This window comes from Streptomyces sp. NPDC089799 (assembly GCF_040684755.1).
GTDB lineage: Bacteria > Actinomycetota > Actinomycetes > Streptomycetales > Streptomycetaceae > Streptomyces.
In genome coordinates, this window is record NZ_JBFBGR010000001.1 from 57,672 (window position 1) to 115,342 (window position 57,671).

Consider the following 57,671-nt stretch of genomic DNA (forward strand, 5'->3'; position numbering starts at 1 on the left):
GGGACCCCCTTACCCTTGTGGCATGAGCAGCGTGGAGCCGGGTGGAGCAGTGGACGTCAAGGGAACATACGAGGTGCGCACCTACGGGTGCCAGATGAACGTGCACGACTCCGAGCGGCTCTCCGGTCTGCTGGAGAACGCCGGCTACGTCCGCGCGCCCGAGGGCTCCGACGGCGACGCCGACGTCGTGGTGTTCAACACCTGCGCGGTCCGCGAGAACGCCGACAACAAGCTCTACGGCAACCTCGGACGCCTCGCCCCGATGAAGACCAAGCGCCCCGGCATGCAGATCGCCGTCGGCGGCTGCCTGGCCCAGAAGGACCGGGACACCATCGTCAGGAAGGCCCCCTGGGTCGACGTGGTCTTCGGCACCCACAACATCGGCAAGCTGCCGGTGCTGCTGGAGCGCGCCCGGGTCCAGGAAGAGGCCCAGATCGAGATCGCCGAGTCGCTGGAGGCGTTCCCGTCCACGCTGCCGACCCGCCGCGAGTCCGCGTACGCCGCGTGGGTCTCCATCTCCGTCGGCTGCAACAACACCTGCACCTTCTGCATCGTCCCGGCGCTGCGCGGCAAGGAGGAGGACCGCCGTCCCGGCGACATCCTCGCCGAGGTCGAGGCGCTGGTCGCCGAGGGCGTCTCCGAGATCACCCTGCTCGGCCAGAACGTCAACGCCTACGGTTCCGACCTGGGCGACCGCGAGGCCTTCAGCAAGCTGCTGCGCGCCTGCGGGCAGATCGAGGGGCTGGAGCGGGTCCGCTTCACCTCCCCGCACCCGCGCGACTTCACCGACGACGTGATCGCGGCGATGGCCGAGACCCCGAACGTGATGCCCCAGCTGCACATGCCGCTGCAGTCCGGCTCCGACCCGATCCTCAAGGCGATGCGCCGCTCGTACCGGCAGGAGCGCTTCCTCGGCATCATCGAGAAGGTGCGCGCCGCGATCCCGCACGCCGCGATCTCCACCGACATCATCGTGGGCTTCCCCGGCGAGACCGAGGAGGACTTCGAGCAGACCATGCACGCGGTGCGCGAGGCCCGGTTCGCCAACGCGTTCACCTTCCAGTACTCCAAGCGCCCCGGCACCCCCGCGGCCGAGATGGAGGGGCAGATCCCCAAGGAGGTCGTCCAGGACCGCTACATGCGCCTGGTCGCCCTGCAGGAGGAGATCTCCTGGGAGGAGAACAAGAAGCAGGTCGGCCGCACGCTGGAGGTCATGGTCGCGGAGGGCGAGGGCCGCAAGGACGGCAGCACCCACCGGCTCTCCGGGCGCGCCCCCGACAACCGCCTCGTGCACTTCACCAAGCCGGACGTGGAGGTCCGCCCGGGTGACGTGGTGACCGTGGAGATCACCTACGCGGCCCCGCACCACCTGCTCGCCGAGGGCGCCGTTCCGGCCGGGGCGGTCCGCCGCACCCGCGCGGGCGACGCCTGGGAGAAGCGCAACGCCGCTCCGGCACAGCCGCAGGGCGTCATGCTCGGCATCCCCACCCTGGGCGTCCCGGCACCCCTCCCGGCCGCCACGGGCGGCTGCGCCGCCGTCTGACCCCCGCCGGGCGTGGCCCTCGCCCCGGTGTGGGCAGACGTCCCTCGGGGCTACGGGAAACCCCTGTTCGAGCGGAGCCGAGAACTCGGGGCCGGACACCGCCGCCGCGCGGCGCCGGATCCCCGCCCGGCCCGGAGCCGCAGCGGCCCCGGCCCCGCCCCGAGCCGCGCTCCCGAGCCGCGCTCCGGGCTTGTCCTCAGCCCGGCCCCGGCCCGGGCCCCCGGCGTGCGGTTGCTCCCGGCCCGGCCCGAACCGCGCTTCGGGCTCGGTCTGAGCCGCTCCGGCCGCAGCAAAGCCGTGCTCACGGCCTGGGCCGCGCTTCGGGCCCGGCCTGAGCCTTGCTCCCGGCCCGAGCCGTGCTCCGGGCTCGGCCTGAGCCGGGCCCCCGCCCCGGCGTGGGCTTGCTCCCGGCCTGAGCCGTGCTCCGCGCCCGGCCCGAGCCTCGCTCCGGGCCCGGCCTGAGCCGGGCTCGGGCCCCGGCCCCTGCCCCGGAGTGAGCCCGAGCACGCGTCAGGTCCCCACCCGGAGCGGCCCCGGGCCGGCCCGAGCCGGGAGCGCGGCTCGGGGCGAGCCCGAAGCCCGTCGCAGACCGACCCCGAAGCCCCCGGGAGGGGCCGTGGCGGCCCGCGGGCGCTACGCTGCGGATCATGCTCGTAGCCGCCGCCGTCTGCCCCAGCCCGCCGCTCCTCGTGCCGCAGCTCGCCGCCGGGGCCGCCGAAGAGCTGGCGGACGCCCGTACCGCGTGTTCCGACGCGCTCGCCGTGCTCGCCGCCTCCCGGCCCGACCTGCTGGTCGTGGTGGGGTCCGTGGCACAGGGACAGGGCGGCGGATACGACGAGGGGACCCGCGGCTCCTTCGCCCCCTTCGGGGTCGACCTGACCGTCACCCTCGGCAGCGCCGCCGCCCGCCCCACCGGCGAGGGCGCCCCCGGCCCCCTGCCGGCCTCCCTCGCCGTCGGCGCCTGGCTGCTGGAGCGGGCGCGCTGGTCCGCCGCACCGGTGGCCGGCGTCGCCGTGACCGAGCGGCTCGAACCCGATGCCTGCGCCGTCCTGGGCGCCGACCTCGGCGGTTCCGCCGACCGGGTGGCGATGCTGGTCCTCGGCGACGGAAGCGCCTGCCGCACCCTCAAGGCCCCCGGCTACCTCGACGAGCGCGCCGAGCCCTTCGACGCGGCCGCCGCCCGTGCGCTCGGCGCGGCGGACACGGCCTCGCTCGCCGCGATCGACCCCGGCCTGGCGCGCGAACTCAAGGCCGCCGGGCGCGCCCCCTGGCAGGTGCTCGCGGGCGCCGCACGGGGCGCGGACCTGGACGGCCGGCTGCTGTACGAGGACGCCCCCTACGGCGTCGGCTATTTCGTCGCCGCCTGGGCCTGAGCGGGCCTGAGAGCCGCCGGCGCCGCGAGCGAACGGAAAGGGGGCGCGGGCCCGTGCCCGCGCCCCCTTTCCGGTGGTCGCGTCCCGTCAGGCAGCCGGCGGTGGCGGGGTCGGTCCGCCGCCATGGGTGTCGTGGTGCGCGATCTTGCCGATGGCACCCTTCGCCTTGTCCGTGCCGCTCGTGATGTGGCCGCTGTACTTGCCCTTGGTCTTCGAGTCCACGGCCTTGGCGACCTTGTCCAGCCCTTCGCCGATCCGGCCCTCGTGCTGCTGCGCGAGGCTGCCGACCTTGTCACCGACCTTGTCCTTGGCCGGCCCGAGCTTGGCCCTGAGATTGTCCAGCAGGCCCATGGGTCACCTTCCCGTGGCGGTGGCTACGTACGGGCGCCCTCACCGGTTCCGCTGTCCGCGGCCTCCGCCGCCGACTGCTGCTTCGGGATCTCCACTCCCTCCGCGGCGGCCGCCTCACCGGCGGGCTCCGCCGCGGCGGACTCGGCCGCCCCGTCCGTCTCCGCGGCCGGCGCCGCTTCTCCGGCCGGAACCCCGTCCTCACCCTTGCGGCGACGGAACCGACTGAAAACGCCCATGTCTACTCCTCCAACGGTACTCGTGCGAGTGAAGTTCCGCCGTGGTCACGGCGCGTCGCCGGCCCTCGGCCCACCTGGCGCCGCCCGCCGCACCGGCCGGAACCCCGCCAGGGCAACGACCCCGTACCCGGTCCGTCACCTCACTCGTTCGGGCAGCCGTCGCCGGGTTTGCGAGACTGGTGCGGTGAGTAGTGCAGCCCCCACCCCGCGCGTCATCGCCGTCGTCGGTCCCACCGCGGCCGGAAAGTCCGATCTGGGCGTCGCCCTCGCCCGCCATCTCGGCGGCGAGGTCGTCAACGCCGACTCCATGCAGCTGTACCGGGGGATGGACATCGGCACCGCCAAACTGACGATGGAGGAGCGCGGCGGCATCCCGCACCGCCTCCTCGACATCTGGGACGTCACCGAGACCGCCAGCGTCGCCGAGTACCAGCGGCTCGCCCGCGCCGAGATCGACCGGCTGCTGGCCGAGGGCCGCACCCCGGTCCTGGTCGGCGGCTCCGGCCTCTACGTCCGCGGGGCCCTGGACGTCATGGAGTTCCCCGGCACCGATCCGGAGGTCCGGGCCCGGCTGGAGGAGGAGGCCGCCCTGCGCGGCCCCGGCGCCCTGCACGCCCGGCTCGCCGCCCTCGACCCGGGCGCCGCCGCCGCGATCCTCCCGAGCAACGGCCGCCGGATCGTCCGCGCGCTGGAGGTCATCGAGATCACCGGCAAGCCGTTCACGGCCAACCTGCCCGGTCACGAATCGGTCTACGACTGCGTGCAGATCGGCGTGGACGTGGCCCGGCCGGAACTCGACGAGCGGATCACCGTGCGCGTGGACCGGATGTGGGAGGCGGGTCTGGTCGACGAGGTCCGCACCCTGGAGGCGGCCGGACTGCGGGAGGGCGTCACCGCCTCCCGCGCCCTGGGCTACCAGCAGGTGCTGGCCGCGCTGGCGGGGGAGTGCACCGAGGAGGAGGCGCGCGCGGAGACCGTACGCGCCACCAAGCGCTTCGCGCGCCGTCAGGACTCGTGGTTCCGCCGCGACCCGCGGGTGCACTGGCTGAGCGGCGCCGCCGCCGACCGGCCGGAACTCTTCGGACTCGCGCAGTCGTTGGTCGAACGAGCGGTTACAGCCTGATCACGTGATGGCATCGGGACGCCCCGCACGCCCGTCGCGGGGTCCGTGGCGTGCCATCATCAAATTCCGACGGTGCGGTCACCGGCGGTGAACGACGGCGAACGAAGTCCGAGTGGGGAGGGCACGTGGCGATGGAGGCCGGCCCTCGCGACACCGGGCGGGACGATGCCGGGCAGGAAGCGGACCCCATGGTTCCCGACGGCCTGGGACTCCCCGCGGACCCCGCGCGCCTGACCTCGGACGGCCCCGACGGACCCGACGGGCCCGACCCGGACGCAGAGACCGGCGGTCCCGCGGTCGAGGTCGAGCTGCGCCCGCAGCGGCGCCTGCGGATCTGGCAGCTCGCCCCCATCGTGATGCTCGGCGCGGCCGGCTCGCTGATGTTCGCCTTCCCGCTCGCCTTCGAGTTCGGCGACGGCGGCGCACTGGTCGCCATGCTCGGCCTGCTGATCAGCTCCTGCGCCGGCGGCTGGGGCATGATGGCCGCCCGCCGCGTCGGCTACACCTGGCCGGGCCTGCCCGCCCGCGGCTCCGGCATCCGCTCCGACTGGCGGATGATCGCCCTCTACACGCTGATCGCCCTGACGGTCGTGGCCCTCGCCGTCTGGCGCGTCGCCCGCCTCAGGTGACGTCCCGGCGCCCGGTGCCGTGTTCCGGGTGCCGGCTGCCCTGAGGGCCGGTGTCCGAGGGGCGGGCCCCGCACGAGGCCGGAAGGGCGCCCCGATTATCATGGGCCCGTGACCAGCCAGCGCAGCCTCGCCTACCTCAAGGGCCACGGGACCGAGAACGACTTCGTGATCATTCCCGACCCGGACAACGCGATCGACCTGCCCGCCCCCGCGGTGGCCAGGCTCTGCGACCGCCGGGCCGGCCTCGGCGGCGACGGCGTACTGCACGTCGTACGGTCCGCCGCCCACCCCGAGGCCCGGCACATGGCCGACGAGGCCGAGTGGTTCATGGACTACCGCAACAGCGACGGGTCCATCGCCGAGATGTGCGGCAACGGCGTCCGCGTCTTCGCCCGCTACCTCCACCACGCCGGTCACGTCGAGCCCGGCGACCTGGCCGTCGCCACCCGGGGCGGCATCAAGAAGGTCCACCTCCACAAGGAGGAGTTCGTCAGCGTGACCATGGGCCGCGCCGTCCTCCCCGAGGACGCGGTCACGGTCTCCGTCGGCGACCACAGCTGGCCGGCCACCAACGTCAACATGGGCAACCCGCACGCCGTCGCCTTCGTCGAAAGCCTCGACGATGCCGGCGACCTGCTCAGCCCGCCCCCGTTCAGCCCCGCCGCCGTCTACCCCGACGGGGTCAACGTCGAGTTCGTCGTCGACCGCGGCCCCCGCCACGTGGCCATGCGCGTCCACGAGCGGGGCTCCGGCGAGACCCGGTCCTGCGGCACCGGCGCCTGCGCGGTCGCCGTCGCCACCGCCCGGCGCGACGGCGCCGACCCCGCCGTCACCGGCGAATCCGTCACCTACACGGTGGACGTCCTGGGCGGTACTCTGATGATCACCGAGGACCCGGACGGGACGATCCACAAGACCGGACCCGCCGTCATCGTCGCCGCCGGGGAGTTCGATCCCGACTGGCTCACCGAAACGGCCTTCGCCTGAAGATTCCCTCACATGGGTGATCCGTTTCACGCTCAGCGAGAGCCGGACTCCGCCACGTGGTGGGGTCGGTAACATCAGACACCGGCCCTGAGGGCTCACCCCATGCCCACCGTCGCCGGTCGAAGCCGCCGGAGGTGCCCATGAGTGCAGAGGCCACGAACCCCGACGCCCGTCCCGAGCTCCGCAGACGCGGCCGCGCCAGGCTCGATCTGCGCAGGCTGGGGCGTGCCGCACTGCTCGGTCCCGCGCCCCGGGACCGCCTCCCGGACGCCATCAGCCACGTCGCCGAGGCGCACCGGGCCCACTATCCCGACGCCGACCTCGGCGTGCTCCGCCGCGCCTACGTGCTCGCCGAGTCCTCCCATCGCGGCCAGATGCGCAAGAGCGGCGAACCGTACATCACGCATCCGCTCGCCGTCACCCTGATCCTGGCCGAACTCGGCGCCGAGACCACCACCTTGACGGCCTCCCTGCTGCACGACACCGTCGAGGACACCGATGTGACCCTCGATCAGGTCCGGGCCGAGTTCGGCGACGAGGTGTGCTTCATCGTCGACGGCGTCACCAAGGTGGAGAAGATCGACTACGGCGCCGCCGCCGAACCCGAGACCTTCCGCAAGATGCTCGTCGCCACCGGCAACGACGTCCGCGTGATGTCCATCAAGCTCGCCGACCGCCTGCACAACATGCGCACCCTCGGCGTGATGCGCCCCGAGAAACAGGCCCGCATCGCCAAGGTCACCCGCGACGTCCTGATCCCGCTCGCCGAACGGCTCGGCGTCCAGGCCCTCAAGACCGAACTCGAAGACCTCGTCTTCGCGATCCTCCACCCGGAGGAGTACGAGCACACCCGCGCCCTGATCGCCGCCCACGCCGGCGACGCCGACCCGCTGCCGGCCATCGCCGAATCCTTCCGCGTCGTACTCCGCGAAGCGGGCATCCAGGCCGAAGTCCTCATCCGGCCCCGCCACTTCGTCTCCGTCCACCGCGTCTCCCGAAAACGCGGGGAACTGCGCGGCTCCGACTTCGGCCGACTGCTCGTCCTGGTCGGCGAGAACGCCGACTGCTACGGCACGCTCGGCGAACTGCACACCTGTTTCACCCCGGTGGTCTCGGAGTTCAAGGACTTCATCGCCGTTCCCAAGTTCAACCTGTACCAGTCCCTGCACACCGCCATCGCCACCCCCGACGGCGAGGTCGCCGAGGTCATCGTCCGCACCCGGCAGATGCACCGGGTCGCCGAAGCGGGCGTGGTCGCCCTGGGCAACCCCTACGCCCTGGCCGAATCGGGCGCCGCGGGGGAGTCCGACGAGGAGCGCACCGACCCCACCCGGCCCGGCTGGCTCTCCAGGCTCCTGGACTGGCAGCAGTCCGCGCCCGACGCCGACACCTTCTGGAGCTCCCTGCGCGCCGAACTCGCACAGGACCGCGAGATCACCGTCTTCCGCGCCGACGGCGGCGGCCGCCTCGGCCTGCCGGCCGGCGCCACCTGTATCGACGCGGCCTACGCCCAGCACGGCGAGGCCGCGCACGGCTGTATCGGCGCCCGGGTCAACGGGCGCCTCACCTCCCTGGTCAGTCCGCTGGCCGACGGGGACACCGTGCAACTGCTGCTGGCCCAGGACGCCTCGTCCGGGCCGGCCGCCAACTGGCTCGACCACGCGCACACCCCGGCCGCCCGCATCGCCATCAGCAGCTGGCTGCAGTCCCATCCGGACGGGGCGCGGACCGACCAGGCGGCCCCGCGGGCGCCGCTGTCCGTGGTCGGGGCCCGCGGCAAGGGCGGCAACGCCGTCGCCGACCTGCCCGACGCGCCGGTCCGGCTGGCCGGCTGCTGCACGCCCGTACCGCCGGACGACGTCGCCGGGTTCGTCGTACGCGGCGGAGCCGTCACCGTCCACCGCGTGGAATGCCCCGCGGTCGCCCAGATGCGGTCCCTGGGCCGCACCTCCGTCGCGGTCCACTGGAAGGCCACCGCGGACTGCCGGGTCACGCTGGTCGCCGAATCGTTCGGGCGGCCGCACCTGCTGGCGGACCTCACCGAAGCGATCTCCCGGGAGGGGGCCGACATCGTCTCGGCCACCGTGGAACCCCCGAACGAACAGCGCGTCCGCCACCGCTACACCCTCCAGCTGCCCGACGCGACCGTCCTCCCCGCGCTGATGCGCGCCATGCGCGACGTGCCGGGCGTCTACGACGTGGGCCGCGCGTAGCCCTCCGGGGGCTCCCTCAGCCATACGACGCGCCGCGCGGGCGCCGGCCGTTGCCCGGCCGGGCCGTGGCCTGGCGGCCGGATGCCGACGCCGTTCACGCGGCCGTGTGGGCAGCCGTGCCGCAGGGCGATGGGGGTCCCCCCTGTTCGAGCGGAACGCCTGCCCACACCTCGGCGGAGGTGGCGCCCACACCTTGGCGGAGCCGCGCCCCCCACCCCGGGCAGGGTGGGCGAAGCCCCTGCTGCGTCCAGAGCTCGGCGGAGCCGTGAGCGCCGCTCGGGAAAGGCCGCGCAGACCCGTTCGGGTGGTCGGCGGGCGGGGCCGACGCGCCGCGGGGTCGGACGGCGCAGCCCCTGGTATCGCCTAGGGGATGCGCCTCACCGCCCCCCGCCTGCGAGCAGCGCTGCTCGCCGCCGCCTCGCTCACCCTCGTCGCCGCCGTCCTCCCCGCCCCCGAACCGCTCGGCATCGGCGACCCCCTCTTCCCCGAGCTGGGCAACCCCGGGTACGACGTCCTCGCCTACGACCTGTCCCTCACCTACAAGGACAACCGCTCCGCCCTCGACGCGGTCACCGTCATCGACGCCCGCACCAGCCGGCGGCTCGACCGCATCAACCTCGACTTCACCCACGGCAAGGTCGCCTCCGCCGCCGTCAACGGCCTCCCCGCCCGGTTCGAGAGCGCCGGCGAGGACCTGGTGCTCACCCCGGACCGCCCGGTCCCCGCGGGCGTCCCCGTACGGATCACCGTCCGGCACACCAGCGACCCGCGCGGCCGCGGCGACGGGGGCTGGGTGCCCACCCAGGACGGGCTGGCCATGGCCAACCAGGCCGACGCCGCCCACCGGGTCTTCCCCTGCAACGACCACCCCGCGGACAAGGCGTACTTCACCTTCCGGATCACCGCCCCGGCCGACAAGACCGCCGTCGCCAACGGCCTCACCGCCGCCGCCCCCCGCACCGTGGGCACCGGCCGCGCGGCCACCACCACCTGGACGTACCGGACCCTCCACCCGATGGCCACCGAGCTCGCCCAGGTCTCCGTCGGCGACTCCGCGGTGGTCCACCGCACCGGCCCGCACGGCCTGCCGCTGCGCGACGTGGTCCCCGCCGCGGACCGGGAGCGGCTGGATCCCTGGCTGGCGAAGACCCCCGGTCACCTGGCCTGGCTGGAGGAGCGGCTCGGCCACTACCCCTTCGAGACGTACGGCGTCCTGATCGCCCACGCCTCCACCGGCTTCGAGCTGGAGACCCAGACCCTCTCCCTCTTCGAACGGGGACTGTTCACCGCCGCCGGCTACCCGGAGTGGTACGTCGAGGCCGTCATGGTCCACGAGCTCGCCCACCAGTGGTTCGGCGACAGCGTCACCCCGCGCACCTGGTCCGACCTGTGGCTCAACGAGGGACACGCCACCTGGTACGAGGCCCTGTACGCCGACCACCTGGGGAAGTACCCCCTGGAGCGCCGGATGCGCGAGGCCTACCAGCGCTCCGACCAGTGGCGCGCGGCCGGCGGCCCCCCGGCCGCACCCAGGCTCCCCGAGCCCGGCCGCAAGATCAGCCTGTTCCGGCCGGTGGTCTACGACGGCTCCGCGCTCGTGCTCTACGCCCTGCGGCAGGAGGTCGGCAGCGCCGTCTTCGACCGGATCCAGCGCCGCTGGGTCTCCCGCCATGCGGACGGCGTGGCGGGCACCGACGACTTCGTCCGCCTGGCCTCGGCGGAGGCCGGACGGGACCTGACCGCCTTCCTGCACCCCTGGCTGTACGGGAAGACCACCCCGCCGATGCCCGGCCACCCCGAGTGGAGCGGCTCCGCCGCCCGGGACGGCGGAGCGGCCGCGGACACCGCCGGCCGGGGAAAGACCGCGCCGAAAAGGGTGTGACTCGTGTGGAACGGGCATGTCACCATCGACAGGGCGGTGCGGCCGCCCGGTGGCGGGAATCACCCGCCGGTGTGACACGTTGTACCCGTACAGTCCGTACCCGCGCAGCGCGGCACCTCACCACGACGACGTAAGGATCCAATGACCTCCTCCTCTTCTTCCCCTTCACAGGACGCACAGAGCTTTACCGGGAGCCTTCGGGCCGATGCCCTGATGGAAGAGGACGTCGCCTGGAGCCACGAGATCGACGGAGAGCGGGACGGCGAGCAGTTCGACCGCTCCGAGCGCGCGGCCCTGCGCCGCGTCGCGGGCCTCTCCACCGAGCTCGAGGACGTCACCGAGGTCGAGTACCGCCAGCTGCGACTGGAACGCGTGGTGCTCGTCGGCGTCTGGACCTCGGGAACGGTCCAGGACGCGGACAACTCCCTGGCCGAGCTCGCGGCCCTCGCCGAGACGGCGGGCGCCCTGGTGCTCGACGGCGTGATCCAGCGCCGCGACAAGCCCGACCCGGCCACCTTCATCGGCTCCGGCAAGGCCCGTGAGCTGCGTGACATCGTCCTCGAAACCGGTGCCGACACCGTCGTCTGCGACGGCGAGCTCAGCCCCGGCCAGCTGATCGCCCTCGAAGACGTCGTCAAGGTCAAGGTGATCGACCGGACCGCCCTGATCCTGGACATCTTCGCCCAGCACGCCAAGTCCCGTGAGGGCAAGGCGCAGGTCGCGCTGGCACAGATGCAGTACATGCTGCCGCGCCTGCGCGGCTGGGGTCAGTCGCTGTCCCGGCAGATGGGCGGCGGCAAGGGCGGCGGCCTCGCCACCCGTGGCCCCGGTGAGACCAAGATCGAGACGGACCGGCGCCGCATTCGCGAGAAGATGGCGAAGATGCGCCGGGAGATCGCGGAGATGAAGACCGGCCGCGACCTCAAGCGGCAGGAGCGCAAGCGGAACAAGGTTCCGTCGGTCGCGATCGCCGGATACACCAACGCGGGCAAGTCCTCCCTGCTCAACCGGCTCACCGGAGCCGGCGTGCTGGTGGAGAACGCCCTGTTCGCCACCCTCGACCCGACCGTGCGCCGGGCCGAGACGCCGAGCGGCCGGGTCTACACCCTGGCCGACACCGTCGGCTTCGTCCGGCACCTGCCCCACCACCTCGTCGAGGCGTTCCGCTCCACCATGGAGGAGGTCGGCGACTCCGACCTCATCCTGCACATCGTGGACGGCTCGCATCCGGCGCCGGAGGAGCAGCTGGCGGCCGTGCGGGAGGTGATCCGCGAGGTCGGCGCGGTCGACGTGCCCGAGATCGTGGTGATCAACAAGGCGGACGCGGCGGACCCGCTGGTCCTGCAGCGGCTGCTGCGCATCGAGAAGCACTCCATGGCGGTCTCGGCCCGTACCGGGCAGGGCATCGCCGAGCTCCTGGAGCTGATCGACACCGAGCTGCCCCGGCCCGCGGTCGAGGTGGAGGCGCTCGTTCCGTACACCCGGGGCGGCCTGGTCGCCCGGACGCACGCCGAGGGCGAGGTGATCTCCGAGGAGCACACCGCGGAGGGCACCCTGCTCAAGGCCCGCGTCCACCGGGAACTCGCCGCGGACCTCGCTCCGTACGCACTGGTCACGCGCTGACCCACCGGTCGGCCGGGCCGGCTCACCGGCCGGTCATCGCCGGCCGGCGCCGGACAGCATTGCGCCCCCGGGCCTCGGCCCGGGGGCGCAATGCTGTCCGGTGTTACCGCCCGCCGCCTACTGCTTGGCGAACTTCTTGCTCACCGCGTCGAAGATCCCCTTGGCCTCCGGGCCGAGCCGCGGGCCCGCCAGCCAGGACGCCTTGGCCGGGCCGATCGACGTGTTCGACACCAGCGCGGGCTTGCCGTCCGCGCCCGCGGCGACCCAGCCGCCGCCCGAGGAGCCACCCGTCATGGTGCACCCGATGCGGTACATCACCGGGTCGTTCTGGTTCAGCGACAGCCGGCCCGGCTTGTCGTTGCACTGGAAGGCGCGCTGCCCGTCGAACGGCGCCGCGGCCGGGTAGCCCGTCGCCGTCATCTTGGTGATCTTCGGGACGGCCTGGGCGTTGAACTCCACCGGCAGTGCCGAACCGACCGTCTCCTCCAGCGACTTCGCCGTCGTGCCCTTCTCCGGGGTCACGTGCAGCACCGCGAAGTCGTACGGCGCGCCCGCGCCGCCGACCGGTCCGCCGGTGGCGATCCACTGGTTCGAGGTCTGCGCCCAGTCGCTCCACCACACGCCGTACGGGGCCACCTGCTCGCGGGAGGCGCCCTTGATCTGCGCCGCCGACTTGCCCGCGTTGTTGTAGGAGGGGACGAAGGCGATGTTGCGGTACCAGCCGCCCTTGGCGCCCGCGTGCACGCAGTGGCCGGCCGTCCACACCATGTTCGACTTGCCCGGGTGCGCCGGGTCCTTCACCACGGTCGCCGAACAGACCATGGAGCCCTCGGGGCCGTCGAAGAAGACCTTGCCGGACTCCGGAACGCTCTTGTGGTACGGCGCGGCGGCGGCCTTCGCGGTGACCGGGGCCGGGGTCGGGTCCGTCACGCCGTGGTCCTTGCCCAGGTCCGGGTCCGCGCCGGGCCGTTCGGGCTTCTGCGCGTCACGCATCCGGTCCGGGTCCCACAGGTCCTCGATGATCGGGTTGACGTAGTCCTCGGCCTCCCGCAGCCAGTCCTCCTTCTTCCAGTTCTTCCACTCACCCCCCTTCCACTTGTCCAGGTCGAAACCGCGTTCCTTGAGCTTCTCCTTGAGCCGGTCCGGGATCTGGATCCCGTCCGTGCCGCCGGGGCTGCCGGCCGACACCGTCGGCTTGGCGTCGCCGCCGGCCTCGTCGTCACCGGGCCCGCAGGCCGAGGCGGTCAGCGCGAGAGCGGCCGCGCAGAGTACGGCGGTGACCGGTCGCATCGGTCGCATGTCGTTGATTCCCCCGTGTGGATGGATCGGGTGTCGGACGTGGAGTGCAACCCCCCACTATGCCGATGACGTTGGGGACGGCGCAGAGCGGGTCCGCGGTTCCGGCAAGGATCTTGACGCTACCCGTGATCTGCCGCGCACACGGTCGTTGGTACGTACGGGGGAAGCGCGACAGCGCTCCCGTTCGACCATCCATCCTTCGACGGACCGTGTACGCGGGAGGTGCGACAGACGTGGCCGCCTTGACCGATCGGACTGCCGGGCGGCCGGACGCGGACGGAGGAACCTCCGTGCCGCGGGCGGGGAATGACGGTGCGGCCGACCTCGCCCCCGAGGGCATCCTGCGCCGGCAGTCCCTGCGCGAGTCGGCGGCCCGTACGTACGCCCGGGCCCTGCCGATCGTCCCGGTGCGGGCCCGTGGCCTCACCATCGAAGGTGCCGACGGACGCCGCTACCTGGACTGCCTCTCCGGCGCCGGCACCCTCGCCCTCGGCCACAACCACCCGGTGGTGCTGGAGGCCGTACGCGCGGTCCTCGACTCCGGCGCCCCGCTGCACGTCCTGGACCTGGCGACCCCCGTCAAGGACGCCTTCACCACCGAACTGTTCGCCGCCCTGCCGCCCGCCCTGGCCGCGAACGCCCGGATCCAGTTCTGCGGCCCGGCCGGCACCGACGCAGTCGAGGCGGCCCTCTCGCTGGTCCGCACCGCGACCGGACGCTCCGGGCTGCTGGCCTTCACCGGCGCCTACCACGGGATGACCGCCGGGGCCCTGGCCGCCTCCGGAGGAGCGCGCGACGGCCGGGTGACCCGGCTGCCCTTCCCGCAGGACCGTCACTGCCCGTTCGGCGTGGGCGGCCCCGAGGGCGCCGCGCTGGCCGCCCACTGGACGGAGAGCCTGCTCGACGACCCCAGGAACGGGATCCCCCGGCCGGCCGGGATGATCCTCGAACCGGTGCAGGGCGAGGGCGGGGTGCTGCCCGCCCCCGACGACTGGCTGCGCAGGATGCGCGCGATCACCGCGGCGCGCGGCATCCCGCTGATCGCCGACGAGGTGCAGACCGGGGTCGGCCGGACCGGCGCCTTCTGGGGCGTCGACCACGCCGGCGTGGTCCCGGACGTGATGGTGCTCTCCAAGGCCATCGGCGGCAGCCTGCCGCTGGCCGTCATCGTGTACCACTCCGACCTGGACCTCTGGGAGCCCGGCGCCCACGCCGGAACGTTCCGCGGCAACCAGCTCGCCATGGCGGCGGGCACCGCCACCCTCGCCTACGTCCGGCAGAACCGTCTCGCCGAGCGTGCCGCCGTGCTGGGCGACCGGATGCTCGCCGCCCTGCAGGGCCTCGCCGCGGACCATCCCTGCATCGCCGAGGTGCGCGGCCGCGGCCTGATGATCGGCATCGAGTTCACCGACCCGGACACCCCGGGGGACGGGGCCGCCCCGGCGCTCGCTGCCGCCGTCCGCGAGGAGTGCCTGGCCCGGGGGCTGATCGTCGAGCTGGGCGGCCGCCACAGTGCCGTCGTACGGCTGCTGCCCCCGCTCACCCTCACCGACGAGCAGGCCACGGCGGTGCTGGACCGGCTCGCCGACGCCGTGGCCGCCGCCGGACGGGCCCGGCACCGCCGACTCACCCCAAGGAACCCGCAGTGACCTCCACACCCGATCCGTTCCGTTCCACCGGCACCCCGCAGGCAGGTCTTCCGCGGCAGAACTACGGCTCCCTCCCCCCGCGCACCCCCGCGCCCGCCGCGGTGCCCGTCCCCGCCTGGCCGGCCGATCCGCTGGACCACCCGGATCCGGCCGCCGCCGCCGACGCCGCCGCGGTGGAGAACCTGCTCCGCTGCTGGGTGCGCGAGCGGGCCCTGGCCCGGCCCGCCGGGGACGGCCCGCTGCGGATCCCGCTGCCCGCCTCGGGAACGGCCCTGGTCGTGCCCGTACGGCACTGGTCCGCAGCCGGCCTGCACCGCTTCGGCCCGGCGCGGATCGACGGCGTCCCGGCGGGGGCCCCGGTCCTCGACGCGGTCACCGCCGCGGCACTCCTGGTCCGCGAGGCCGGGCGCACCGCCCCGGCCGCTCCCGGCGCGCCGACCGCTCCCGGGACCCCGCCCGGTCCCGCCGGCCGGGCCCCGGCCGGACCCGCCGCTCCCGCTGCCGCCCCGCCCGGCGCGGACCTGGTCGGCCGGGTCGCCGACTCCGTACGCCGTACGGCCGCCTTCCTCGCCGAGCGGCGGGCCCGGCCGGAGCCACCCGCGCCCGTGGGCCGGGACCCCTTCCTCCACGCCGAACAGTCCCTGGTCCTCGGCCACCCCCTCCACCCCGCCCCCAAGAGCCGGGAGGGGCTCACCGAGAGCGAGGCCCGCCGCTACTCGCCGGAGCTCCACGGTTCCTTCCCGCTGCACTGGGTGGCCGTCGCCCCCTCCGTGGTCGCCACCGACTCCGCGTGGACCGAAGGCGGACGCGCCCTCCCCGCCGGACACCTGCTGGCCCGGCTCGCCCCCGGACTCCCGCTGCCCCTGGGCACCACCCCGCTCCCGCTGCACCCCTGGCAGGCCCGCGAGGTGCTCCGCCGGCCGGCCGCGGCCGCCCTCCTGGACGCCGGACTGCTCCACGACCTCGGACCCTTCGGCGCCCCCTGGTACCCCACCTCCTCCGTGCGCACCGTCCACCGGCCGGCCGGCCCCGCGATGCTCAAGCTCTCCCTGGGCCTGCCGATCACCAACTCCCGCCGGGAGAACCTCCGCAAGGAACTGCACCGCGGGGTGGAGGTGCACCGCCTGCTCCGGACCGGGCTGGCCGACCGGTGGCAGGCCGCCCACCCCGGCTTCGACATCGTCCGCGACCCCGCCTGGGTCGCCGTGGACGACCCGGCCGGCACCCCGGTCCCCGGGCTCGACGCCGTCCTCCGCCACAACCCGTTCCGTTCCGGCGAGCGGGCCCTGTGCGTGGCCGGGTTCACCGCCCCGCGGCCCTGGCCCGGACGGACCACCCTGCGTTCCGCGCTGGCCGAGACGGTCTGCCGGCTCGCCGCCCGCACCGGCCGCCCGACCCCGGCCGTAGCCGCCGAGTGGTTCCTGCGCTACCTCGACCACGTGGTGCTGCCCGTGCTCGGCCTCGACGCGATCGCCGGCATCGCCCTGGAGGCGCACCAGCAGAACACCCTGGTCCTCCTCGACGCCGAGGGCTGGCCCGTCGGCGGCCGCTACCGCGACAACCAGGGCTACTACTTCCGCGAGTCCCACCGCGCGGCCCTCGACGCCCGGCTCCCCGGCATCGGCACCACCAGCGACACCTTCGTCTCCGACGCCGTCACCGACGAACGCTTCGCCTACTACCTGGGCATCAACAACGTGCTCGGCCTGATCGGCGCCTTCGGGTCGCAGGGCCTGGCCGACGAGCGCGTCCTGCTCGCCGCGTTCCGGGGCTTCCTCGGCAAGGCGGCCGGCCTCGGCCCGCTCCCCGCCCTGCTGCTGGACTCCCCGGCCCTGCGCTGCAAGGCCAACCTGCTCACCCGGGTGGGCGGCCTCGACGAGCTCGTCGGGCCGGTCGACACCCAGTCCGTCTACGTCACGATCCCCAATCCCCTCCACGGGTGACCACCATGACCTCGATCAACACCGCCCCCGCCCCCGCTGCCGCGTCGGCCACGGCCACCACACCGGGCACATTCACCACACCGGGCACATTCACCACACCCGGCACGTTCGCCACACCCGGCACGTGCGCGACACCGGGCACGGCTGCCGCACCGGAGACCGCACTCCCACCGGGTGCCCTCCCCGCCCAGGGCCGGCCGCTCCCCGCCGAGCTGCTGCCCCGGCTCGCGGAGGCGGACCTCCTGGACAGTCCCGCCGACTGGCGCCCGGCCGCCACCCGGGCCGGCCTGTTCCGGCTGGAACCCGTACGCCCTGCCCGGGACCGGAAGCTCATCGCCCGCTGGATGAACGACCCCGAGGTGGCCGCCTTCTGGGGGCTGGCCGGCCCCAGCCTGGTGACCGCCGCCCACCTGAGCGCCCAGCTGGCCGGGGACGGCCGCAGCATCCCCTGCCTGGGCCTGCTCGACGGCACCCCGATGAGCTACTGGGAGATCTACCGGGCCGATCTCGACCCGCTCGCCGCCCACTACCCGGCCCGCCCCGAGGACACCGGGATCCACGTGCTGATCGGCGAGGCCGCCGACCGCGGCCGCGGGCTGGGCACCGTACTGCTGCGGACGGTCGCCGACATGATCCTCGACAACCGTCCCCGCTGCACCCGGGTCGTCGCCGAACCCGACCTCCGCAACACCCCCTCCGTGGCCGCCTTCCTCAACGCCGGGTTCCGGCTGGCCGCGGAGATCGACCTGCCGGACAAGCGCGCCGCCCTGATGCTCCGTGACCGTGCCCTCCGGACCCTGCTCTGACCACCGGTGTCGGTGGAGCCGCGTAGGGTTGTCAGTGCTATGACGAAGCCCTCCCTCCCCGACCTGCTGCACGCCGCCGTCACCGCCGTCGGCGGCACGGAGCGCCCCGGCCAGGTGGCCATGGCCGAAGCCGTCGCCGAAGCGATCGACGAGAACGCGCACCGGCTGATCCAGGCAGGCACCGGCACCGGAAAGTCCCTCGGCTACCTGGTGCCGGCCCTCGCGCACGGCGAGCGCGTGGTGGTGGCCACGGCCACCCTGGCCCTCCAGCGCCAGCTGGTCGAACGGGACCTCCCGCGCACCGTCGAGGCGCTGCACCCGCAGCTGCGCCGGCGGCCGCAGTTCGCCATGCTCAAGGGCCGCTCCAACTACCTGTGCCTGCACCGGCTGCACGAGGGCGCGCCGCAGGACGAGGAGGAGGGCCTCTTCGACCAGTTCGAGGCGGCCGCCCCCAGCAGCAAGCTCGGCCAGGACCTGCTGAGGCTGCGCGACTGGGCGGACGAGACGGAGACCGGCGACCGCGACGACCTGACCCCGGGCGTCTCCGACCGGGCCTGGTCCCAGGTCTCGGTCTCCTCCCGGGAGTGCCTGGGCGCGACCAAGTGCGCGTACGGCGCCGAGTGCTTCGCCGAGGCCGCCCGGGAGCGGGCCAAGCTGGCGGACGTCGTCGTCACCAACCACGCGCTGCTCGCCATCGACGCCATCGAGGGGGCGCCGGTCCTCCCGCAGCACGAGGTGCTGATCGTCGACGAGGCCCACGAGCTGGTCTCCCGGGTGACCGGAGTGGCCACCGGCGAGCTCACCCCGGGGCAGGTCAACCGGGCGGTGAAGCGCGCTGCCAAGCTGGTCGACGAGAAGACCGCGGACTCCCTGCAGAACGCCGCCGAGTCCTTCGAGCGGATCATGGAACTGGCCCTGCCGGGGCGGCTGGAGACCGTTCCCGAGGACCTGGGGTACGCCCTGCTCGCGCTGCGGGACGCGGCCCGCGAGGTGATCTCGCGGATGGGCGCGACCCGCGACAAGTCGATGGCCGACGAGGACGCCGTCCGCAAGCAGGCGCTGGCCTCCGTGGAGAACATCCACGCGGTGGCGGAGCGGATCACGCTCGGCTCCGAGTACGACGTGGTCTGGTACGAGCGGCACGAGCCCCGCGGCGGAGCCGCTTATCGACACAGCGGAGCGACGCTGCGGGTCGCCCCGCTGTCGGTCTCCGGCCTGCTGCGGGAGAAGCTGTTCGAGGACCGCTCGGTGGTCCTCACCTCGGCCACGCTCAAGCTGGGCGGTGACTTCAACGGGGTCGCGGCCTCGCTGGGCCTCTCCCCGGAGGGCGTGGAGGGCGAGGACGTGCCGGTCTGGAAGGGCCTGGACGTCGGCTCGCCGTTCGACTACCCGAAGCAGGGCATCCTCTACGTCGCCAAGCACCTGGCCACGCCGGGGCGCGAGGGCACCCGCGGCGACATGATGGACGAGCTGGCGGAGCTGATCGAGGCGGCCGGCGGCCGCACCCTGGGGCTGTTCTCCTCGATGCGCGGGGCGAAGGCGGCCGCGGAGGAGCTGCGGACCCGGCTGGACCACCCGATCCTGCTCCAGGGCGAGGAGACCCTCGGAGAACTGATCAAGAACTTCGCGGCGGATCCCCGGACCTGTCTGTTCGGCACCCTGTCGCTGTGGCAGGGAGTGGACGTGCCCGGTCCCAGCTGCCAGCTGGTGATCATGGACCGGATCCCGTTCCCGCGGCCGGACGACCCGCTGATGAGCGCCCGCCAGAAGTCGGTCGAGGAGCACGGCGGAAACGGCTTCATGGCCGTCGCGGCCACGCACGCGGCGCTGCTGATGGCCCAGGGCGCGGGTCGGCTGGTACGCGCCTCGGGCGACCGGGGTGTGGTGGCGGTGCTGGACCCGAGGCTGGCCACGGCCCGGTACGGCGGCTTCCTGAAGTCCTCACTGCCGGACTTCTGGTACACCACGGACCGCAACCAGGTCCGCCGCTCCCTCGCGGCGATCGACACGGCCGCCCAGGCCGAGGGCAAGTAGGTACGGCCGAGGGCAAGTGGGTACGCCGGAACCCCGGGAACGCCAAGAACCCCGGGACCGGCGCAGTGGGTCCCGGGGTTCGCCAGGGGCGGCGGGGTGTCAGACCCGCCGCAGGACGGCGACGACCTTGCCGAGGATGGTCGCCTCGTCGCCGGGGATGGGCTGGTAGGCGGAGTTGTGGGGGAGCAGCCAGACGTGGCCGTCCTCGCGCTTGAAGCGCTTGACGGTGGCTTCGCCGTCGAGCATGGCGGCCACGATGTCGCCGTTCTCCGCGACGGGCTGGCGGCGGACGGTGACCCAGTCGCCGTCGCAGATGGCCGCCTCGATCATCGAGTCGCCGACGACCTTCAGCACGAAGAGCTCGCCGTCACCGACCAGCTGCCGGGGGAGGGGGAAGACGTCCTCGACGGATTCCTCGGCCAGGATCGGGCCGCCGGCGGCGATCCGGCCGACCAGCGGCACATAGGAGGCGGCGGGCTTGCCGGTGGTGTCCGTGGGCTGCGAGCTGGGCTGGTCCGAGCCGCGGACCTCGTAGGCGCGCGGGCGGTGCGGGTCGCGGCGCAGGAAGCCCTTCCGCTCCAGGGCCATCAGCTGGTGCGCGACGGAGGAGGTGCTGGACAGGCCCACGGCCTGGCCGATCTCCCGCATCGACGGGGGGTATCCGCGCCGCTGCACCGAGTCGCGGATGACCTCGATGACCCTCCGCTGCCGGTCGGTGAGGCCGGAGCTGTCGGCGCGGATCCCGGGAGGTCGTCCGGGCAGCGAGCGCGCGGGGCGTACGGAGGCCTCCCCGTCGGGATTCAGGCTTGCGTCAGTCATGGCATGCACCGGCTCGACTCGGCTCTGGGAGCGGTTCTGGGCAGTGATGGTGGCACTGTCTGCGGTGGTGGTCACGTCGGCGGCCCCTCTCGAACGGAATGTTCTCCCCTGGCTGGACAACGGTAGTTGCTTTCGAAAGGTTGCGCCAAACACACGTTCGAGTGAAAAATCGCAGATTGCTCTACGTGACGACCGTAAGAGGTGTATGGACCGCAGTCCGGGGTGCCGTGGCCCGGGGTGGCCGGGGGGCTTCGGTGCCGAACGCGGGTTCGGTCCGGCGCCGCGTCCTTACGGTACCCTTCCCGGTCGGACGGCCCCCGCCCGGGCCGGTACCGTCCGGGCCGGTACCCAGTCTGGCAGTCCCGGAGCCCGAATCCGGGCATTCCGTCCCGCGACACGCGGTGGGGACCCAGGTCATGCGAAACACAAGATCTAGTGGTTGGATGGTCGAAGTCACCCAGCAGTTGTGGCTCCCGTGTCATCTGGGACGCGTGGGATCGCATATGCTGGTGTCTGCCTCAGGAGCCCTCAGAACAGCCGCCGCGCTGTTGCACAGGGCTGTCCTGGGCCATTCAGTCGTGCCGTGAGGGAGGGTGGGAGAACCGTGCATTGCCCCTTCTGCAGGCACCCCGACAGCCGCGTCGTCGACAGCCGCACCACGGATGACGGCACGTCGATCCGCCGTCGCCGTCAGTGCCCGGACTGCTCCCGCCGCTTCACCACGGTGGAGACGGCGTCACTGATGGTGATCAAGCGCAGCGGTGTCACCGAACCCTTCAGCCGTTCCAAGGTCATCTCCGGCGTGCGCAAGGCGTGCCAGGGGAGGCCCGTCACGGAGGACGCCCTCGCCAAGCTCGGCCAGCGGGTCGAGGAGTGCGTGCGCGCCACCGGCAGCGCCGAGCTGACCACCCACGACGTGGGCCTGGCCATCCTCGGCCCCCTGCAGGAGCTCGACCTCGTCGCGTACCTGCGCTTCGCGTCCGTATACCGAGCGTTCGACACGCTGGAAGACTTCGAGGCCGCCATCGCGGAACTGCGGCAGCGGCCTCGCAGCGGAGTGAGCGAGCCCGCCGGGACCGGTCCGGTCCCCGCGCCCGCCTCCGCCGCCGACTGACCGGGCGGCCGCACAGCGGCCCGTCAGTCCGCACAGAGCCACATGAAGATCAAGTCAGAACCGTGCCACGGAATATTGCTGGCACATCAGGGCGTTTTTGCCCGCATATGGGAGGCGGCAGCATGACAGAGACGGCGAGCGGCCCGGCACGCGGTTCCCGCGCGAAGGGTGCCAAGTCGGCGGGCAAGGGCGGCCTGCGCATCGAGCGCATCCACACCACCCCCGGCGCGCACCCGTACGACGAGGTCGTCTGGGAACGCCGTGACGTCGTCATGACCAACTGGCGCGACGGCTCGGTCAACTTCGAGCAGCGAGGCGTCGAGTTCCCCGACTTCTGGTCGGTGAACGCGGTCAACATCGTCACCAGCAAGTACTTCCGCGGCGCGGTCGGCACCCCGCAGCGCGAGACCGGTCTGAAGCAGCTGATCGACCGGATCGTGAAGACCTACACCAAGGCCGGTGAGGAGTACGGGTACTTCGCCACGCCCGCCGACGCCGAGATCTTCGAGCACGAGCTGACCTACGCCCTGCTGCACCAGATCTTCAGCTTCAACTCCCCGGTGTGGTTCAACGTCGGCACGCCCCAGCCGCAGCAGGTCTCCGCCTGCTTCATCCTGTCCGTCGACGACTCCATGGAGTCGATCCTCGACTGGTACAAGGAAGAGGGCATGATCTTCAAGGGCGGCTCCGGCGCCGGCCTGAACCTCTCCCGCATCCGCTCCTCCAAGGAGCTCCTCTCCTCCGGCGGCAACGCCTCCGGCCCGGTCTCCTTCATGCGCGGCGCCGACGCGTCCGCGGGAACGATCAAGTCGGGCGGCGCCACCCGCCGTGCGGCCAAGATGGTCGTGCTCGACGTGGACCACCCGGACGTCGAGGACTTCATCGCCACCAAGGTGAAGGAGGAGGAGAAGATCCGCGCCCTGCGCGACGCGGGCTTCGACATGGACCTGGGCGGCGACGACATCACGTCCGTCCAGTACCAGAACGCCAACAACTCGGTGCGCGTGAACGACGAGTTCATGACGGCCGTGGAGAACGGCACCGAGTTCGGCCTGCGCGCCCGCATGACCGGCGAGGTCATCGAGAAGGTCGACGCCAAGGCGCTGTTCCGCAAGCTCGCCGAGGCCGCGTGGGCCTGCGCCGACCCGGGCATCCAGTACGACGGTGTGATCAACAACTGGCACACCTGCCCCGAGTCCGGCCGCATCACCGCGTCCAACCCGTGCAGCGAGTACATGCACCTGGACAACACGTCCTGCAACCTCGCCTCGCTGAACCTGATGAAGTTCCTCAAGGACGACGGCAAGGGCAACCAGTCCTTCGAGGTCGAGCGCTTCGCCAAGGTCGTCGAGCTCGTCATCACCGCGATGGACATCTCCATCTGCTTCGCCGACTTCCCGACCCAGAAGATCGGCGAGAACACCCGCGCCTTCCGCCAGCTGGGCATCGGCTACGCCAACCTCGGCGCCCTGCTGATGGCCACCGGCCACGCGTACGACTCCGACGGCGGCCGTACCCTCGCCGCCTCCATCACCTCGCTGATGACCGGTACCGCGTACAAGCGCTCCGCCGAGCTGGCCGGCGTCGTCGGCCCGTACGACGGCTACGCCCGCAACGCCGAGCCGCACAAGCGCGTCATGAAGCAGCACGCCGACGCCAACGCCGTCGCCCCGCGCACCGACGACCTGGACACCCCGGTCTGGGCCGCGGCCACCGAGGCCTGGCAGGACGTCATCCGCCTCGGCGAGAAGAACGGCTTCCGCAACGCGCAGGCCTCCGTCCTCGCGCCGACCGGCACCATCGGCCTGGCGATGTCCTGCGACACCACCGGTGTCGAGCCGGACCTGGCCCTGGTCAAGTTCAAGAAGCTCGTCGGCGGCGGCTCCATGCAGATCGTCAACGGCACCGTCCCGCAGGCCCTGCGCCGCCTGGGCTACCAGGAGGAGCAGATCGAGGCGATCGTCGCCCACATCGCCGAGCACGGCAACGTGGTGGACGCGCCCGGCCTGAAGACCGAGCACTACGAGGTCTTCGACTGCGCGATGGGCGAGCGCTCCATCTCCGCGATGGGCCACGTCCGCATGATGGCCGCGATCCAGCCGTGGATCTCCGGCGCCATCTCCAAGACGGTCAACATGCCGGAGTCGGCCACCGTCGAGGAGGTCGAGGAGATCTACTTCGAGGCCTGGAAGCTCGGCGTCAAGGCCCTCGCGATCTACCGCGACAACTGCAAGGTCGGCCAGCCGCTCTCCGCCAAGAAGAAGGAGGACGAGAAGGCCGAGGTCACCGCCAAGGCGGAGGAGACCATCCGCACCGCGGTGGAGAAGGTCGTCGAGTACCGCCCGGTCCGCAAGCGCCTCCCCAAGGGCCGCCCGGGCATCACCACCTCCTTCACGGTCGGCGGCGCCGAGGGCTACATGACCGCCAACTCCTACCCGGACGACGGCCTGGGCGAGGTCTTCCTGAAGATGTCGAAGCAGGGCTCCACCCTCGCGGGCATGATGGACGCCTTCTCCATCGCCGTCTCGGTCGGCCTGCAGTACGGCGTCCCGCTGGAGACCTACGTCTCGAAGTTCACCAACATGCGCTTCGAGCCGGCCGGCATGACGGACGACCCGGACGTGCGGATGGCGCAGTCGATCGTCGACTACATCTTCCGCCGCCTGGCCCTGGACTTCCTGCCGTTCGAGACCCGCTCGGCGCTCGGCATCCACACCGCCGAGGAGCGTCAGCGCCACCTGGAGACCGGCTCCTACGAGCCGCTCGACGAGGAGCTCGACACCGAGTCCCTGGCGCAGTCCGCCCCGCTGGCGGCCGTCCCGGCCGTCCCGGTGGTGGAGGTCCCGGCCCCGAAGAAGGTGGCGCACAGCAACGCGGAACTGGTGGAGATGCAGCTCGGCGTCTCGGCCGACGCCCCGCTCTGCTTCTCCTGCGGGACGAAGATGCAGCGCGCCGGCTCCTGCTACATCTGCGAGGGCTGCGGCTCGACCAGCGGCTGCAGCTGAGCCTGACCGATAGATGACCCGAAGGGGACCGGCCTCGGCCGGTCCCCTTCGGGGTCGTGCGGCGTGCCCGCCCGGGAAGGCGCCCGGGCACCCGGGAACGCAACCGGGAAAACAGCAGGTGAGAAGGGGCTACCCCCGGGTAACGATCACGGGTTAGGCTCACCGGCGCGCAGGGGGCGCGTACAGGGGGGTGGGGGACATGGCCGACAACGTGGCAGTGGCGGACAAGGGCATGAGCGCGCCGGCGCAGGTGATCGCGGCCGTGGTGCTGGTCGGGGGCCTCGCGGCCGGAGCCTGGGCGATGCAGGCGGCCGATCGGCAGGAGGCCGAGGGGCCGGCCCGGTGTTCCGTCTCCACGGACGTGCTCCCGGCGCAGTACGCCTCCGGGGCCCGGCTGTGCGAGGCGCTCAACCGGCCGGACCTGCCGGTTCTGCTCGGCACCCCGCAGGACCCGGTGAGGTCCGCGAGCGGCAGCGGCGACTGGCAGACCTTCGGCAGCGGCACCAAGAGGGCCGCGCCGCAGGCGACCGCGGAGACCGAGAAGCACCACGTGGAGATCGGGGTGGACTACGACCTCCGGGTCGAGTCGGCCGGGCTCCTGGGCTCGGACGTACAGAAGCAGACGGTCCTGGGGCGCCCCGCGGTCTTCTACTCCAGCCAGACCCTCGCCATCGGCTTCAACATCGGCGGAAGCGGCAAGGCCACCTCGGGCCGCGGTCCCATGGCCCGTTCCCTGGCGGTGGCCAGGGACGCGAAGGACGGCGGAGGCTTCTACGAGGTGACCGTCTGGCGGCGGAGCGGCAGCCTGATGCCCGATGACACGACGCTGCTCGCCGTGGCGGAGAAGGTGCTGCCGACGCTCCCGGGCTGGCAGAACGGCTGACACCGCGGAGTCATCGGCCGGTGTCCGAGTCCGGGGCGCAGGCGTTGTCCGGGGTGCGGGCGGTGTCCAGGGCGCGGGCGATCAGGTCGTGGACCAAGAATTCCCCCGGGGCGCGGTTCTCCTTCAGGCGCTCCAGGGCGTCCGGGCCGAACCAGCCGCACCCGGAGTGCTTGCCCCGCTCCAGGGCGGGTCGCGCCAGGTCGCCGTCCACCTCGACCAGGAAATCGGCCTCGTGGCGCACGGTGCCGTCGTCGTCGCCGGTCCAGGTGGAGACCCCGAGGGAACGCCGGATCCGCCGCAGCCGCCAGCCGGTCTCCTCGGACACCTCGCGGGCCAGCGCCCCGACGAGCGTCTCGCCGGGCTCCACGTGCCCGCCCACGATGTCCCAGCAGTCCGGGAACAGCCGGCGGTCGGCGCTGCGCCGCTGTGCGAACGCCTCCCCCCGCTCGTTGAGGACCACCGCACCCACGGTCCAGACCTCACCGGGCGCGGGCACGGGTATCCCGACCCCCTCGTCCACCGTCACCGGTCCCGCGCCCTGCCCGCATGATTCAGCCGAGGTATCCATGGACCAGAGCGTAGGGGTCAGTTCTCCTGGAGGACGGAGAGGACGTTGCCCGCCGGGTCGGTGAACCAGGCGATCGCCGCCGGGCCGCCCTCGGGTCCGCCGCGGACGACGCCCTTCTCGTCGGCCTCGAACCCCGGGTACCGCTCCAGGGCGACCCCCCGGGCGGTGAGCTCGTCGACGGCCGTGTCGATGTCGGGGACGCGGAAGTTGAGGACCGTGTACGTCGCCGGGGCGTGCCCGTCCTTGGGGTAGACGAAGACCGGGGTGCCGCCGGGGACGTGGAGCAGGAGGGCCCCCATCGACTCCTCCGTGACGCGCAGTCCGAGGGTCTCCCCGTAGAACCGCCTCGCCCGCTCGATGTCGTCCACGGCGAAACTGCTGAATGCCTCGGTGTTCCCGAACACGGTTGGTTCCCTTCTCCGGCGTGCCGGCCGTACCGAACGGCCCCTGTCACGATGCCGCCGCACCTGCCCGATGCCGCCGCACCTGCCATGAGACCGCCCGCGGCCGCGGCCCGCGGCGGGCGACGCGGCCCGGCGGCCGCCGGCCGGCGAGGATCACCCGTCCGGACCCGTACCGCCCCGTCCGGCACCCCTCGGGTGATCATTGACCCGAGCACGACCGGACCTGGGAACTCGGGGGAGCCATGTGGAGCGGTGACGAGCTGGACCTGGACGCGTACCTGGCGCGGATCGGGTACGCAGGGCGACCCGCCCCGGACCTGGAGACCCTGCGCGGGCTGCACCGGGCCCACGTGCGGTCGATCGTCTTCGAGAGCCTGGACGTGCTGCTGGGCCGTCCGGTCGGGCTGGACCTGAAGGACATCGAGGACAAGCTGGTGCGCGGTGGCCGCGGCGGCTACTGCTACGAACAGAACTCCCTGCTCGCCGCCGCCCTGGAACGGATCGGCTTCCACGTCTCCGGGCGGGCCGCCCGCAACCGCACCCGCGGCGCCCTGATGCCCGTCACCCACGCCCTCCTCGTGGTCACGGTGGACGGCGTTCGCTGGCTCTGCGATGCGGGGTTCGGCCACCAGGGCCCGCTGGAGCCCGTACCGCTGGACCGCCCCGGGACCGAGGTCCGGCAGGGGGAGTGGACGTACCGGATGCGCGCCGAGGAGGAGGGCATCCTCGCCCTGTGCTTCCTGCGTGAGGGGGAGTGGCGCGACCTGTACGCCTTCTCACCGCAGCACGCGTACCCCGTGGACTGGGTCCTGATGAACCACTACAGCTCCTCCCACCCGCGGGCGGCGTTCACCCGGCAGCTGATCGTCCAGCGGGCCGCCGAGTCCGCCCGTACGGCCCTGATCGGCGACCGGCTGACCGTCGTACCGGCCGGCGGGCGGGCCCCGGCCGTGAGCCGTACCGTGCCGGTCCGGGAGCTGCTCCCGCTGCTCGACCGGGAGTTCGGGATCCGGCTGTCCGATCGGGACGGGACGGAACTCGTGCGGAGGTACCGCGCCGAGGACTGACCCCGGCCGGTCCCGGGCCCGTACGATGGCCCGGTGCTGGTCAAGTGGATTCGCTGCACGGTGACGGATCGACGGGGGTTCGAGCGTGGGCAGCGGAAATGGGCCGGGCTGCCCGGCGAGCCGGGATTCAGGGGGCAGGGCGGTGGCTGGAGCCGGGGCAGGCAGGGCGTCGCGCACATCTTCGCGTTCTGGGAGAGCCGGGCCTTCTACGACTCCTTCATGGCCCGCTCGTACGACCGGCTGGCGGCCGCGCAGAACGGCACCTTCACCGGTCCGCGCAGCACGCTCTTCGACCACCGCTTCGACGTGAAGACCGGCTTCGAGCCGCGCTTCACCGACGCCGACGTGATCCGGGTCGCGCACACCCGGGTCCGCGACGGCCGGGTCGAGCACTTCGCGCTGATGCAGGAGAAGGTGTGGAACCCGGCCATGGCCGGCTCCCCGGGCATGGTGCGGGGCCTGTTCGGGGAGGCGCCGGGGCGCGAGTTCCTGGTGCTGTCCATGTGGAAGTCGGCGGCCGAGCACGGAAAGTACCGGCAGGAGCGGGTCGAACGGCTGTCGCTGCGCGCGCAGACCGAGGCCGACGTCGAGGCGCTGACCGGGGACGTGATCGACCTGGAGCCGTCCTGGACGGTGTGATGGTCCTACCGGCGTGCGGTCCCACCGGCGTGCTGCGTTCGTTCCCGCGGGTCGCGCGACTTAGGGTCGGGGCATGTCACGCCCACAGCGCATCGTCCTCCTCCGGCACGGGGAATCGGAGGGCAACACCGACGACACGGTGTACGAGCGGGAACCCGACCACGCCTTGCGGATGACCCGGAAGGGCCACCAACAGGCGGTCGAGGCGGGCGAACGGCTGCGCGAGCTCTTCGGCGAGGAGCACATCAGCGCGTACGTGTCCCCCTACCGGCGCACCCTCCAGACCTTCCGCGAACTTCGGCTGGACCCGGGACGGGTGCGGATACGAGAGGAGCCGCGGCTGCGCGAGCAGGACTGGGGGAACTGGCAGGAACGGGGCGACGTCCGGCTGCAGAAGGCCTACCGGGACGCCTACGGCCACTTCTTCTACCGGTTCGCGCAGGGGGAGTCCGGAGCCGACGTGTACGACCGGGTGGGCTCCTTCCTGGAGAGCCTGCACCGCAGCTTCGAGCAGCCCGACCACCCGCCGAACGTGCTCCTGGTGACGCACGGGCTCACCATGCGGCTGTTCTGCATGCGCTGGTTCCACTGGTCCGTGGCCGAGTTCGAGTGCCTGTCGAACCCGGGCAACGGCGAATTCCGGGTCCTCCGGCTGGGGGCGGACGGGCGCTACCGCCTGGACCGCCCGTTCGAGCGGTGGACCACTCCCGAGTCCTACGACCTCGACGACCGAGCCGACTAGAGTGACCCGCGATGACGACCCCTGACGCCTCTTCCGGCCCTTCTCCCTCTTCCGTCCCTTCTTCCGTCAGCTCCTCCTCCCCTTCCGGCGCTGCCGCCTCCGCCGACCCGCGCTACGCCCGCGTGCTGGCCAGCCTGCGCGCGCTGGCGGTCGGGGACGCCCTGGGCTCCCAGTTCTTCGTTCCCGCCAACTACCCGCGGCTCAAGCGGCGCGAGCTGCCGCCCGGCCCCTGGCAGTGGACCGACGACACCGAGATGGCCTGCTCCGTGGCGGCCGTGCTGGCCGGGCACGGCCGGATCGACCAGGACGCGCTCGCCGCGTCCTTCGCCGCCCACCACGACTTCGACCGCGGCTACGGACCGGCCGTGAACCGGATGCTGCGGCTGATCCGCGAGGGCGGGGACTGGCGCACGCTGGCCGCCGAACTGTTCAACGGGCAGGGATCGTGGGGCAACGGCGCGGCCATGCGGATCGCGCCGCTGGGCGCCTGGTACGCCGACGACCCCGAACAGGCCACGCACCAGGCGGAGATCTCCGCGTACACCACCCACCAGCACCGGGAGGCGGTGTGCGGGGCGATGGCGGTGGCCGCGGCCGCCGCCCTGGCGGCCGCTCCGGCCGGACCGCCCACCCCGGCCGAACTCCTCGACGGGGTGATCGCTCTGGTGCCGCGGAGCGCGGTGGGCGCCGGACTGCGCCGGGCCAAGGACATGCTCGACTACGGCGACGCGACGACCGTGGCGGCGGTGCTGGGCTGTGGCCGCCGTACGAGCGCGCACGACACCGTGCCCTTCGCGCTGTGGTCGGCGGCCCGCTCGCTGGACGACTACGAGCGGGCCTTCTGGACCACCGCGCAGGCGGGCGGGGACGTGGACACCACCTGCTCCATCGTGGGCGGGGTGCTCGGGGCGCGGGGCGAGGACGTGGTCCCGGCCGAGTGGCTGTCCCGGACCGAGGCGCTGCCGGCATGGCTGCCGGAGACGGCTGCCTGACCCGGTCCGTGCCCGGGGAGGGGCTCCCCTCCGCCGGGCCGTGTTTGTCACGGTCCTGCCACAGCGGACTCCGCGGCGGGAGGGAGCCGCACGTCAGCGGCCTACCCTGACCGCTCCGCCGCCCCGGCCCCGATGCGGGCCGGTGCGGCCGACAGGGGAGGGGCACGGATGCCGGAACAGCGCGACGACGGCGCGATGGAGGACCAACCGGCCGGCGGGAGCGGGAAACGGCAGAGCCGCAGGCCCGGCCGGGCCGAGCGGCAGCCCCACCCGGCCTGGCGCACTCCGGAGGCCCCCGGCGGACCCGGCGAATCCGGTGGGTCGGGCAAGCCCGAGGGCTCCGGCGGGTCCCGCGAGTCCGACGGGTCCGGAGCGTCCGGTCACCCCGTTCCCTCCGGCCGCCCCGGCCCCGCCGGGGTGCGGCCCGCGGAGCCCGGATGGGTCGCCCTGATCCGTCCGGCCGACCCCGCGCCCGTTCCTCCGGCGACCCTCTGGGGGGTGCTCGGCACGGGTCTGGCCGCCGCGCTGCTGCTCGGCGACGGGCTCGGCATCGGGCTGCTGATCACCGCGCTCCCGGCCGCCCTCGCCGCGTACGCCGCCGCCCGTACCGCCGGCCGCCAGGCCCGTCCGTGGACGGTGGCGTGGGCGCTGGGCTGCCTCGCCCTGCTCGCCGTACCCGCACTGCGCGACGCCGGCTGGACCTCCGTCCCGGCCGTGTTCGCCGCGGTCGGCCTGGCCGCGCTCGCCCTCTACGGCAGCCGGACCTGGCCCGGGGTGCTGCTCAGCCCGCTCGGCTTCCTCGACGCCGCGCCGACCGGCCTCGCCTGGGCCTGGCAGGGCCTGCGCGGCCTCGGCAGCGGGACCCGGGACCGCTGGTGGCCGCTGGTCCGGGCCGCCGCGGTGGCGGCGGTGCTGCTGGTCCTGTTCGGCGCCCTCTTCGCCTCGGCCGACGCCGCGTTCGCCGATCTGCTGGGCGGCCTCGCCCCCGACGTCTCGGTCGAGGACGGGCCGGTCCGGGTGCTGCTCTTCCTGTTCGGCGGGGTCGCGGCGGTGGCCGCCGCCCGGGCCGCCGCCGGCCCGCTGTGCTGGGACCGGATCAGGATCGCCCCGGCGAAGCCGCGCTCCCGGGCCGAGTGGGCCCTCCCGCTGATCGTGCTCGACCTGCTCTTCGCCGGGTTCATCGCGGTGCAGCTCACCGTGCTGTTCGGCGGCTACGACCGGGTGCTGGAGCGGACCGGTCTGACCCGTGCGGAGTACGCCCGGCAGGGCTTCTGGCAGCTGCTGTGGGCCACCCTGCTCACGCTGGTGGTGATCGCCCTGGCGCTGCGCCGGTCGCCCCGCTCCGGCCCCCGCGACCGGAGCCTGGTGCGCGCGGTGCTGGGCACGCTGTGCGTGCTGACCCTCGTCGTGGTGGCCTCGGCCCTGCGCCGCATGGACCTCTACGTGGACGCGTACGGGCTGACCCGGCTGCGGCTCTCGGTGGCGGCGGTGGAGCTGTGGCTCGGGCTGGTGATCGTACTGATCATCGCGGCCGGGGTGTTCGGCGCCCGGTGGCTGCCCCGCGCGGTGGTGGCGAGCGCCGGGGCCGCCGTACTGGCCTTCGGACTGGCGTCGCCGGACGGGCTGATCGCCGAGCGGAACGTGGCCCGGTTCGAACGGGCCGCGGAGCAGGACAGGGGCGGGGTGATCGACCTCGCCTACGTCCAGTCGCTGTCGGCGGACGCGGTGCCCGCGCTGGACCGGCTGCCCGAGCCGTACCGGTCGTGCGCCCTGCGCGGGATCAACGACGACCTGGCGGGCCGGGGCCGGACGCCCTGGTACGCGACCAGCCTGGGCGAGCAGCGGGCCATGCGGATCCTGCAGCGGTGCCCGGTCACCGCCCCGTACGAGGTGTGCTCGGGGCTGGGGACGTTCGCCGACCGCTACGCCTCCTCCTACTGAGCGCACCGCCGCGCGCCCGTGGGCCCACCCGGTGCGGGAGCGCCCGACGGGGGAAGGGGCGCCGGCCGCGGCGGAGGTCCGCCGGGCCGACGCCCCGTACTGCCGAGTGGTGCTGCGGGGTGCTCCCGGGCGCCGTCAGTGGGCCGGACCCCCGGCCGCGGCGTTGCCGTTGAGGGCCGCCAGGTCGCTCTTGCGGACCCGGATCACGATCAGGGCGATGAGCAGGGCCAGCAGGGCCATGCCCGCGGCCGCCGTGAAGGCGTCGGAGATGCCCGTGGCGAGCACCTGGTGGCCGGCCGGGCCGGGCATGACCCCGGTCTCCTTGAAGACCGCCATCTGCTCGGGCGTGGCCTGGGCGGCGAAGGCCGGGAGCTGCTTGGTGGTCTCCTCGCGGGCCGCTGTGCCGAACACCGTGACCAGGATGGACAGGCCGAGCGAACCGCCCACCTGCTGGCTGGCGTTGAGCAGTCCGGACGCGGCGCCGGCCTCGTGGGTGGCGACCCCGGAGACGGCCGTCAGCGTCAGGGTGACGAAGTTCAGGCCCATGCCGAAGGCGAAGACCACCATCGGACCCAGGATCCCGGAGACGTACGAGCTGTCGGTGTCGAGGAAGGTGAGCCAGCCCAGGCCGATCGCGACCAGGGCGGATCCGGTCACCATGAACGGCTTGGGGCCGAAGCGGGGCAGGAGCTTCTGCGAGAGCCCGGCGGCGATGCCGATGGCGGCGGTCACCGGCAGGAAGGCGAAGCCGGAGGCGATCGGGGAGTAGCCCAGCACGTTCTGCACGAACTGGACGATGAAGAAGAACATGCCGAACATCGCGGCGGCCAGGCTGAGCATGATCAGGTAGGTGCCGGCCCGGTTGCGGTCGGCGAACATGCGCAGCGGGGTGATCGGCTCCCTGGCCCGCGACTCGATCACGGCGAACAGGGCGAGCAGCACGACGGCGGCCACGAAGGAGCCCACGCTCAGCCCGTCGCGCCAGCCCTCCTCGGAGGCGCGGATGAACCCGTAGACGAGGGAGGCCATGCCGAGGGTGGAGGTGAGGGCGCCCGCGATGTCGAACCGGCCGGGGTGCCGCTCGGACTCGCTGATGAAGAGCGGGGTCAGCAGCAGGATCAGGGCGCCGATCGGCACGTTGACGAAGAGCACCCACCGCCAGTCGAGCCAGTCCGTGAGCACGCCGCCGGCGAGCAGGCCGATCGCACCGCCACCCGCCGAGACGGCGGCGAAGACGCCGAAGGCCCGGTTGCGTTCCGGCCCCTCCGGGAAGGTGGTGGTGATCAGTGCCAGGGCGGTCGGCGAGGCGATCGCGCCACCCACGCCCTGCAGCGCGCGGGCGGCCAGCAGCTGCCACGGCTCCTGGGCGAAGCCGCCGAGCAGCGAGGCCAGCGTGAACAGCGCGATTCCGGTCATGAAGACCCGGCGGCGGCCGAGGATGTCGCCGGCCCGGCCGCCGAGCAGCAGCAGTCCGCCGAAGGTGAGGGTGTAGGCGCTGAGCACCCAGGACAGGCCGGTGGTCGAGAAGTCGAGCGCCGTCTGGATGTGCGGGAGCGCGATGTTCACGATGGTCGCGTCGAGCACGACCATGAGCTGACAGGCTGCGATGACGGTCAGTGCGATGCCGGGGCGTCCCTCCCGGCGGGCCGCCCCCGGTATTCGGGTCGCGGCCACTTGTGTCCTTGTCACTGCTGATCCCCCAAGGTGAAATAGTGAACGCTTCCGTTCACTGGTTGCCACCGTAGGATGGCGTGACAAGGGAACGCAAGCGTTCTCTAAGGCTGAAATGGTGTGCGACGGGCGCGCGAACGACAGGCGGTGCGCGGCCGGTTGGCGGTCGCCCCCGAGCCGGGCGGAGGTGTGTGTGATGGTGATTCCGGCGCGTCGGCGGGGTGCCGAGCTGGAGGGGGCGATCATCGACGCCGTCATCGAGCAGCTCTGCGAAGTCGGCTGGAACTCGCTGACCATGGAAGGCGTGGCGGCCGGCGCGCACACCGGCAAGGCGGCCGTCTACCGGCGCTGGTCCAACAAGGCCGACCTGGTCACCGACGCACTGGAGGCGCGCCTCCCCGCACTGCTGGAGCCGACCGACACCGGCTCCGTCCGAGGGGACGTGCTGCAGCTCTGCAAGTGGATGCGTGACGTGATGCACTCCCGCTCCGGGCAGGCCCTGAGGTCAGTCCTTCACGAATGCGACTCAAGTGGCGCCGAACGCTTCCACGAGCTGATCTCCAACCGGCTGATCCGGCCGTCGGGGGCGGTGTTCCGGATGATCGTGGACCGCGGAATCATGCGTGGCGACGTACGGCCCGACGCCCGCGGACAGTATGTCGAGGACGTGATTCCGGCCATGATGATGTACCGCTCGAAGGTGTGCGGAAGCGAATGGCCGGACGCGGACATCGAGGATTTCACCGAGCAGGTGCTGCTGCCGCTGCTCCGCGCGTGACCACGGTCCGGGCCGGGGTGTCGCAGGCGGCTCCGACGGGCGTACCCTTGCTGGCGCCATGCCGTACGAAGCACCCACCCACACCGTCGAACGCTCCCTCCGCGCTACCACCGGCGCCAAGGTCATCGCCGGGGTCGACGAAGTAGGACGAGGGGCCTGGGCCGGCCCCGTCACCGTGTGCGCGGCGATCACCGGACTGCGCCGGCCGCCGGACGGACTCACCGACTCCAAGCTGCTCACCGTGAAGCGGCGCGACGAGCTGGCCGAGGCACTGGAGAGCTGGGTGACGGCGTACGCCCTCGGCGACGCCTCCCCGGAGGAGATCGACGAACTGGGGATGACGGCCGCCCTGCGGCTGGCCGCGGTCCGCGCGCTGGAGGCGCTGCCGGTCCGGCCCGACGCGGTGATCCTCGACGGCAAGCACGACTATCTCGGCACGCCCTGGCAGGTCCGTACGGTGATCAAGGGCGACCGGTCCTGCGTCGCCGTCGCCGCGGCCTCGGTGATCGCCAAGGTCCGGCGCGACCGGATGATGGCCGTACTCGGCGAAGGAGCCGAAGGCATCGAGCAGTTCGGGTTCGCCGCGAACGCCGGATACCCGTCGCCCGTGCACCGGGCGGCACTTGAACGACTGGGGCCCACCCCGTACCACCGCCTCTCCTGGGCGTACATGGACGGACTGCCCCGGTGGCGGCACCTCAAGAAGGTCCGCCGCAGTGAGGAATCGCTGGAACTGGAAACCGGAGGCCAGCTCGGCTTCGATTTCTGATCGCGCCCACGTGCCACCCACCGGTACGTTTCGTACCGGTGTTTGATAGACATCAACCCATGCCTCTCACCCCCGAGGAGCCTCAGATTCACGAGAGTGCCCAGGGTCCCCGCGTCACTCCGGCCCCGAGCCGCACCGCGCAGACCCCCCGCCCCGTACCTGGTCCGCGTCCCGCCGCCGTACCCCGGCCCGGACGCCCCGGTCCGTCCCCCGCAGCGGCGAACCGCGCGGGCGGTGCCCCCAGGCCCGCCCCGCCGGCGCAGCGGACCGCCACTCCCGGACCCGTCCCCGCAGCCCCTTCGGTCTCCGCCGCGGTGCCGCAGGTCCAGCTCATCCCGGCCTCGGCCGAGGGCGCGCTGGACGCGGCCGAGGAAGCCGTCGACCTGCTGCTCGACACCGGCCGCGCGCCGGCCGACATCCTGGTCCTGACCACCGGCGAACCCCACCCGTGGGCCGCCCACGAGCTGTCCTTCGGCGAGGCCGCGTACTGGGCCCAGCACGACGCCCGGGACGACGTGTTCTACGCGGACGCGGCGCACGTGCAGCGGGCCGCCGCACGTCCCGTGGTCGTGTTCGCGGTCAACGGCGGGCCTCAGGACGCGACCGCCGACGCCCTGCCGGCCGCGCTCGCGCGCGCCGGTGCGCTGCTGATCGTGTGCGGCGAGGGGCAGCAGATCAACTCCGTTCTGGGGACGGGCGTCTGACGCCCCGTTCCCCGGAAGGGACCCGGTGGCATCTTGGGGCGGGGCGGGCCACGGCCGGCCCCGCACGTGCCCCGGTGCCGGATCCGGAGCCGGAGCCGGGACAGCGCGGTCCCGTCCCCGGCCCCACCCCCGCCGGCGGGCGACCGTACGCCCGTCCGCGTACGTACGCCGCACCGTACGCGGGGTGCTGACGGCGCAGCAGCGACAGCGGCACGACGGCGACAGCGGTACGACGGCGGCGATGCGACGCGAACGGTGCTGCCGGCCGACCGTGTCGTCAGCGGGCGGCGGTACGGCGCAGCGGCTCGGCCGCGCCACCGCCGGTGCGCAGGGTGAGCGGGACCGGATCCGTCACGATGTCACCCAGGCCCACGGGCCTGGAGTCCGCGTCGGGGCGGCGGCCGCCGCGGCCCTCGCCGAGCACCTGCCAGCCCTCCCCGGTCAGCGTGATGTACGCACCGCAGCGCAGCCCGTGCAGGGTGCAGGCGTCCCGCAGTCCCCACATCCACGCCCCGTCCTCCGGGGTCCACCGCTCGTCCCCGTCACGGCAGTAGAGCAGCACCGCCGTCCGTACCGGGGTCCGGCGGCGCAGGTCGTGCGGGATGACCCGGCGCAGCCGGGCCAGCAGCGCGTTGCGGTAGTCCCAGCCGTCGGCCGAGACCGTCCGCTGGGTGAAAGAGGCGCTGGCGACGAGACGTTCCTCCGGGCCGAGCACGGCGATCACCGCGACGCCGGGCACCGGTGCGTGCCGCGAGTGCAGCCCGCTGACCACCTCGCGCGGATTGCTCAGCAGGGGAATTCCGGCGGCCGTCCACTCTGCGGGCTCCAGCACTCGGCCGTGCCGACCGGCGCCGTGGCCTGCCGTGGCGGACGACGAGCTCGCGGGCGGGGCGAATCCGAAGGTCACGGTCCTCCCTTCGGGTACACGCCCGGCGAACGGGCAGAGCTGGGTGAGGGCGCGCCGCAGCGCGGCCCTGTTTTGAGCGCCGTCGAGCCGAGCGGGAGCCCTCCAATTCTCGCGTGGCCCGTCAGCGCGCGGCAACGAGCAATTGCCGCCGCCGACCGGAATTGGCTGGTATGCCGTTCATATCCTTGCCCCGTTGAGCCGAAGATGACGCACGGCGTTCCCTCCGAACCGCTATTACCAGCGGAAACACCCCGTTCGAGCCGGAGCGGCGGGGCGTTCGGGCGGTCCCGGCGCGTCCGCCGGTCTGGCCGTCCTTGATCCCCGCGGCGGGCGTGCGGACCGTTCGCCCCCGGGTCGTCACGCTGGGTGAGTTGGCCGATTGTCGGTGGCATCCGGTTGCATGGGGGCATGGACGATCTGCAGCTCCGCGCCGAAGCCGATGCCATCCTCGCCGGGCTCGTCGGCGCCCCCGAGGGTGCGGCCCGGCTGCGGGAGGACCAGTGGCAGGCGGTGGCCGCCCTGGTGGTCGAGCGCCGCCGGGCCCTGGTGGTACAGCGCACCGGCTGGGGCAAGTCGGCGGTGTACTTCGTGGCCACCGCCCTGCTGCGCCGCCGCGGCGCCGGACCCACGGTGATCGTCTCCCCGCTCCTGGCGCTCATGCGCAACCAGGTCGAGGCGGCCGAACGGGCCGGCATCCGGGCCCGCACGATCAACTCGGCCAACCCGGAGGAGTGGGAGACCATCCACGGCGAGGTGGAGCGCGGCGAGACCGACGTCCTCCTGGTCAGCCCCGAACGTCTCAACTCCGTGGACTTCCGGGACCAGCTGCTGCCCAAGCTCGCGGCCACGACCGGCCTGCTGGTGGTCGACGAGGCGCACTGCATCTCCGACTGGGGGCACGACTTCCGCCCCGACTACCGGCGGCTGCGGGCGATGCTGGCCGAGCTCGCCCCCGGCGTGCCCGTGCTGGCCACCACCGCCACGGCCAACGCGCGCGTCACCGCGGACGTGGCCGAGCAGCTGGGCACCGGCGCCGGCGAGGCCCTCGTCCTGCGCGGCCCGCTGGAACGGGAGAGCCTGCGGCTGGGAGTCGTACGGCTGCCGGACGCGGCGCACCGCCTGGGCTGGCTCGCCGAGCACCTGGACGAGCTGCCGGGCTCGGGCATCATCTACGCGCTGACCGTGGCCGCGGCCGAGGAGACCACCGCGTACCTGCGGCAGCGCGGCTTCCCCGTGGCCTCGTACACGGGGCGAACGGAGAACGCCGACCGCCTCCAGGCCGAGGCCGACCTGCTGGCCAACCGGGTCAAGGCGCTGGTCGCCACCTCGGCCCTGGGCATGGGCTTCGACAAGCCGGACCTGGGCTTCGTGCTCCACCTCGGCTCCCCGTCCTCACCGATCGCCTACTACCAGCAGGTCGGCCGGGCCGGCCGCGGCGTGGACCACGCAGACGTGCTGCTGCTGCCCGGCAAGGAGGACGAGGCGATCTGGCGCTACTTCGCCGACACCGCCTTCCCGCCCGAGGCGCAGGTCCGCCAGACCCTCGCCGCCCTCGCCGAGGCGGGCCGGCCCCTGTCCGTGCCGGTCCTGGAGGCGGCGGTGGACCTGCGGCGCAGCCGCCTGGAGACCATGCTCAAGGTCCTCGACGTGGACGGTGCCGTACGGCGCGTCAAGGGCGGCTGGGAGAGCACCGGCCGCCCCTGGGCCTACGACGCCGAACGCTATGCCTGGGTGGCGCGGCAGCGGGCCGACGAGCAGCAGGCCATGCGCGACTACGTGGGCACGGACGGGTGCCGGATGGAGTTCCTGCGCCGCCGGCTGGACGACGAGGGAGCGGCCCCGTGCGGCCGCTGCGACAACTGCGCCGGCGCCTGGGCGCACTCCGGCGTCTCGGCCGAGACGCTGACCGCGGCCGTGAAGGAACTGGACCGCCCCGGCGTGGAGGTCGAGCCGCGCCGCATGTGGCCGACCGGCATGCCCGCCCTGGGCATCAACCTCAAGGGGCGCATCCCCGCCGGCGAGCAGGGCGCCACAGGGCGCGCCCTGGGTCGGCTCTCGGACATCGGCTGGGGCAACCGGCTGCGCCCGCTGCTGGCCGGGAACGCGCCCGACGGCCCGGTCCCCGACGACGTCCTCAAGGCCGCCGTGGCGGTCCTCGCCGACTGGGCGCGCTCCGCGGGCGGCTGGGCGCCGGACGCCGCCGACGCCTCCGCCCGGCCGGTCGGCGTCGTCGCCGTTCCGTCCCTGACCCGCCCACAGCTGGTCGGCTCCCTCGCCCAGGGCATCGCGGCCGTCGGCCGCCTCCCCTTCCTGGGCACCCTGGCGTACACCGGGCCGGACGGCGCGCACCGGGCCCGGCGCAGCAACTCCGCCCAGCGCCTGGCGACGCTGTCCGGCGCCTTCGCCGTTCCCGAGGACCTGGCCGCCGCACTGGCCGCCGCCCCCGGCCCGGTCCTGCTCGTGGACGACCTCACGGACTCGGGCTGGACCCTGGCGGTGGCGGCCCGTCTGCTCCGCCGGGCGGGCAGCGAACGGGTCCTGCCCCTGGTGCTCGCCGCCGCGGCCTGAGCATCTGCGGTCAAATTTCCCTTTCGCCCGGCATGAAGCGTGCATTCCTCACGGCCTTGTCGTGCTGATTTCACCAAGTTCCTTTGCAGTCGGATCCGATTGCTGACATTCGTGTCACCCGGTTGTTATCGTCGGTCCGTGCCTCTGCCCGACCACTTTCCGGTGCCCGGAAGATGTCGACGGGTATGGGAATGCGATCGGGTGTGGAATCGATTGCGGTGTCGTCTGGGGGGCGATTTCGGCCATGGGTGTGGTGCGTGCGGGGTGTGTCGAATACGGCGTCGCTGAATTCGCCGGGCATTTCCGCATGAGCCCATCCACCGCCGCCCCCGGCACGGACGCCCGGCCGGCGGCGCTGCCGCTCCGCGCGGCGATCTGACCCCGCCGTCGGCGCCGGTCCTCTCCCGCACGGCGCCGGCGGCGGTCACCCGCGCCGGTGGGCGCCGTACGGATTTCGCACGGTCCGCCCGTGTGTGTGCAACTCCCACGGAGGAAGGCCTGATGCGCTTTCCCTCACCCGAGAGGTGTGTGTGACTCCGATGCCGTCGGACAGTCAGGAGCTCAATCCGGCCGGGCCGGTCGTGGTGAAGATTCTCCGTCACTGCGGCGACCGTCTCCTCGGCGGCGAACACCAACCGTTGATCCCGCCGTGTTGTCGCCCGGACATCCCCACCCGGAAGTCGGCCGAAAAGGTTGCAGCCGAACACGCGGGGTTCAAGGGGCTGAATGGCGGGACGGGTGGCCGGAACGGCCGGGGGACCGCTCGGGGGACTGCGCTGGGTACCGGGAACACGGCCGCGCACACGGCCGGGGACGGGATCCGGTGAGCGCGCACGAGCTGATCGCCGAGCTGTCCGCGGCGGGCGTACGCCTGTGGGAGGACGGGGGACGGCTGCGCTACCGGGCGCCCAGAGGGGTGCTGACCCCCGAACGCATCGCGGAACTGCGCGGCGCCAAGGGGGACCTGCTCGCGGCGCTGCGCGGCGCCGGGCTCCCCGTCGCCGTGGCCGCCCCCGCGGACCGCCACGAGCCCTTCCCGCTGACCGACGTACAGACGGCGTACCTGGTCGGCCGCCGGCACGGGTACGCGTACGGCGGCGTCGCCTGCCACACCTACCTGGAGGTCGAGTACCCCGAACTGGACCCCGAGCGGACCGAGCGGGCGTGGAACCGCCTGATCGAGCATCACGACATGCTCCGCGTGGTGGTCCACGAGGAGGGCCACCAGCAGGTGCTGCCCTCGGTACCGCCGTACCGGATCGAGACCGCCGACCTCCGCGGGGCGGGCGCCGGCGCCGTGCGCGCCCGGCTGGAGGAGGTCCGGGAGGAACTCGGCCGGAAGGCGTACCCGGCCGGCGAGTGGCCGCTGTTCGGGCTGCGCATCACCCGGACCGACGACCGGGCCGTCCTGCACCTGTCCGTGGACTCCCTGATGGCGGACTGGACCGGCATCAGGCACCTGCTCGGCCAGCTGGAGCAGCTGCAGGCGGACCCGGACCACCGGCTGCCGCCGTGCGGCATCACCTACCGGGACTACGTGCTCGCCGAACGCCGGCTGCCGCAGTCCCCGCGCTACCGGCGCGACCGGGACCACTGGCTGGCGCGCATCGACGACCTCCCGCCCGCACCCGAGCTGCCGAAGGCCGACGGCTCCGGCGCGGAGCCCTCCTTCCACCATCTGACCGGCACTCTGGCGGAGGCGGACTGGTCCGCGTTCAAGGACCACGCGGCCGCCGCGGGGACGACCGCCTCCGGCGCCGTGCTGGCCGCGTTCGCGGAGGTCATCGGGCGGTGGTCCAGGCGCCCGGAGTTCACGCTGAACCTGACCCTGCACAACCGGCTGCCGCTGCACCCCCAGGTGGACGAGCTGATCGGCGACTTCACCTCAGTGGTGCTGCTGGCGGTCCGGCCCGGGGCGGGCGAAACCTTCGCGGAGCGCGCACGCCGGCTGGGCGGGCAGCTCTTCGAGGCCATGGACCACCGGCTCTTCTCCGGGATCGAGGTCATCCGCGAACTCGTGCGCCGGCGCAGCCGGGACGAGGCGGTCATGCCCGTCGTGTTCACCAGCACGATCGGCGGGAGCGGACCCGGTGACGCGCAGCCGGCCGGTGAGATCGGCTTCGCCCTCTCCCGGACACCACAGGTGTGGATCGACTGCCAGGTGACGGACCGCCACGGCGCGCTGCTGCTGAACTGGAACGTGCGGGACGGGGTGTTCCCGCCCGGCATGACCCGGGACATGTTCGCGGCCTTCGAGGCCCTGCTGCGGCGGCTGGCGTGCGGGACGGGGCCCTGGGACGACACCGAGGTCCTCGCACTGCCCGCGGCGCAGGCCGAGCGGCGCGCCGGGGTGAACGCGACGGCGGGCGCCCGTCCCGAGGTCCTGCTGCACGAGCCGGTGTTCGACACCGCCCGCCGCCACCCGGACCGGACGGCCGTCATCGACGCGGACGGCGCACACACCTACCGCGCCCTGGCCGGCCGCGCGAGCGCGATCGAGACCGCACTGCGCGCCGCCGGGACCGCACCCGGCGACATCGTGGCCGTCGCCCTGGACAAGGGACTCGACCAGATCGCGGCGGTGCTGGGCACGTTCGCCGCCGGCGCCGTGTACCTGCCCCTCGACCCGGGACAGCCGGTCCTCCGGCGCAACCTCATCCTCGGGGACTCCGGGGCGGCCTTCATGGTCTCCGTACGCCCCGACGACACGGTGCCCCCGCACGTGCGGGTCGTCGCCCTCGACGAGGTCGCCGCGGACGGCGGGCTCCCGGAGGCCACCGTGCGCCGGGTCGGACCGGACGACCTCGCCTACGTCATCTGCACCTCGGGCTCGACCGGCACGCCCAAGGGCGTGATGATCAGCCACCGGGCCGCCGCGAACACCATCGCGGACATCAACGACCGCTTCGGCATCGGACCGGCCGACCGGCTGCTCGGACTGGCGAACCCGGGGTCCGACCTCTCGGTGTACGACGTGTTCGGCCCGCTCGCCCTGGGCGCCGCGCTGGTGCTGCCCGATCCGGCCCGGGCCGGCGACGCCGGGCACTGGGCCGAACTGGTCGAACGGCACGGGGTAACCGTCTGGAACTCGGTCCCGGTGCACCTGCAGATGCTCGGACACCACCTGGCCGCGCACGCCGGTGGCAGTGGCAGTGGCAGCGGCAGCGGCGGTGACAGCGACGGTGCCGGTGGCGATGCCGGTGTGGGGCACGGCACCGGACCGCTTCGCCTCGCGCTGCTGTCCGGCGACTGGATCCCGGTGACCCTCCCCGACCGGATCCGCGCCCACGTCCCCGGCCTCCGCCTGGTCTCGCTCGGCGGCGCGACCGAGGCGTCGATCTGGTCGATCCACTACCCGATCGGCGAGGTCGACCCGGCCGCGCCGAGCATCCCGTACGGCTTCCCGCTGCGGAACCAGACCTTCCATGTCCTCGACGGCGCACTGCGCGACTGCCCGGACTGGGTGGCGGGCGAGCTCTGCATCGGTGGCGACGGGCTGGCACTGGGATACCTGGGCGACGCCGAACGCACCCGCGAACGCTTCCTGACCCATCCGGTGACCGGCCGGCGGCTCTACCGGACCGGCGACCTGGGCCGGTACCTGCCGACCGGCGCGATCGAGTTCCTCGGCCGTGAGGACCACCAGGTCAAGATACGCGGGCACCGGGTGGAGCCGGCCGAGGTGGAGGCGGCCCTGACGAGCCACCCGGCGGTGCGCGGCGCGGTGGTGCTCGCGGACGGGGACGACGCCCTCCGGCGCAGACTCGTCGCCTTCGTCGCCTTCGAACCCACCGGGACGAGCCTGGACGACCTGCGGCTGGAGGAGTACCTCAGGGAGCGGCTGCCCGACCACATGTGCCCGGCGGTGATCCACCCGCTGCCCGAGCTTCCGGTCACCGTGAACGGGAAGATCGACCGGCGCGCCCTCACCGAGAAGCTGAGCGAGATCACCGACCGCGCGGCGGTGCCCGGCAGCGCCGCGCCCCGCGAGGGGCTGGAGACCACCCTGGCCGGAATGTGGGCCGACGTCCTGCAGGTCGAGTGGGTCGGCCGCAACGACGACTTCTTCGAGCTCGGCGGCAACTCGCTGCTGTCCGCTCAGCTCGTGGCCCGGCTGCGGGCCCATGTGCCGCAGGCGGCCGACCTGTTCTTCGACACCCTGGTGGGGCAGTTGCTGCCGGAGCCCACCGTGGCCGCGATGGCCCGGTACCTCGAATCCCACGGGTCCGCCGACCCGCGGGAGGCCGACAGCAGGAGGACGGCCTCCCCGCTGGTCCGGCTGGGCACCGGCGGGATCGGACCGACCGTGCTGCTCGTCCACGACGGCACCGGCGAACTCGACCGGTACCAGCAGCTCGCCGATCTCCTCGATCCCGAACGCCGGGTCTTCGGACTGTCCGCCGGCCACGCGGACGGCTATCTGCGGGCCGACGACGACCTGCTGCTGCGGCGACGGGCCGGCGGATACGCGCGCCTGGTGCGCGCCGAACACCCGGGCGGAGTCTGCGTGGTCGGCGCCGGAGCCGCGGCGCTGCTCGCGCTCGAAGTGGCGCGCATGCTGGACGGCCTGGGCGCCGAGGTCGGCGAGGTGCTGCTGGTCGACGGCTACCGGGTCGACGTACCGGTGACCGACGAGCTGCTGCTGGAGAGCCTGTTCGCCAGGGAACTCGGGCTGCGGCCGGCGGAGTTCGACTATCCGGCCGGGGCGCCGGTGCCCGGGGACCACGCGCTGCGGCTGAGGCCGAGGGCGGCACGGCTGGAGGCACTGGGGCGGGCGGCCCGGCTGCGGGCGCCGACTCCGGTCGCCACCCGGCTGGAGGTCTTCCGCAAGACCGTGCGGGTCCTGGGCGGGTACCGCCCGGAGCCGTACCCGGGCCCGGTCCGGCTGATCGACAGCGGGGCCGCGCGGCACCCGCTCTGCACGGCCCTGGCCGCGGAGCCCGGCTCGGTCGGCCGCACCGGGCGCGATGTGGTGCCGCCGCAGCACCTGCCGGTGATGGCGGCCCTGGCCGCGCTCCTGGAAGAGCCGATCCGGTGACGGGGCGGTCGGGCCGACCGATGACGGGCCGGACGAACGGGCCGGTGACGGGCCGGACGAAACGGAGTGCATGTTCCGCTGGACTTCCGCTGGACGAAGGAGCGCTGTGACCGGTTCGGATCCCACGCAGGACGGAACGGGACTGTTCTCGGTCCGGGGCAGGACGGCCCTGGTGACCGGCGGGGCGCGGGGCATCGGCGCGCTGATCGCACAGGCCCTGGTCGAGGCCGGCGCCACGGTGTACCTGACCTCACGTGACGCGGCGGCGGCCGAGAAGACGGCCGCCCGTCTCTCGCTGCTGGGGGAGTGCTTCCCGCTGACCGCCGACCTCGCGACGGAGGGCGGCTGCCGCGGGCTGGCCGAGGAGTTCACCGGACGGGCCGGCCGGCTGCACCTGCTGGTCCACGGCGCGCGCACCCTGCCTCCGGCGCCGCCGGCCGGGTCCGGCGACGCGGGCTGGGACAGGGCGCTGGGGGTGAACCTGAAGGCCGTCTTCCACCTCACCCGGTTCCTGCGGCCGGCCCTGGAGGCGGCGGCGGGGCTGGGGGATCCGGCCCGTGTGGTCACCATCGGGCACACCACCGAGCACACCACCGAGGACACCATCGCGGACCTGGACGGGTCGTACGGCGTTGCGTCCGACCCGGCGTCCGACCCGGCGTCCGACCTGCCGTCGGGCGTCTCGTCCGGTGCCCCGCCCGGTGCCCCGCCCGGCGTCCCGTCCGACGAGACGTCGTACGCCCATGCGGCGAGCACGGCCGCGGTGCACCATCTGACCCGGCAGCTGGCCGTCCGGCTGGGTCCGCGGATCGCCGTCAACGCGGTCGCGCTCGGGCCGTTCGCGTCGTACCCGCCGTTCGCGCCGGAGCTGCCCCTGGCGTCGGACACCGTCGGGCGCAGCCCGCTGCGGCGGGCCGGCGGACTCGACGACCTCGCGGGCGTCATCCGGTTCCTCGGGTCCCGCGCGTCGGCGTACCTGACCGGCGCGGTGATCCCGTTGGACGGTGGCCTGGCGGCGACCCGGTAGGGCGTACGCGCCCCGCCGGACAAGGGATCCGGCGGGAAACCCGGAGGGAGATCCGGGGTGGCCGCGGGGGTTATCCACAGGGGTTTCGGTGTCCGGGAGGGTGCGGGACCGTCGGGGCATGACGAAGAACCACGAACCCAGCGCGTCCACCGGTTCCTACGACGGCCCCCGGATCACCCTGCGCAGCCCGGCCGAACTGGCCGACGCGCTCCCGTACATGATCGGCTTTCATCCGACCGACTCCCTGGTCATGGTCGCCGTGCACGGCGAGGGCGGGCGGTTCGGCGGCCGGCTGAGGGTCGGGCTGCCCGCCGGACCGGCGGAGTGGGACGACACCGCCCGGCAGGTCGCCGACTGCCTGGTGCACGGCAGCGAACGGCGCGGGGGCAGGCCCGACGGCATCGTCCTGTTCCTCTGCCAGGACCCGCCCGACGGCGAGAGCCCGCAGCGGGTGATGACCCGGCTCCGGCCGTTCGCCCAGCGGATCCGGCTGGCCTGCGGGGCGCTGGATGTGCCGGTGCTGGAGGCCCTGTGCATCTCCGGCGGCCGGTACTGGTCGTACTGCTGCCCCGATCCGCGCTGCTGCCCGGCCGAGGGGAACCCGCTGGCCGTGCCCGGCACTTCGGTGATGGCGGCCGCCGCCACCTATGCCGGGCTGCGCGTCCGGGGCTCCCTGAAGGAGATCGAGGGCCGGCTGGCCCCGCTGCGGGGCCAGGTCGCCGAGGAGCAGCTGCCGGCGCTGGACCGGGCCGCGGCCGCCCTGATGCCGAAGATCCTCGACGCGGCCACCCGCAAGGAGACCGGCGAGGAGACCCTCGCGCTGGCCCGGACCCTGATGCGGCGGCTCACCCTGGCCCCGCCCGCGGAGCCGGGCCCGGCCGGCGACGACTGGGACGATGCGCTGCTCGGCCACGACGAGGCCGCCGCGCTCATCCTGGGGCTGCAGGACCGGGAGATCCGCGACATCGCCGCCGAGTGGATGGAGGACGAGGAGGCGGCCCCCGCCCTCCGGCTCTGGCGGGCACTGGCCCGCCGCTGCGTCGGTCCCTTCGCGGAGCACGCGGCGGCACCGCTCACCCTGGCCGGCTGGGTGTCCTGGTCCACCGGGGACGAACCCACCGCCAGGGTCGTCCTCGCGCTGGCGCTCCAGGCCGACGGCGAGTACCGCTTCGCCCAACTGCTGCACCGGGCCTGCAACGAGGGCATCGATCCCGAGGGGCTGCGGCAGTGCCTGCGCGAGGAGCGACGCCGCCGGGAACCACGGCGCAAGCGCGTCGCCGCCCGTCCCCCCGGTCGCCGTACCCGGGGCACCCGGCGAGGCGTCCGCCGTACGGCCGGGAGCGGACAGTGAGCGCCCGCGTCGCAGCCGAGCGGCCATACGGGCGGGCGTCCCGGGCGTCCCGGGTGGGCCGGGCCTGCCGGGTGGGCCGGGCCCGTCGGGCTTCCCGGGTGGGAAGGAGCGTGACCCTGGCGGGGGTGGGGGCGTTGCGCCATGCGGTGGCGGCGGTCCGGGCGTGCGGCCGCCCCCGAGGACCCGACCCGGGCGCGGCGCCGGCACAGGGCGCGGCCCCGGCAGAGAAGGGAGGCCGACGCATGGCGCACCCCGTTCCCCCCGCCCGCCGGCCCGAGCTGCCCCCGGTGCACGGCGCGGTGATCTGCGTCGCCGCACCCTGTCTGGTGATCTCCCCGGAGCACGGCCAGCTGACCGGGCGCGGCCTGGAGGGCATCTACCGCTCCGGGCGCCGGCTGCTCTCCCGCTGCCTGCTCCGGGTCGCCGGCCGCGATCCGGTCGCCGTCCAGGGCCGCAGCCTCGGCGCGGACCGGGCCGGCTTCACCGCCACCGTGCGTACCGGGGCCGAGGCCGGACCGGACCCGGACATCGGAGTCGAACGGGTACGCCACGCGGACGGCACCGAGCGGATCACCCTGCGCAACTTCACCGCCCGCCGGCACCGGCTGCCCGTCGAGATCGCCCTCGGCACGGACCTGGCCGACCTGGCCGCCGTGGCCGCGGGCCGCGCCGGGCCCGAACTTCCCGCCGGAGTGCACACCTCCGGGCTGCGCTGGAGCACGGACGGCGGCGCCGAGGCCGTCACCACCGCCGATCCGCCCCCGGACGACGCCCTGGCCTCCGCCGGACTGCTCCGGTGGGAGCTGGACCTGGCACCGGGGGAGGCCCGCACCATCGAGCTGCGCACCGCTCAGGACCGGGCCGGCCGGGCGCCCGCCGGACCGGCCGCGGGGACCCTCTCCGAGGCGCGCGCGGAGGGAGACGACCCGCGCGCCGAGGAATGGTTCCGGACCAGCGTCGCGGATCTGCGGGCGCTGCTCCTGAGAGACCCCTCGGGGCCCTTGGACGCCTTTCTCGCGGGCGGCGCGCCCTGGCGCCTGGGGATGGCCCCGGCGGAGTCCCTGTGGGCCGCCAGAATGGCGCTGCCGCTCGGCACCGGGCTCGCCGCCGCGACCCTGCGCGTGCTGGCCCGCACCCAGATCACGGGGCGCGGTCCGGATGCCGGGATGATCCCCGGACCGCTGCGCGGGGCGGGCCCCCAGCTCCCCCCGGGCTGCACCGGCACCGAGGCCACCCTGGCCTTCCCGGTCGTGCTCGCCGAGGCCCGCCGCTGGGGCCTGCCCGAAGCCGAGGCTGCCGGGCTGCTGCCCGCCGCCGAGCGGTGCCTGGACTGGCTCCGCGCCCGGCTGGGGGAGGACGGCTTCCTGGCCGACCCGGCCGCCGGTCCGCGCCGCTGCGAGACCCAGGCCCACGTACACCGGGCCGCACTGCTCGGCGCCGACCTGCTCGACTCCTGCGGCCGGCCCGGCGCCGGGGAGTGGCGGGACCGGGCGGCGGCCCTGCGGGAGCGGTTCCGCGCGGAGTTCTGGATCGAGGCCGACGGCCCCTCCGGCGGCCGCCCCGCGGCCGCCCTGCACCCCGACGGCCGGCCCCTGCCCCGGCTCACCGCGGCCGCGGCGCACCTGCTCGACACCGGGCTGCTGGGCGGGGGCACATTCGCCCCCGGCCTGCTCGACCCGGTCCGCACCGAGCACCTGGCCAGACTCCTGGGGGCCCCGCCGATGGACTCGGGGTGGGGGCTGCGGAGCATGGCGGCCCGGGAGCCCGGGCACAACCCGTTCGGGCACCGCTCCGGGGCCGTCCGCCCGCAGGACACCGCCGTGGCCGTCGCAGGTCTGGCCGCCGCCGGCTTCGGGAAGGAGGCCGCGGGCCTGCTGCGCGGCCTGCTGGACGCCGCCGAGCACTTCGGGTACCGGCTGCCCGAGATGTACGCCGCCGAGCAGCGCACCGCCGGCAGCGCCCCGCTGCCGCATCCCGCCGCCTGCCGGCCCGCCTCGGTGGCCGCGGCCGCGGGGATCCACGTGCTGGCCGCCGTGATCGGGGTCCGCCCGGACGCCCCGGCCGGCACGGTCACCCTCGCCCCGCTCGCCGGGGCCCCGCTCGGCGCACTCCGGCTGTCCGGGCTGCGGGTGGCGGGCGAACCGTTCGCCGTCCGGGTCAGCAGAATGGGCCTGGGCATGGTGGAGGAGGCGGCCGATGCCCTGCAACTGGCCACGTAGCCGAGGCCAGGTGGGCCCGGCCCGACACCGGCGCCCGCCGCCTTCCGCCACCGCCCCCCGCTCACCACGGGAAGAGCCCCACAGGACACCGACGCCCACCCGGGCCCCGTAACGGCCCACCCGGGCCCCGTGACGGCCCACCCGGGCCCCGTGACGGCCCACCCGGGTCCTGTGACGGCCCACCCGGGTCCCGTAACGGCCCACCCGGGTCCCGTGACGGCCTGCCCGGTTCCTGTCCTGTGACGGCCCACCCGGGTCCCGTGACGGCCTGCCCGGTTCCTGTCCTGTGACGGCCCACCCGGGTCCCGTGACGGCCTGCCCGGTTCCTGTGACGGCCCACCCGGGTCCCGTGACGGCCTGCCCGGGCCCTGAGACGGCCCACCCGGGCCCTGTGACGGCCGACCCGGGCCACGCGACAGCCGACTCCGGCCTGCCGCAGCCGACCCGGGCCCCGTGACGGCCTGCCCGGGCCCCCGCCACAGCCCACCCGGTCCGGCGATCGACGGCACGGACGACGCCGGTCGTCCGGGGTGATCCACCGGACCGTGCCTCATCCGGGCCCGCGAAACCCGTCCCGGAGGGGGATCGCTTTCGGGATCACCAAAGCGCTGATTATCGTCAGGAAGACGACTATGATCGCGGCATGTCGCCCTACGACCCGTCGGCCTTCCCGCCCTTCGCCGTTACCGTCGACCTGGTCGTGCTCACCGTGCGGCGCCACGCGCTGTGCGCGCTCGTGGTCAAGCGGGGTGAGCAGCCGTTCCAGGGGCGCTGGGCGCTGCCCGGAGGATTCGTGCGCGGGGAAGAGGACCTGGCCGCGGCCGCGGCCAGGGAACTCGCCGAGGAGACCGGGCTGTGCGCCCACGATCCCGCCCAGCCCGACGCGGACAACGGCGCCCACCTCGAACAGCTCGCCACCTACGGAGCCCCCGACCGCGACCCGCGGATGCGCGTGGTCAGCGTCGCCCACCTGGTGCTCGCCCCCGACCTGCCCGCCCCCCGTGCCGGAGGCGACGCCAACAGCGCCCGGTGGGCGCCCGTCGACGAGCTCCTCGTTCCCGAGGGGGAGGCGTCCCGCCTCGCCTTCGACCACGACCGCATCCTCGCGGACGGCGTCGAGCGGGCCCGCTCGAAGATCGAGTACTCCTCGCTCGCCACCGCCTTCTGCCCGCCGGAGTTCACCGTCGGCGAGCTGCGCCGGGTGTACGAGGCGGTGTGGGGCGTGGCGCTCGATCCGCGCAACTTCCACCGCAAGGTGACCGGGACCCCCGGGTTCCTGGTGCCGGCCGGCGGTACGACCACCCGTCAGGGCGGCCGCCCCGCCCAGCTGTTCCGGGCCGGCGGGGCCACCCTGCTCAACCCGCCGATGCTGCGGCCGGAAGTCTGACGGTCCGACACCAAGCCCGGCCGATCCGGGCCGGTTGCGCCGAAAATCGGACATATCGCGTTATCTTGATGGCGGTACTCACACGGCCGCCGAGCGGTCCCACCCCCCGCGAGAGACAGCGATGCTCCAGGCGATCGGACTCACCAGTGCACCCCGCCGGGACCACCCGCCCGCCGTGGACGGCCTCACCTTCGAGGCCTGCCCGGGGCAGGTGACCGCGCTCCTCGGCGCGCCCGGCTCGGGCCGGACCACAACCCTCCGACTGATGCTCGAACTCGAACCCGGGCGCGGCGTCACCTACTTCCGCGGCAGACCGCTCCACCGGATCCCGCATCCGGCGCGCGAGGTCGGCGTGCTCCTCGGCGACGTCCCCGGGAATCCCGCCCGCACCGTGCGCAGCCAGCTGCGGATGCTCTGTGCGGCGGTCGGCGTCCCCGCCTCCCGGGCGGACGCCATGCTCGAAGTCGTCGGGATCGCCGGCCTGCGCGACCACCGGCTCGGATCCCTTTCCCTGGGCATGGACCGGCGGCTGGGCCTGGCCGCGGCCCTGCTCGCCGACCCGTGCACCCTGCTGCTGGACGAGCCCTCCGCCGGGCTGTCGCCCCGTGAGCAGAACTGGCTGCACGGACTCCTGCGTGGCCACGCGGCCCTCGGCGGTGCCGTGCTGTTCACCACCGACGACCCCAAGGAGGCCGCCCGCGCCGCCGACCGGGTGGTCGCCATCGAGGCCGGGAGGCTGGTCGCCGACCAGGACGCCGCGGGGTTCGCCCGGACCCGGATGCGCCCCAGGGTTGCCGTGCGCAGTCCGCACGCCGCCCGGCTGGCCGACGTACTGGGACGCGAGGCCCGCGAGGGGCAGCGCACGGTGGAGATCGTCGAGGAGAGCGGCAACCGGCTCTCCGTCTACGGCAGCACCTGTGCCGAGATCGGCGAGACGGCCTTCCGGCACGGGGTGCTGGTGCACCAGCTCGCCGACGAGTCGGGAGACGTCGGCATCCCGGCCCAGACCCACCAGACCCACCAGACCCGACAGCCCGACCACGCCGCCCATGCTGACCACGCCGCCCGTGCCGCCCGGGCCGACCGGGCCGGTGACGCCGGCACCGGCGCGGCTCCGGCCGCGACGGCCGGCGGCGTCCGGGCGGCGGCCTCCGGTCGGCCGGCTTCGGCCGTGCGCCGGATCGGCGGACCGCTCCGCCCGCTCCGCTACGAGCTGCGCCGCGTCTTCGGCACCGCCACCCCCGTGCTCACCGCCGCCTCCGTGCTCGTGGCCTCCGTGCTCACCGCCCTGCTCCTGGCCCGCGCCGGGCACACCCCGCAGAACCGGCTGCTCGCCGCCTGGCCGGAGAAGCTCCCGCTGCCCCCGGCCGCGCTCGGAGCCGGACTCCTCGGCGCACTGGCGTTCGGCGAGGAGTACAAATACCCGGCGCTGGCCGCCGACCGGGGCACCGCCCCGCGCCGGATGGGCCTGCTCCTCGCCAAGCTCGGTGTCGCCGCGGTCCTCGCGCTGGTGCTGGGCGGGCTCGCCGTGGCCGCCGACGCGGCCGCGCTCAGGCTGGTGTTCGACCACGGCCTGCTGCGGTCCCCCGCGGAATGGCTCGCGCCCGCCGCGAGCTGGGCCGGGCTGCTGGTCGGCTGCGCCTGGGCCGGGGTGCTCGCCTCCGGGGTGTTCCGCTCGGCCGCGGCCGGGCTGGGCGCCGTACTCGCCGTCCCGCTGCTCGTCGTCCCGCTCGTGAGCAAGGCGCTGGCCGGGCCGTCCGCCCACCCGGCGTCCGGGATCGCCGCCCGACTGCGCGGCCTGACCCTCGCGCAGTGGCCGCCCGAGGCCGACCGGCTGGTCCTGGGGGCGCTGCGGGTGATGACCCAACCCGTCGGAACCGCACTGGTGTTGTCCCTGGCGGTGCTGCTCTGCGCCTATGGATTCACCGGTCTGCGCGGGCGCGTCCGCTGGTGATCCGGCGATGATCGGTTCCTTACGATAAGGCGTCAATTGAGGAGGTGGCGCTGATCACCCTTTCGTGTGCTTTTCACCAAAGACCTCAAGGGGCCTTCGAGCACGGCCGACAAAGGATGCGTGAGTACCCTTGCGCACACCATGATGACCACCGCCCGCCACGCCGAGACCGGTCTCGCCGGCCCGGGCGAACTCGACCGCTACCCCTACGCGGAGGCCCCCGGCGCCGACCGCGTCGGCGCGCCCCACTGGGACGGCTCCGACGTCGAGCTGAGCCGGGTCGGCCGGCGCGCGGCCGGCAGCCGCGGCCGCGGACTGCACGGCCAACTCGTCCAGCAGCTCGGTCAGATGATCGTCTCCGGCGACCTCGGTGCGGACCGCCCGCTGGTCCCCGAGGAGATCGGCCAGCGCTTCGAGGTCTCCCGCACGGTCGTCCGCGAGTCCCTGCGGGTGCTGGAGGCCAAGGGCCTCGTCAGCGCCCGCCCCAACGTGGGCACCCGGGTCCGCCCGGTCAGCGACTGGAACCTGCTCGATCCCGACATCATCGAGTGGCGGGCCTTTGGCCCCCAGCGCGACGACCAGCGCCGCGAGCTCAACGAGCTCCGCTGGACCATCGAGCCGCTGGCCGCCCGCCTCGCCGCCGGTCACGGCCGCCAGGACATCCAGCAGCGGATGTCCGACATGGTCGAGATCATGGGCCACGCCCTCGCCCAGGGCGACGCGATCACCTTCTCCCGCGCCGACAACGAGTTCCACGCCCTGCTCATCCAGGTCGCCGGCAACCGGATGCTGGAGCACCTCGCCGGCATCGTCTCCGCCGCCCTCCAGGTCTCCGGCAGCCCGGTCACAGCCTGTGACCGCCGGAGCGAGACCTGTGTCGCACACCACGCACGGATCGTCGAAGCCCTGGCCACCGGTGACGGCGCCGGTGCCGAGAACGCCGTACGCCAGCTGCTGACGGTGCAGCCGGAGGTCGAGCGTGTGGTTCCCGCCCCGCGCGAGCACTGAGCGCCCGTGCGCGCGGGGGCTCGCGGGGGGCGGAGCGGGTGGTCGCCGGGCCCGGAGGGTCCGGCGGCTGGGCCGTCCGGCACCCCCCAAGAGCCCGGCAGGAACGTATCGGGACAGCCCGGTGTGAAGGTGATGTGATTCGGGCCACGAATATTGGGCGTAACGCTCTGCGAGGTCGTGCGATGACCTAAGAGGTGATGGCCGACGGAGGGAAGACAGCAGCCGGACCGGGTGCTGTGCAGCTCCCAGGCCGCTGCCCGCGCCGCCGGCCCATCCCCGTCGGTGGTCGTCGGCTCCGGTCCAGCACCTGACCGGGGTCGGAAGCCGTTTCCATCGTTCCGAGAGGTTGTTCGTGTCGGCCAGCACATCCCGTACGCTCCCGCCGGAGATCGCCGAGTCCGAGTCTGTGATGGCGCTCATCGAGCGGGGCAAGGCCGAGGGGCAGATCGCCGGCGATGACGTGCGTCGGGCCTTCGAGGCTGACCAGATTCCGCAGACCCAGTGGAAGAATGTTCTCCGCAGCCTCAACCAGATCCTTGAGGAAGAGGGTGTGACGCTGATGGTCAGTGCCGCGGAGTCCCCCAAGCGCAGCCGCAAGAGCGTCGCAGCGAAGGCTCCGGCCAAGCGGACGGCGACCAAGACCGTCGCGGGCAGGACGAGCGCCGCCCCGGCCGCCGCCCCGGAGGAGACGCCCGCGGCCCCGGACGCCGCCGCCGAAGCGACGGCGGACGAGCCCGGAACCGAGACCGCGCCCGTGAAGAAGGCCGCGGCGAAGAAGACGGCTGCCAAGAAGGCCGCCCCCGCCAAGAAGACGACCGCCAAGAAGACCGCGGCGAAGAAGACGGCGGCCGCGAAGACCGCCGACGAGCCCACCGACGAAGAGCCGCTGGAGGACGCCGCCGCGGGCAAGGGGGGCGAGGAAGAGGAAGAGACCGGCGAGGCCAAGGGATTCGTCCTGTCCGACGATGACGAGGACGACGCCCCCGCCCAGCAGGTCGCCGTGGCCGGCGCCACCGCCGACCCGGTCAAGGACTACCTCAAGCAGATCGGCAAGGTCCCCCTGCTCAACGCCGAGCAGGAGGTCGAACTCGCCAAGCGGATCGAGGCGGGCCTGTTCGCCGAGGACAAGCTGGCCAACTCCGACAAGCTGGCGCCCAAGCTCAAGCGCGAACTGGAGATCATCGCCGAGGACGGCCGCCGCGCCAAGAACCACCTGCTGGAGGCCAACCTCCGCCTCGTGGTCTCCCTGGCCAAGCGCTACACCGGCCGCGGCATGCTCTTCCTGGACCTGATCCAGGAAGGCAACCTGGGCCTGATCCGCGCCGTCGAGAAGTTCGACTACACCAAGGGCTACAAGTTCTCCACCTACGCCACCTGGTGGATCCGGCAGGCGATCACCCGCGCCATGGCCGACCAGGCCCGCACCATCCGCATCCCGGTGCACATGGTCGAAGTGATCAACAAGCTCGCCCGCGTCCAGCGCCAGATGCTCCAGGACCTCGGCCGCGAGCCCACCCCGGAGGAGCTGGCCAAGGAACTCGACATGACCCCCGAGAAGGTCATCGAGGTCCAGAAGTACGGCCGCGAGCCCATCTCCCTGCACACCCCGCTGGGCGAGGACGGCGACAGCGAGTTCGGTGACCTGATCGAGGACTCCGAGGCGGTCGTGCCCGCCGACGCCGTCTCCTTCACGCTTCTGCAGGAACAGCTGCACTCCGTGCTGGACACCCTGAGCGAGCGCGAGGCGGGCGTGGTCTCCATGCGCTTCGGCCTCACCGACGGGCAGCCCAAGACGCTGGACGAGATCGGCAAGGTCTACGGGGTCACCCGTGAGCGGATCCGCCAGATCGAGTCCAAGACCATGTCGAAGCTGCGCCACCCGTCGCGTTCGCAGGTGCTGCGCGACTACCTCGACTGAGGTCCCGCCCGTCCGGGTCCGAGGACGCCGGAGGGGGCGTACGCCGGTGGCCGCGCGGGTGCGCACGGCCACCGGGCATTCCACTCTGGGTGGAGTCACATCCACCCAGAGTCAGGAGGCCTCATGCGTCGTCCCATCGCCCGTGTTCTGACGGGCGCACTGACCCTGGCGGCAGGAGCGGCCGCCATACCACTGGCCCAGGCGCCGCGGGCCGCCGCGGACGGGGTGGTGATCGGAGGCAGGCCGACCATGGTCGCCGACAGTCCCTGGGTGGTCGCCCTGTCCAGCCGTGACCGGTTCGGGGGTACGCGGGCGGGCCAGTTCTGCGGGGGTGTGATCGTGGGGCCGACCAAGGTGCTGACTGCGGCGCACTGCCTGGGCCGCCAGGTGCTGGGCGGCCCCGTCGAATCCGTGCGCGATCTGCGGGTGATCACCGGGCGGACCGAGCTGCGGGCCACCGAGGGCCGGGAGATAGCGGTGCGCGGGGCCCGGGTGAACCCGGCGTACGACGCGGTGACGAACGCGGGGGACCTGGCCGTCCTGGAGCTCGAAGAGGCCGTGCCGGTGGACCGTGTGCTGCCGCTGGCCGGGGCCGGCGACCCCGGCTACGCCGCGGGAGCCGCGGCCTCGGTGTACGGGTGGGGCGACACCACGGGGTTTGGTGACTATGCGTACGGGCTCCGCGTCTCCGAGGTGACCGTGCTCGCCGACGAGGTCTGCCGGGAGGCATACCCCGGCGACGCGGACGGACGGTACCTGGAGGACTCCATGGTGTGCGCGGGGGACAAGGCGGGCGGCAAGGACGCCTGCCAGGGCGACAGCGGCGGTCCGCTGGTGGCCGGGGGCCGGCTCATCGGCCTGGTGTCCTGGGGGCGCGGCTGCGGCCGCGCGGACAGTCCCGGGGTCTACACCAAGATCGCGCCGTTGGCCGGCTTCGTGGCCGGCTGAGGGCGCGGTCGGCGGCACGCGACCCGTCGCGGGTGGAAATGAGGACGGGCGGTGCCCCCTGGATCTCAGGGGTACCGCCCGTCGACCGGCCTGGCCGGTCCTGGCTCGTCGGGATGCGAGGGGTCAGCGCTCAGCGTTCCTCGGTGTCGGCATTGGCCGGAACGGCCGTGAGCCGCTCAGTCTCATCCTGTATGTCCGCGGCGATCTTCCTGAGTTCCGGCTCGAACTTGCGTCCGTGGTGGGCGCAGAAGAGCAGTTCACCGCCGCTCATCAGGACGACGCGCAGATATGCCTGGGCGCCGCAACGGTCGCATCGGTCAGCGGCCGTCAGCGGGGTCGCGGGGGTCAGAACAGTAGTCACGTCGCCTCTTCTCTAGCTCGACGAGCTGTCGTACCAGGGTCAACATCCAACCAGGCCGAAAACGTTCCCGCTCGCGGCTTTTCCTCGAAACTTCCTTCCGAAGCTGGCCGGCTGCTGCCGGTTGGCGGCGAAGGAGCCGTATTGCGTTGCTTTACGGTTTCGCGTTGTTTGTCGTTGCTTGTCGTCGTCGCATGGGGTCTCGTCCTCCCCGGCGGGAGTGCCGGTTGTTCATGAGGACGTGCCCGAACCCTAAATGGTTCATGCGCGGAAGGGAACGTGATGTTTGCTTCACCCCATCGGGGGATCGAACATCCGTACGGTTCTGCATTAGGCTGATGAACCGCGAGGGTGGCGTTGCACCGGCTCTACCAGGCATCGGTACCCTCTGACGGGCAACGAGCCAACCCTGGGCCCGAACGGGCCGGAAAAGAAATTCAGCGAGGAGCGAACTGCGTGACCGCCGACACGTCCGTGCCTTCCAACGCGCTGCTGACCGGAGCGGACCGGGACGGCTCCAACTACACCGCGCGGCACCTGCTCGTCCTCGAAGGTCTCGAGGCCGTCCGCAAGCGCCCCGGAATGTACATCGGTTCCACCGACAGCCGCGGCCTGATGCACTGCCTCTGGGAGATCATCGACAATTCCGTCGACGAGGCCCTGGGCGGCTTCTGCGACCACATCGAGGTCGTGCTGCACGACGACGGCTCGGTGGAGGTCCGGGACAACGGCCGGGGCATTCCGGTCGACGTCGAGCCCAAGACCGGCCTCTCCGGTGTCGAGGTCGTCATGACCAAGCTGCATGCCGGCGGCAAGTTCGGCGGCGGCTCCTACGCCGCCTCCGGCGGTCTCCACGGCGTGGGTGCCTCCGTCGTGAACGCCCTCTCGGCCCGTCTCGACGTCGAGGTCGACCGCAACAGCTCCACCCACGCGATCAGCTTCCGCCGCGGCGTCCCCGGCATCTTCACCGAGCAGGGCCCGGACAGCCCGTTCGACCCGGGCAACGGCCTGCAGAAGATCAAGCGCGTCCCCAAGGGCCGCACCGGCACCCGGGTCCGTTACTGGGCCGACCGGCAGATCTTCCTCAAGGACGCCCGGCTCTCCCTGGAGACGCTCTACCAGCGCGCCCGGCAGACCGCCTTCCTGGTGCCCGGCCTGACCCTGGTGGTCCGCGACGAGCGCGGCATCGACGGGGCCGGCA

At 73.5% G+C, this 57,671-nt stretch carries 43 protein-coding genes (1 of these 43 only partly in view); 34 read left to right on the forward strand and 9 right to left on the reverse strand.

Annotation, left to right across the window (positions count from 1 at the left end; all coding sequences use genetic code 11):
- The first annotated feature begins 22 nt into the window (after positions 1-22).
- Positions 23-1,543, forward strand: coding sequence for a tRNA (N6-isopentenyl adenosine(37)-C2)-methylthiotransferase MiaB (gene miaB, locus AB0O36_RS00220; RefSeq protein ID WP_365101752.1), 1,521 nt, complete (start codon positions 23-25; stop codon positions 1,541-1,543).
- Positions 1,544-2,190: 647 nt separating this feature from the next.
- Positions 2,191-2,916: a class III extradiol dioxygenase subunit B-like domain-containing protein gene (locus AB0O36_RS00225; protein ID WP_365101754.1), complete on the forward strand. Its 726-nt coding sequence runs from the start codon at positions 2,191-2,193 to the stop codon at positions 2,914-2,916.
- Positions 2,917-3,003: 87 nt separating this feature from the next.
- Here the strand turns inward: AB0O36_RS00225 and AB0O36_RS00230 are convergent, their stop codons facing one another.
- Entirely contained in the window at positions 3,004-3,267 is a 264-nt protein-coding gene (locus AB0O36_RS00230) for an antitoxin (RefSeq protein ID WP_365101757.1), read from the reverse strand.
- Positions 3,268-3,290: 23 nt separating this feature from the next.
- A complete protein-coding gene (locus tag AB0O36_RS00235) occupies positions 3,291-3,503 on the reverse strand; it encodes a gliding motility protein (protein WP_365101760.1) in 213 nt (70 codons plus the stop codon).
- Positions 3,504-3,687: 184 nt separating this feature from the next.
- On the opposite strand from AB0O36_RS00235, the gene miaA reads away from it, so the two are divergent.
- The 6 genes from miaA to hflX all read left to right on the forward strand — a co-directional run bounded on the left by miaA (position 3,688) and on the right by hflX (position 11,960).
- Positions 3,688-4,626: a tRNA (adenosine(37)-N6)-dimethylallyltransferase MiaA gene (gene miaA / locus AB0O36_RS00240; protein ID WP_365101762.1), complete on the forward strand. Its 939-nt coding sequence runs from the start codon at positions 3,688-3,690 to the stop codon at positions 4,624-4,626.
- A gap of 131 nt (positions 4,627-4,757) precedes the next feature.
- Complete coding sequence (locus tag AB0O36_RS00245) at positions 4,758-5,255, forward strand: hypothetical protein (protein WP_365101765.1); 498 nt, start codon at positions 4,758-4,760, stop codon at positions 5,253-5,255.
- A gap of 108 nt (positions 5,256-5,363) precedes the next feature.
- Positions 5,364-6,242 carry a diaminopimelate epimerase gene (gene dapF, locus AB0O36_RS00250; protein WP_365101768.1) on the forward strand — a complete coding sequence of 293 codons (879 nt, stop codon included), beginning with the start codon at positions 5,364-5,366 and terminating at the stop codon, positions 6,240-6,242.
- A 140-nt stretch (positions 6,243-6,382) separates the two neighbouring features.
- Positions 6,383-8,455 (forward strand): HD domain-containing protein, encoded by a 2,073-nt coding sequence (locus AB0O36_RS00255; RefSeq protein ID WP_365101771.1) that lies wholly within the window; start codon positions 6,383-6,385, stop codon positions 8,453-8,455.
- Between the two features lie 370 nt (positions 8,456-8,825).
- On the forward strand, positions 8,826-10,337 hold the full coding sequence (locus AB0O36_RS00260; RefSeq protein ID WP_365101773.1) for a M1 family metallopeptidase: 1,512 nt from the start codon (positions 8,826-8,828) through the stop codon (positions 10,335-10,337).
- A 141-nt stretch (positions 10,338-10,478) separates the two neighbouring features.
- Complete coding sequence (gene hflX / locus AB0O36_RS00265) at positions 10,479-11,960, forward strand: GTPase HflX (protein ID WP_365101776.1); 1,482 nt, start codon at positions 10,479-10,481, stop codon at positions 11,958-11,960.
- A gap of 117 nt (positions 11,961-12,077) precedes the next feature.
- Here the strand turns inward: hflX and AB0O36_RS00270 are convergent, their stop codons facing one another.
- Complete coding sequence (locus AB0O36_RS00270; RefSeq protein WP_365101779.1) at positions 12,078-13,259, reverse strand: hypothetical protein; 1,182 nt, start codon at positions 13,257-13,259, stop codon at positions 12,078-12,080.
- A 290-nt stretch (positions 13,260-13,549) separates the two neighbouring features.
- Between AB0O36_RS00270 and AB0O36_RS00275 the strand changes: the two genes are divergently transcribed.
- The 4 genes from AB0O36_RS00275 to AB0O36_RS00290 are packed head-to-tail and all read left to right on the forward strand — an operon-like array spanning position 13,550 to position 19,691.
- Entirely contained in the window at positions 13,550-14,908 is a 1,359-nt protein-coding gene (locus AB0O36_RS00275) for a diaminobutyrate--2-oxoglutarate transaminase family protein (RefSeq protein WP_365101781.1), read from the forward strand.
- Complete coding sequence (locus tag AB0O36_RS00280) at positions 14,905-16,851, forward strand: IucA/IucC family protein (RefSeq protein WP_365101784.1); 1,947 nt, start codon at positions 14,905-14,907, stop codon at positions 16,849-16,851. The genes AB0O36_RS00275 and AB0O36_RS00280 overlap by 4 nt, the downstream gene beginning before the upstream one ends.
- A gap of 5 nt (positions 16,852-16,856) precedes the next feature.
- The gene (locus tag AB0O36_RS00285; protein WP_365102519.1) at positions 16,857-17,657 is read left to right on the forward strand and encodes a GNAT family N-acetyltransferase; all 801 of its coding nucleotides are present in this window, start codon (positions 16,857-16,859) and stop codon (positions 17,655-17,657) included.
- 39 nt (positions 17,658-17,696) lie between these two features.
- On the forward strand, positions 17,697-19,691 hold the full coding sequence (locus AB0O36_RS00290) for an ATP-dependent DNA helicase (protein WP_365101787.1): 1,995 nt from the start codon (positions 17,697-17,699) through the stop codon (positions 19,689-19,691).
- Between the two features lie 99 nt (positions 19,692-19,790).
- Here the strand turns inward: AB0O36_RS00290 and lexA are convergent, their stop codons facing one another.
- Positions 19,791-20,585, reverse strand: coding sequence for a transcriptional repressor LexA (gene lexA, locus AB0O36_RS00295; protein WP_365101790.1), 795 nt, complete (start codon positions 20,583-20,585; stop codon positions 19,791-19,793).
- Positions 20,586-21,114: 529 nt separating this feature from the next.
- Here lexA and nrdR point away from each other — a divergent pair.
- The 3 genes from nrdR (at position 21,115) to AB0O36_RS00310 (ending at position 25,512) form a co-directional block, all read left to right on the forward strand.
- A complete protein-coding gene (gene nrdR, locus AB0O36_RS00300) occupies positions 21,115-21,624 on the forward strand; it encodes a transcriptional regulator NrdR (protein WP_365101793.1) in 510 nt (169 codons plus the stop codon).
- Between the two features lie 122 nt (positions 21,625-21,746).
- On the forward strand, positions 21,747-24,629 hold the full coding sequence (locus tag AB0O36_RS00305; protein ID WP_365101796.1) for a vitamin B12-dependent ribonucleotide reductase: 2,883 nt from the start codon (positions 21,747-21,749) through the stop codon (positions 24,627-24,629).
- Positions 24,630-24,828: 199 nt separating this feature from the next.
- On the forward strand, positions 24,829-25,512 hold the full coding sequence (locus AB0O36_RS00310; RefSeq protein WP_365101799.1) for a DUF6215 domain-containing protein: 684 nt from the start codon (positions 24,829-24,831) through the stop codon (positions 25,510-25,512).
- A gap of 10 nt (positions 25,513-25,522) precedes the next feature.
- Here the strand turns inward: AB0O36_RS00310 and AB0O36_RS00315 are convergent, their stop codons facing one another.
- Both AB0O36_RS00315 and AB0O36_RS00320 read right to left on the reverse strand, forming a co-directional pair.
- Positions 25,523-26,080 carry an NUDIX domain-containing protein gene (locus AB0O36_RS00315; RefSeq protein WP_365101802.1) on the reverse strand — a complete coding sequence of 186 codons (558 nt, stop codon included), beginning with the start codon at positions 26,078-26,080 and terminating at the stop codon, positions 25,523-25,525.
- Positions 26,081-26,097: 17 nt separating this feature from the next.
- Positions 26,098-26,484: a VOC family protein gene (locus AB0O36_RS00320; RefSeq protein ID WP_365101805.1), complete on the reverse strand. Its 387-nt coding sequence runs from the start codon at positions 26,482-26,484 to the stop codon at positions 26,098-26,100.
- A 242-nt stretch (positions 26,485-26,726) separates the two neighbouring features.
- On the opposite strand from AB0O36_RS00320, the gene AB0O36_RS00325 reads away from it, so the two are divergent.
- From AB0O36_RS00325 to AB0O36_RS00345, 5 genes are all read left to right on the forward strand, one after another.
- Positions 26,727-27,551 carry an arylamine N-acetyltransferase gene (locus AB0O36_RS00325; RefSeq protein WP_365101808.1) on the forward strand — a complete coding sequence of 275 codons (825 nt, stop codon included), beginning with the start codon at positions 26,727-26,729 and terminating at the stop codon, positions 27,549-27,551.
- A 33-nt stretch (positions 27,552-27,584) separates the two neighbouring features.
- The gene (locus tag AB0O36_RS00330) at positions 27,585-28,190 is read left to right on the forward strand and encodes a YdbC family protein (RefSeq protein ID WP_365101811.1); all 606 of its coding nucleotides are present in this window, start codon (positions 27,585-27,587) and stop codon (positions 28,188-28,190) included.
- A gap of 73 nt (positions 28,191-28,263) precedes the next feature.
- Positions 28,264-28,932 (forward strand): histidine phosphatase family protein, encoded by a 669-nt coding sequence (locus AB0O36_RS00335; protein ID WP_365101814.1) that lies wholly within the window; start codon positions 28,264-28,266, stop codon positions 28,930-28,932.
- A gap of 11 nt (positions 28,933-28,943) precedes the next feature.
- Positions 28,944-29,924, forward strand: a complete 981-nt coding sequence (locus AB0O36_RS00340) for an ADP-ribosylglycohydrolase family protein (RefSeq protein ID WP_365101816.1) — start codon at positions 28,944-28,946, stop codon at positions 29,922-29,924.
- Positions 29,925-30,092: 168 nt separating this feature from the next.
- Positions 30,093-31,865, forward strand: a complete 1,773-nt coding sequence (locus AB0O36_RS00345) for a DUF4173 domain-containing protein (protein ID WP_365101819.1) — start codon at positions 30,093-30,095, stop codon at positions 31,863-31,865.
- A 135-nt stretch (positions 31,866-32,000) separates the two neighbouring features.
- Here the strand turns inward: AB0O36_RS00345 and AB0O36_RS00350 are convergent, their stop codons facing one another.
- A complete protein-coding gene (locus AB0O36_RS00350; RefSeq protein WP_365101822.1) occupies positions 32,001-33,539 on the reverse strand; it encodes an MFS transporter in 1,539 nt (512 codons plus the stop codon).
- A gap of 193 nt (positions 33,540-33,732) precedes the next feature.
- On the opposite strand from AB0O36_RS00350, the gene AB0O36_RS00355 reads away from it, so the two are divergent.
- The 3 genes from AB0O36_RS00355 to AB0O36_RS00365 are packed head-to-tail and all read left to right on the forward strand — an operon-like array spanning position 33,733 to position 35,787.
- A complete protein-coding gene (locus tag AB0O36_RS00355) occupies positions 33,733-34,314 on the forward strand; it encodes a TetR/AcrR family transcriptional regulator (protein ID WP_365101824.1) in 582 nt (193 codons plus the stop codon).
- 58 nt (positions 34,315-34,372) lie between these two features.
- Entirely contained in the window at positions 34,373-35,083 is a 711-nt protein-coding gene (locus AB0O36_RS00360) for a ribonuclease HII (protein WP_365101827.1), read from the forward strand.
- 59 nt (positions 35,084-35,142) lie between these two features.
- Positions 35,143-35,787, forward strand: a complete 645-nt coding sequence (locus AB0O36_RS00365; protein WP_365101830.1) for a hypothetical protein — start codon at positions 35,143-35,145, stop codon at positions 35,785-35,787.
- 277 nt (positions 35,788-36,064) lie between these two features.
- Here the strand turns inward: AB0O36_RS00365 and AB0O36_RS00370 are convergent, their stop codons facing one another.
- Positions 36,065-36,694: a hypothetical protein gene (locus tag AB0O36_RS00370; protein ID WP_365101832.1), complete on the reverse strand. Its 630-nt coding sequence runs from the start codon at positions 36,692-36,694 to the stop codon at positions 36,065-36,067.
- 408 nt (positions 36,695-37,102) lie between these two features.
- On the opposite strand from AB0O36_RS00370, the gene AB0O36_RS00375 reads away from it, so the two are divergent.
- The 10 genes from AB0O36_RS00375 to AB0O36_RS00420 all read left to right on the forward strand — a co-directional run bounded on the left by AB0O36_RS00375 (position 37,103) and on the right by AB0O36_RS00420 (position 56,112).
- A complete protein-coding gene (locus AB0O36_RS00375; protein ID WP_365101835.1) occupies positions 37,103-39,262 on the forward strand; it encodes a RecQ family ATP-dependent DNA helicase in 2,160 nt (719 codons plus the stop codon).
- A gap of 823 nt (positions 39,263-40,085) precedes the next feature.
- Positions 40,086-44,300, forward strand: a complete 4,215-nt coding sequence (locus tag AB0O36_RS00380; RefSeq protein ID WP_365101838.1) for an amino acid adenylation domain-containing protein — start codon at positions 40,086-40,088, stop codon at positions 44,298-44,300.
- Between the two features lie 106 nt (positions 44,301-44,406).
- On the forward strand, positions 44,407-45,327 hold the full coding sequence (locus AB0O36_RS00385; RefSeq protein WP_365101841.1) for an SDR family oxidoreductase: 921 nt from the start codon (positions 44,407-44,409) through the stop codon (positions 45,325-45,327).
- Between the two features lie 118 nt (positions 45,328-45,445).
- Positions 45,446-46,678: a DUF4192 domain-containing protein gene (locus AB0O36_RS00390; protein ID WP_365101844.1), complete on the forward strand. Its 1,233-nt coding sequence runs from the start codon at positions 45,446-45,448 to the stop codon at positions 46,676-46,678.
- 242 nt (positions 46,679-46,920) lie between these two features.
- A complete protein-coding gene (locus AB0O36_RS00395) occupies positions 46,921-48,897 on the forward strand; it encodes a glycogen debranching N-terminal domain-containing protein (RefSeq protein ID WP_365101846.1) in 1,977 nt (658 codons plus the stop codon).
- Positions 48,898-49,540: 643 nt separating this feature from the next.
- Positions 49,541-50,284, forward strand: a complete 744-nt coding sequence (locus AB0O36_RS00400) for an NUDIX domain-containing protein (protein ID WP_365101849.1) — start codon at positions 49,541-49,543, stop codon at positions 50,282-50,284.
- A 121-nt stretch (positions 50,285-50,405) separates the two neighbouring features.
- Positions 50,406-52,238, forward strand: a complete 1,833-nt coding sequence (locus tag AB0O36_RS00405) for an ATP-binding cassette domain-containing protein (RefSeq protein WP_365101851.1) — start codon at positions 50,406-50,408, stop codon at positions 52,236-52,238.
- A gap of 120 nt (positions 52,239-52,358) precedes the next feature.
- A complete protein-coding gene (locus AB0O36_RS00410; RefSeq protein ID WP_365101853.1) occupies positions 52,359-53,246 on the forward strand; it encodes a FadR/GntR family transcriptional regulator in 888 nt (295 codons plus the stop codon).
- A 352-nt stretch (positions 53,247-53,598) separates the two neighbouring features.
- Positions 53,599-55,164 carry an RNA polymerase sigma factor gene (locus AB0O36_RS00415; RefSeq protein WP_365101855.1) on the forward strand — a complete coding sequence of 522 codons (1,566 nt, stop codon included), beginning with the start codon at positions 53,599-53,601 and terminating at the stop codon, positions 55,162-55,164.
- 123 nt (positions 55,165-55,287) lie between these two features.
- Positions 55,288-56,112, forward strand: coding sequence for a serine protease (locus AB0O36_RS00420; protein ID WP_365101858.1), 825 nt, complete (start codon positions 55,288-55,290; stop codon positions 56,110-56,112).
- A gap of 130 nt (positions 56,113-56,242) precedes the next feature.
- On the opposite strand, the gene AB0O36_RS00425 is transcribed toward AB0O36_RS00420, so the two are convergent.
- Positions 56,243-56,473, reverse strand: coding sequence for a hypothetical protein (locus tag AB0O36_RS00425; RefSeq protein ID WP_365101860.1), 231 nt, complete (start codon positions 56,471-56,473; stop codon positions 56,243-56,245).
- Between the two features lie 453 nt (positions 56,474-56,926).
- Here AB0O36_RS00425 and AB0O36_RS00430 point away from each other — a divergent pair, with 453 nt between their 5' ends.
- Positions 56,927-57,671 carry the 5' end (the start) of a DNA topoisomerase IV subunit B gene (locus tag AB0O36_RS00430; RefSeq protein ID WP_365101862.1) on the forward strand. It continues 1,376 nt past the right edge of the window, so the window shows 745 of its 2,121 coding nt (coding positions 1-745); the start codon lies at positions 56,927-56,929; the stop codon falls past the right edge of the window.

What these genes read in the sequence shown, in the direction of transcription:
- AB0O36_RS00395 (WP_365101846.1), top strand. Translation starts at nt 46,921, where the DNA reads ATGGCGCACCCCGTTCCCCCCGCCCGCCGGCCCGAGCTGCCCCCGGTG.
- AB0O36_RS00260 (WP_365101773.1), top strand. Translation starts at nt 8,826, where the DNA reads ATGCGCCTCACCGCCCCCCGCCTGCGAGCAGCGCTGCTCGCCGCCGCC.
- AB0O36_RS00290 (WP_365101787.1), top strand. Translation starts at nt 17,697, where the DNA reads ATGACGAAGCCCTCCCTCCCCGACCTGCTGCACGCCGCCGTCACCGCC.
- AB0O36_RS00355 (WP_365101824.1), top strand. Translation starts at nt 33,733, where the DNA reads ATGGTGATTCCGGCGCGTCGGCGGGGTGCCGAGCTGGAGGGGGCGATC.
- miaB (WP_365101752.1), top strand. Translation starts at nt 23, where the DNA reads ATGAGCAGCGTGGAGCCGGGTGGAGCAGTGGACGTCAAGGGAACATAC.
- AB0O36_RS00305 (WP_365101796.1), top strand. Translation starts at nt 21,747, where the DNA reads ATGACAGAGACGGCGAGCGGCCCGGCACGCGGTTCCCGCGCGAAGGGT.
- AB0O36_RS00245 (WP_365101765.1), top strand. Translation starts at nt 4,758, where the DNA reads ATGGAGGCCGGCCCTCGCGACACCGGGCGGGACGATGCCGGGCAGGAA.
- AB0O36_RS00235 (WP_365101760.1), bottom strand. Translation starts at nt 3,503, where the DNA reads ATGGGCGTTTTCAGTCGGTTCCGTCGCCGCAAGGGTGAGGACGGGGTT.
- AB0O36_RS00345 (WP_365101819.1), top strand. Translation starts at nt 30,093, where the DNA reads ATGCCGGAACAGCGCGACGACGGCGCGATGGAGGACCAACCGGCCGGC.
- AB0O36_RS00225 (WP_365101754.1), top strand. Translation starts at nt 2,191, where the DNA reads ATGCTCGTAGCCGCCGCCGTCTGCCCCAGCCCGCCGCTCCTCGTGCCG.
- AB0O36_RS00420 (WP_365101858.1), top strand. Translation starts at nt 55,288, where the DNA reads ATGCGTCGTCCCATCGCCCGTGTTCTGACGGGCGCACTGACCCTGGCG.
- AB0O36_RS00335 (WP_365101814.1), top strand. Translation starts at nt 28,264, where the DNA reads ATGTCACGCCCACAGCGCATCGTCCTCCTCCGGCACGGGGAATCGGAG.
- AB0O36_RS00400 (WP_365101849.1), top strand. Translation starts at nt 49,541, where the DNA reads ATGTCGCCCTACGACCCGTCGGCCTTCCCGCCCTTCGCCGTTACCGTC.
- AB0O36_RS00270 (WP_365101779.1), bottom strand. Translation starts at nt 13,259, where the DNA reads ATGCGACCGATGCGACCGGTCACCGCCGTACTCTGCGCGGCCGCTCTC.
- AB0O36_RS00340 (WP_365101816.1), top strand. Translation starts at nt 28,944, where the DNA reads ATGACGACCCCTGACGCCTCTTCCGGCCCTTCTCCCTCTTCCGTCCCT.
- AB0O36_RS00285 (WP_365102519.1), top strand. Translation starts at nt 16,857, where the DNA reads ATGACCTCGATCAACACCGCCCCCGCCCCCGCTGCCGCGTCGGCCACG.
- AB0O36_RS00360 (WP_365101827.1), top strand. Translation starts at nt 34,373, where the DNA reads ATGCCGTACGAAGCACCCACCCACACCGTCGAACGCTCCCTCCGCGCT.
- AB0O36_RS00315 (WP_365101802.1), bottom strand. Translation starts at nt 26,080, where the DNA reads ATGGATACCTCGGCTGAATCATGCGGGCAGGGCGCGGGACCGGTGACG.
- AB0O36_RS00375 (WP_365101835.1), top strand. Translation starts at nt 37,103, where the DNA reads ATGGACGATCTGCAGCTCCGCGCCGAAGCCGATGCCATCCTCGCCGGG.
- hflX (WP_365101776.1), top strand. Translation starts at nt 10,479, where the DNA reads ATGACCTCCTCCTCTTCTTCCCCTTCACAGGACGCACAGAGCTTTACC.
- AB0O36_RS00405 (WP_365101851.1), top strand. Translation starts at nt 50,406, where the DNA reads ATGCTCCAGGCGATCGGACTCACCAGTGCACCCCGCCGGGACCACCCG.
- AB0O36_RS00255 (WP_365101771.1), top strand. Translation starts at nt 6,383, where the DNA reads ATGAGTGCAGAGGCCACGAACCCCGACGCCCGTCCCGAGCTCCGCAGA.
- AB0O36_RS00230 (WP_365101757.1), bottom strand. Translation starts at nt 3,267, where the DNA reads ATGGGCCTGCTGGACAATCTCAGGGCCAAGCTCGGGCCGGCCAAGGAC.
- AB0O36_RS00390 (WP_365101844.1), top strand. Translation starts at nt 45,446, where the DNA reads ATGACGAAGAACCACGAACCCAGCGCGTCCACCGGTTCCTACGACGGC.
- AB0O36_RS00365 (WP_365101830.1), top strand. Translation starts at nt 35,143, where the DNA reads ATGCCTCTCACCCCCGAGGAGCCTCAGATTCACGAGAGTGCCCAGGGT.
- AB0O36_RS00310 (WP_365101799.1), top strand. Translation starts at nt 24,829, where the DNA reads ATGGCCGACAACGTGGCAGTGGCGGACAAGGGCATGAGCGCGCCGGCG.
- AB0O36_RS00325 (WP_365101808.1), top strand. Translation starts at nt 26,727, where the DNA reads ATGTGGAGCGGTGACGAGCTGGACCTGGACGCGTACCTGGCGCGGATC.